This window comes from Chryseobacterium sp. JUb7 (genome assembly GCF_024806495.1).
Lineage (GTDB): Bacteria > Bacteroidota > Bacteroidia > Flavobacteriales > Weeksellaceae > Chryseobacterium.
Map to the genome: position 1 here is coordinate 403,699 of NZ_JANUFF010000002.1, position 57,671 is coordinate 461,369.

At 35.6% G+C, this 57,671-nt stretch carries 51 protein-coding genes (2 of these 51 only partly in view); 23 read left to right on the plus strand and 28 right to left on the minus strand.

The window, feature by feature from the left end; translation table 11 throughout:
- On the minus strand, positions 1 to 1,995 hold the 5' portion of the coding sequence (locus M2373_RS05405; protein ID WP_259108407.1) for a pitrilysin family protein. The gene continues 873 nt to the left of window position 1, outside the view; only the first 1,995 of its 2,868 coding nucleotides appear in the window; its start codon is at positions 1,993 to 1,995; the stop codon falls past the left edge of the window.
- 330 nt (positions 1,996 to 2,325) lie between these two features.
- Between M2373_RS05405 and M2373_RS05410 the strand changes: the two genes are divergently transcribed.
- The 20 genes from M2373_RS05410 to M2373_RS05505 all read left to right on the plus strand — a co-directional run bounded on the left by M2373_RS05410 (position 2,326) and on the right by M2373_RS05505 (position 23,082).
- The gene (locus M2373_RS05410) at positions 2,326 to 3,651 is read left to right on the plus strand and encodes a sigma-54 dependent transcriptional regulator (RefSeq protein ID WP_259108409.1); all 1,326 of its coding nucleotides are present in this window, start codon (positions 2,326 to 2,328) and stop codon (positions 3,649 to 3,651) included.
- A gap of 499 nt (positions 3,652 to 4,150) precedes the next feature.
- Complete coding sequence (gene kdpA / locus M2373_RS05415) at positions 4,151 to 5,845, plus strand: potassium-transporting ATPase subunit KdpA (protein ID WP_259108411.1); 1,695 nt, start codon at positions 4,151 to 4,153, stop codon at positions 5,843 to 5,845.
- 131 nt (positions 5,846 to 5,976) lie between these two features.
- Positions 5,977 to 8,016 carry a potassium-transporting ATPase subunit KdpB gene (gene kdpB / locus M2373_RS05420; RefSeq protein ID WP_259108413.1) on the plus strand — a complete coding sequence of 680 codons (2,040 nt, stop codon included), beginning with the start codon at positions 5,977 to 5,979 and terminating at the stop codon, positions 8,014 to 8,016.
- A 104-nt stretch (positions 8,017 to 8,120) separates the two neighbouring features.
- Positions 8,121 to 8,669: a potassium-transporting ATPase subunit KdpC gene (gene kdpC / locus M2373_RS05425; protein WP_259108415.1), complete on the plus strand. Its 549-nt coding sequence runs from the start codon at positions 8,121 to 8,123 to the stop codon at positions 8,667 to 8,669.
- 253 nt (positions 8,670 to 8,922) lie between these two features.
- Positions 8,923 to 10,290 (plus strand): porin, encoded by a 1,368-nt coding sequence (locus tag M2373_RS05430; protein WP_259108417.1) that lies wholly within the window; start codon positions 8,923 to 8,925, stop codon positions 10,288 to 10,290.
- Positions 10,291 to 10,391: 101 nt separating this feature from the next.
- A complete protein-coding gene (locus M2373_RS05435; RefSeq protein ID WP_259108419.1) occupies positions 10,392 to 11,477 on the plus strand; it encodes a porin in 1,086 nt (361 codons plus the stop codon).
- A gap of 120 nt (positions 11,478 to 11,597) precedes the next feature.
- Positions 11,598 to 12,707: a sensor protein KdpD gene (locus M2373_RS05440; RefSeq protein WP_259108421.1), complete on the plus strand. Its 1,110-nt coding sequence runs from the start codon at positions 11,598 to 11,600 to the stop codon at positions 12,705 to 12,707.
- 6 nt (positions 12,708 to 12,713) lie between these two features.
- Positions 12,714 to 14,432, plus strand: a complete 1,719-nt coding sequence (locus M2373_RS05445) for an ATP-binding protein (protein ID WP_259108423.1) — start codon at positions 12,714 to 12,716, stop codon at positions 14,430 to 14,432.
- 47 nt (positions 14,433 to 14,479) lie between these two features.
- Positions 14,480 to 15,028: a hypothetical protein gene (locus M2373_RS05450; protein WP_259108424.1), complete on the plus strand. Its 549-nt coding sequence runs from the start codon at positions 14,480 to 14,482 to the stop codon at positions 15,026 to 15,028.
- Positions 15,029 to 15,102: 74 nt separating this feature from the next.
- On the plus strand, positions 15,103 to 16,068 hold the full coding sequence (locus M2373_RS05455; RefSeq protein WP_259108425.1) for a S41 family peptidase: 966 nt from the start codon (positions 15,103 to 15,105) through the stop codon (positions 16,066 to 16,068).
- Positions 16,069 to 16,089: 21 nt separating this feature from the next.
- Positions 16,090 to 16,557, plus strand: a complete 468-nt coding sequence (locus tag M2373_RS05460) for a hypothetical protein (protein WP_259108427.1) — start codon at positions 16,090 to 16,092, stop codon at positions 16,555 to 16,557.
- A 9-nt stretch (positions 16,558 to 16,566) separates the two neighbouring features.
- Positions 16,567 to 17,319 (plus strand): AraC family transcriptional regulator, encoded by a 753-nt coding sequence (locus tag M2373_RS05465; RefSeq protein ID WP_259108429.1) that lies wholly within the window; start codon positions 16,567 to 16,569, stop codon positions 17,317 to 17,319.
- Positions 17,320 to 17,342: 23 nt separating this feature from the next.
- Positions 17,343 to 18,500 (plus strand): NAD(P)/FAD-dependent oxidoreductase, encoded by a 1,158-nt coding sequence (locus M2373_RS05470; RefSeq protein WP_259108432.1) that lies wholly within the window; start codon positions 17,343 to 17,345, stop codon positions 18,498 to 18,500.
- A gap of 150 nt (positions 18,501 to 18,650) precedes the next feature.
- A complete protein-coding gene (locus M2373_RS05475) occupies positions 18,651 to 19,301 on the plus strand; it encodes a hypothetical protein (RefSeq protein WP_259108434.1) in 651 nt (216 codons plus the stop codon).
- Between the two features lie 6 nt (positions 19,302 to 19,307).
- A complete protein-coding gene (locus tag M2373_RS05480) occupies positions 19,308 to 19,841 on the plus strand; it encodes an HD domain-containing protein (protein ID WP_259108436.1) in 534 nt (177 codons plus the stop codon).
- Positions 19,842 to 19,844: 3 nt separating this feature from the next.
- Positions 19,845 to 20,402 (plus strand): YdeI family protein, encoded by a 558-nt coding sequence (locus M2373_RS05485; RefSeq protein ID WP_259108438.1) that lies wholly within the window; start codon positions 19,845 to 19,847, stop codon positions 20,400 to 20,402.
- Position 20,403: 1 nt separating this feature from the next.
- Positions 20,404 to 21,114 (plus strand): hypothetical protein, encoded by a 711-nt coding sequence (locus M2373_RS05490; RefSeq protein WP_259108440.1) that lies wholly within the window; start codon positions 20,404 to 20,406, stop codon positions 21,112 to 21,114.
- 84 nt (positions 21,115 to 21,198) lie between these two features.
- Positions 21,199 to 21,594 (plus strand): immunity 22 family protein, encoded by a 396-nt coding sequence (locus tag M2373_RS05495; RefSeq protein ID WP_259108442.1) that lies wholly within the window; start codon positions 21,199 to 21,201, stop codon positions 21,592 to 21,594.
- 78 nt (positions 21,595 to 21,672) lie between these two features.
- Positions 21,673 to 22,332, plus strand: a complete 660-nt coding sequence (locus tag M2373_RS05500; protein ID WP_259108444.1) for a hypothetical protein — start codon at positions 21,673 to 21,675, stop codon at positions 22,330 to 22,332.
- A gap of 3 nt (positions 22,333 to 22,335) precedes the next feature.
- The gene (locus M2373_RS05505) at positions 22,336 to 23,082 is read left to right on the plus strand and encodes a protein phosphatase 2C domain-containing protein (protein ID WP_259108446.1); all 747 of its coding nucleotides are present in this window, start codon (positions 22,336 to 22,338) and stop codon (positions 23,080 to 23,082) included.
- A gap of 60 nt (positions 23,083 to 23,142) precedes the next feature.
- On the opposite strand, the gene M2373_RS05510 is transcribed toward M2373_RS05505, so the two are convergent.
- The 27 genes from M2373_RS05510 to M2373_RS05640 form a co-directional block, all read right to left on the minus strand.
- The gene (locus tag M2373_RS05510) at positions 23,143 to 23,592 is read right to left on the minus strand and encodes a DUF4822 domain-containing protein (protein WP_259108448.1); all 450 of its coding nucleotides are present in this window, start codon (positions 23,590 to 23,592) and stop codon (positions 23,143 to 23,145) included.
- Positions 23,593 to 23,860: 268 nt separating this feature from the next.
- Positions 23,861 to 26,701, minus strand: a complete 2,841-nt coding sequence (gene polA, locus M2373_RS05515) for a DNA polymerase I (protein WP_259108450.1) — start codon at positions 26,699 to 26,701, stop codon at positions 23,861 to 23,863.
- 168 nt (positions 26,702 to 26,869) lie between these two features.
- Positions 26,870 to 27,220, minus strand: coding sequence for an immunity 51 family protein (locus M2373_RS05520; protein ID WP_259108452.1), 351 nt, complete (start codon positions 27,218 to 27,220; stop codon positions 26,870 to 26,872).
- 82 nt (positions 27,221 to 27,302) lie between these two features.
- Entirely contained in the window at positions 27,303 to 27,746 is a 444-nt protein-coding gene (locus tag M2373_RS05525; protein ID WP_259108454.1) for a hypothetical protein, read from the minus strand.
- A gap of 57 nt (positions 27,747 to 27,803) precedes the next feature.
- Complete coding sequence (locus M2373_RS05530) at positions 27,804 to 28,154, minus strand: hypothetical protein (RefSeq protein WP_259108456.1); 351 nt, start codon at positions 28,152 to 28,154, stop codon at positions 27,804 to 27,806.
- Positions 28,155 to 28,631: an ankyrin repeat domain-containing protein gene (locus M2373_RS05535; RefSeq protein WP_259108458.1), complete on the minus strand. Its 477-nt coding sequence runs from the start codon at positions 28,629 to 28,631 to the stop codon at positions 28,155 to 28,157. It lies immediately after the preceding gene.
- Between the two features lie 139 nt (positions 28,632 to 28,770).
- Positions 28,771 to 29,214 (minus strand): hypothetical protein, encoded by a 444-nt coding sequence (locus tag M2373_RS05540; protein WP_259108460.1) that lies wholly within the window; start codon positions 29,212 to 29,214, stop codon positions 28,771 to 28,773.
- Positions 29,215 to 29,224: 10 nt separating this feature from the next.
- Entirely contained in the window at positions 29,225 to 30,895 is a 1,671-nt protein-coding gene (locus M2373_RS05545; RefSeq protein WP_259108462.1) for a polymorphic toxin-type HINT domain-containing protein, read from the minus strand.
- Between the two features lie 4 nt (positions 30,896 to 30,899).
- Positions 30,900 to 31,697: a hypothetical protein gene (locus tag M2373_RS05550; protein ID WP_259108464.1), complete on the minus strand. Its 798-nt coding sequence runs from the start codon at positions 31,695 to 31,697 to the stop codon at positions 30,900 to 30,902.
- Positions 31,698 to 31,705: 8 nt separating this feature from the next.
- Entirely contained in the window at positions 31,706 to 33,889 is a 2,184-nt protein-coding gene (locus tag M2373_RS05555) for a type VI secretion system Vgr family protein (protein WP_259108467.1), read from the minus strand.
- A gap of 260 nt (positions 33,890 to 34,149) precedes the next feature.
- Positions 34,150 to 34,566 carry a type VI secretion system tube protein TssD gene (tssD, locus tag M2373_RS05560; RefSeq protein WP_259108470.1) on the minus strand — a complete coding sequence of 139 codons (417 nt, stop codon included), beginning with the start codon at positions 34,564 to 34,566 and terminating at the stop codon, positions 34,150 to 34,152.
- Between the two features lie 354 nt (positions 34,567 to 34,920).
- The gene (locus M2373_RS05565; protein WP_259108472.1) at positions 34,921 to 35,985 is read right to left on the minus strand and encodes a DUF2931 family protein; all 1,065 of its coding nucleotides are present in this window, start codon (positions 35,983 to 35,985) and stop codon (positions 34,921 to 34,923) included.
- Between the two features lie 5 nt (positions 35,986 to 35,990).
- A complete protein-coding gene (locus tag M2373_RS05570) occupies positions 35,991 to 37,661 on the minus strand; it encodes a DUF2235 domain-containing protein (protein WP_259108475.1) in 1,671 nt (556 codons plus the stop codon).
- Between the two features lie 2 nt (positions 37,662 to 37,663).
- On the minus strand, positions 37,664 to 39,601 hold the full coding sequence (locus M2373_RS05575) for a type VI secretion system Vgr family protein (RefSeq protein ID WP_259108477.1): 1,938 nt from the start codon (positions 39,599 to 39,601) through the stop codon (positions 37,664 to 37,666).
- Positions 39,602 to 39,668: 67 nt separating this feature from the next.
- Positions 39,669 to 40,523 carry a lytic transglycosylase domain-containing protein gene (locus tag M2373_RS05580; RefSeq protein WP_259108480.1) on the minus strand — a complete coding sequence of 285 codons (855 nt, stop codon included), beginning with the start codon at positions 40,521 to 40,523 and terminating at the stop codon, positions 39,669 to 39,671.
- A gap of 41 nt (positions 40,524 to 40,564) precedes the next feature.
- Positions 40,565 to 43,060 carry an ATP-dependent Clp protease ATP-binding subunit gene (locus M2373_RS05585; protein ID WP_259108482.1) on the minus strand — a complete coding sequence of 832 codons (2,496 nt, stop codon included), beginning with the start codon at positions 43,058 to 43,060 and terminating at the stop codon, positions 40,565 to 40,567.
- 288 nt (positions 43,061 to 43,348) lie between these two features.
- Complete coding sequence (gene tssD, locus M2373_RS05590; protein WP_259108484.1) at positions 43,349 to 43,753, minus strand: type VI secretion system tube protein TssD; 405 nt, start codon at positions 43,751 to 43,753, stop codon at positions 43,349 to 43,351.
- 187 nt (positions 43,754 to 43,940) lie between these two features.
- Complete coding sequence (locus M2373_RS05595) at positions 43,941 to 44,906, minus strand: hypothetical protein (RefSeq protein WP_259108486.1); 966 nt, start codon at positions 44,904 to 44,906, stop codon at positions 43,941 to 43,943.
- Positions 44,907 to 45,061: 155 nt separating this feature from the next.
- Positions 45,062 to 45,553 (minus strand): hypothetical protein, encoded by a 492-nt coding sequence (locus M2373_RS05600; RefSeq protein WP_259108488.1) that lies wholly within the window; start codon positions 45,551 to 45,553, stop codon positions 45,062 to 45,064.
- Positions 45,554 to 45,687: 134 nt separating this feature from the next.
- The gene (locus M2373_RS05605) at positions 45,688 to 46,299 is read right to left on the minus strand and encodes a hypothetical protein (protein ID WP_259108491.1); all 612 of its coding nucleotides are present in this window, start codon (positions 46,297 to 46,299) and stop codon (positions 45,688 to 45,690) included.
- Between the two features lie 16 nt (positions 46,300 to 46,315).
- The gene (locus tag M2373_RS05610; protein ID WP_259108493.1) at positions 46,316 to 46,924 is read right to left on the minus strand and encodes a hypothetical protein; all 609 of its coding nucleotides are present in this window, start codon (positions 46,922 to 46,924) and stop codon (positions 46,316 to 46,318) included.
- A gap of 40 nt (positions 46,925 to 46,964) precedes the next feature.
- Complete coding sequence (locus M2373_RS05615) at positions 46,965 to 50,132, minus strand: hypothetical protein (RefSeq protein ID WP_259108495.1); 3,168 nt, start codon at positions 50,130 to 50,132, stop codon at positions 46,965 to 46,967.
- 18 nt (positions 50,133 to 50,150) lie between these two features.
- Complete coding sequence (locus M2373_RS05620; protein WP_259108496.1) at positions 50,151 to 50,654, minus strand: DUF4280 domain-containing protein; 504 nt, start codon at positions 50,652 to 50,654, stop codon at positions 50,151 to 50,153.
- 91 nt (positions 50,655 to 50,745) lie between these two features.
- Positions 50,746 to 53,145 (minus strand): type VI secretion system protein TssR domain-containing protein, encoded by a 2,400-nt coding sequence (gene tssR / locus M2373_RS05625; protein ID WP_259108499.1) that lies wholly within the window; start codon positions 53,143 to 53,145, stop codon positions 50,746 to 50,748.
- 48 nt (positions 53,146 to 53,193) lie between these two features.
- Positions 53,194 to 54,102 carry a PKD domain-containing protein gene (locus M2373_RS05630; RefSeq protein WP_259108501.1) on the minus strand — a complete coding sequence of 303 codons (909 nt, stop codon included), beginning with the start codon at positions 54,100 to 54,102 and terminating at the stop codon, positions 53,194 to 53,196.
- Positions 54,103 to 54,154: 52 nt separating this feature from the next.
- Positions 54,155 to 54,679 (minus strand): type VI secretion system transmembrane protein TssO, encoded by a 525-nt coding sequence (locus M2373_RS05635; protein ID WP_259108503.1) that lies wholly within the window; start codon positions 54,677 to 54,679, stop codon positions 54,155 to 54,157.
- 11 nt (positions 54,680 to 54,690) lie between these two features.
- Positions 54,691 to 55,227 (minus strand): type VI secretion system transmembrane protein TssO, encoded by a 537-nt coding sequence (locus tag M2373_RS05640; RefSeq protein WP_259108505.1) that lies wholly within the window; start codon positions 55,225 to 55,227, stop codon positions 54,691 to 54,693.
- A gap of 178 nt (positions 55,228 to 55,405) precedes the next feature.
- On the opposite strand from M2373_RS05640, the gene M2373_RS05645 reads away from it, so the two are divergent.
- The 3 genes from M2373_RS05645 to M2373_RS05655 form a co-directional block, all read left to right on the plus strand.
- Positions 55,406 to 56,077: a response regulator transcription factor gene (locus tag M2373_RS05645; RefSeq protein ID WP_259108506.1), complete on the plus strand. Its 672-nt coding sequence runs from the start codon at positions 55,406 to 55,408 to the stop codon at positions 56,075 to 56,077.
- 139 nt (positions 56,078 to 56,216) lie between these two features.
- Complete coding sequence (locus tag M2373_RS05650; protein ID WP_002984212.1) at positions 56,217 to 56,507, plus strand: HU family DNA-binding protein; 291 nt, start codon at positions 56,217 to 56,219, stop codon at positions 56,505 to 56,507.
- A gap of 367 nt (positions 56,508 to 56,874) precedes the next feature.
- Positions 56,875 to 57,671: the 5' portion of a ribonuclease E/G gene (locus M2373_RS05655; RefSeq protein WP_259108507.1), read on the plus strand. It continues 763 nt past the right edge of the window; only the first 797 of its 1,560 coding nucleotides appear in the window; its start codon is at positions 56,875 to 56,877; its stop codon lies beyond the right edge, outside the window.

The following is a 57,671-nucleotide window of genomic DNA, read 5'->3' on the forward strand; positions in this document are numbered from 1 at the left end:
TGTCATGATTCGGTTTTTATCTTTTTTAGTTGCCGCGCGGTTTTCCAGCACCGTTTCTACAAATTGTTTATATATTTCCTGGTCAGGGTCTACCTGATACATCCAGTGTTGAAGCAGTTCAATTCCTTTTTCAATATTTTCTTCCAATCCGCTTAGGGAAATTAAAAGCTGATTATTAGTTGTTTTAAAATCATTGCTGACCCCGATTTTGAAAAATTCTTTTTTAAGATCTTCAGGAGAAAGCTGATCAGTTCCCAAATACTGGAGTACTTGCGTAGAAACACCTAAATCTCTGTCGTTATCGATTCCAAAAGGAAAAATAAAGTGTACCTGAGCAATATCGTTGTACTTATTTTTAACAAAATTCACTTTTTTATCTTTAATCAGATCCGTTTGAATTTCTTTCTGATAATCAATAAATTCCGGCTTAATATCTGTTGTTTTTTCGGCCAGTATCTGCAGTAAAAACTCGGACTGAGCCTCACGGTTGATTTTTACGGGTGTAATTCCCGGATTTTCCACTCTCAGCAGCTTGTCATTCGTTCCTTTTTCTTTGTAAACAATGACATAGTTTTCTTTGAAAAACTCATTCGAAAAAGCAATTACATCCTCTTTTGTAATAGCTGCATACTGATCCATCTCATTCAGCTCTTCTTCCCAGGTTCTTCCTTTGATATACGTATCATATAAATTGGTGGCTAAACCGTCAGCCGTTTCCAGACCTTTCATTCTCTGCAGTTTGAAATCGTTGATAATGGCAGGAAGCATCCAATCTGGAAATTCTCCTTTTTTAAGCAGCTCAATTTGCTCCAAAACCATATCTTTGGCTTCATCCAGTGTTTGGTTTTCTTTCGGGACAGCGACGATAGAAAAATATCCATACTGCCTTAAGCCTACTGAAAAAGCCTGTGCCCAAAGCATCTTCTGAGTCTGATTGATGTTGAGATCCAATAATCCGGCTTCTCCCCTGTTGCTTAAAATATTGGCAACAATATCTGCCAGCATAGCTTCTCTGGAACCATAATCATCTGTTCTCCAGGCAAGCTGAACCCTTGGTGTTGTAGGACTTTTTACTGTTCTTTTAATAATTTCAGTAAGAGGTTGCTCTTTAATGGCCGTTTTCTCAGGAAGTTCTTTATAAGGAATCGCTCCAAAATACTGATCAATTAACTCAATCGTGGCTTCGAAATCGAAATCTCCCACCAAAACCATCGCGTAATTATTAGGAACATAATATTCATCAAAATATTTATGAATCGCCTTCATAGAAGGGTTTTTCAAATGTTCCGGTTTTCCAAGAGTGGTTTGCTGCCCATTAGGATGGGTTGGAAAAAGAGCATCCATCAATTCATAATTCACCAATCTCGAGTCATTATCCTGCGCTCTGTTGAATTCTTCGTAAACCGATTCCAACTCGGTATGAAAAAGCCTTAAAACGATTTCTGAAAATCTCTCTTTTTCAACTTTCAGCCATTTTTCAAGCTCATTATTAGGAATATTATTTTTATAGACCGTTTCATCAAACCAGGTGTGTGCATTGGTTCCGGTAGCTCCTAATGAAGAAATAATTTTATCATATTCATTCGGAATTGTAAACTGGCTTGCCTCCTGGGAAACATCATCTATTTTTTTATAAATTTCTTTCTTTTGATTAGCATCAGTCTCAGCTTTATGCTGCTCATAAAGTTCTGAAATCTGTTCTAAAAGCTCCTTTTCTTTTGCCCAGTTCTGCGTTCCGATTTTCGATGTTCCTTTAAACATCATATGTTCAAGGTAATGTGCCAGCCCCGTATTGTCAGCAGGGTCATTATTACTTCCAGTTCTTACAGGAATGTAAGTCTGAATTCTCGGAGCATCAAAATTTTGGGCAAGAAAAACTTTTAAACCATTTTTCAGGGTATAGATTCTTACTTTATTTTCATCATTAGAAATTGTGATATATTCGTTGTTATTTTTGTCTTTATAAATCGTCTCGTTGTATCTTTTATTCGTCATAAATAAATTCATTTTCATTCTTTAAAAACCTGAATGTATACAAATGTAAGCAATCAAAAAGGAACAAATAATAATTTCCCTATTATTACATCTATAGTTTTGATTTATATTAAAATTTAACCTAATTTAAGTCTAATACCCAGCAAATGAATATTCAATATAGAAAACTGGGATTTATTGAAATAAAAAAAGTGAAAATAACTCCGTAATCATAATGAAATACTTTAAAACACTCCAATCCTAAAGTTCTCAGCCCCTCAAACGAAGTTTTCTTCATTTTTATCCAAAATAATTCTATAAGTTTGCAGTAGTTTTCCAAAAATTACTACCATGCACGGAAACATTCTGATCATCGATGACGAGATCAAGCTCCTGAAATTACTAGGAATGATCCTTTCCCAAGAAAATTTTACCGTAAAAGAAGCTTCAACAGCACGTTCAGGAATGATGATGCTCGAACAGTACGAGTTTGATGTTGTGTTGAGCGACGTCCGGCTTCCCGATGCTTTCGGAATTGACCTGATAAAATCGATTAAAGCAAAATATCCTCATCTGGAAATTATTTTAATGACCGCTTTTGGCAATATTACGGATGCTGTTCAGGCGATGAAAAACGGAGCGTATGATTATTTGGTGAAAGGCGATGATAACGAGAAAATTATTCCGTTGGTATATAAAGCACTGGAAAAAGTAAAGGACAATAAATCTAAAATCGTCCAAAAAAGCTCCTATCAAAAAGGATTTGAATCGATTATCGGGAATTCTCCATTAATTCTTCAGGCTAAAAAACTGGCAGAAAAAGTAGCTTTAACAGATGCAACAGTCCTTCTGACAGGCGAAACAGGAACCGGAAAAGAAGTTTTTGCTAATGCTATTCATGAAGGAAGTGACAGAAAGAAAAACAGTTTTGTAGCCATCAATTGTTCTGCTTTCAGTAAAGAAATTTTAGAAAGTGAGCTTTTCGGGCATAAAGCAGGAGCTTTCACTGGAGCGATAAAGGATAAAAAAGGATTGATTGAAGAAGCCAACGGCGGAACTTTATTTCTCGACGAAATCGGAGAAATGCCCATCGAACTTCAGGCTAAATTACTCCGCGTTCTGGAAACCAAGGAATTTATCAAAATGGGAGAAACGAAAGTTTCAAAATCCGATTTCAGATTGATTGCTGCTACCAACAGACATTTGGAAGATGAAATAAAACTGGGTCATTTCCGCGAAGATCTATATTTCAGGTTAAATGTTTTTGAGATTACCCTTCCTGCACTTCGCGAACGAAAAGAAGATTTAAAAGCTTTGGCTAAAAATTTTGTCACTAGCTTTTCTCAAAAATTACATTTATCTTCTGTTCAGGTTGCTCCCGAATATTATAAGACATTGGAAAAAAATGACTGGAAAGGAAATATCCGTGAACTACGAAACACCGTTGAAAGGAGTTTAATTTTGATGAATGACAATACTTTAGACGCCGAAAGTCTCCCCTTATATTCTGAAAAAACTACAGCCGGAAAAGATTCGTTAAGCATAAGATCATTAGAAAAAGAACATATTTTAAAAGTTTTACAATATACCAAAGGCAATAAAGCCGAAGCCGCAAGATTGCTGGAAATCGGGATTGCAACGCTGTATCGCAAATTGGAAGAATACGAGTTACGGTAAGAGTTATGAGTTATGAGTTACAAGTTGCTTATATCTTATTGTTTTTAACCTAACACATCTTATCATTTTAATAATGAGCCTATCATTTTGATAGGCTTTGTTGTTTTCTGATATCCCCACAAAAACGCACAACTTACTATTAACAAATAACTTAATTCAAAAATTAACAGATTGGACTTTCTTTTGGCATTATGGTATTAGAATAAAATATTTTAAAAATGACAATTTCAAGAAAAACGTTCAAAAAACGGGAGCACTCAAAATGGAGTGCATTGATGGTATCGTATGTAGTTCTCACTATTCTAATTCTGGTTGCTACGATATGATGTCGATATGTTTAATCGTATTATGCGTAGTACTGTTTTGGATGTTATACAAATCTGTTGAATTTTTTGATAAAATATAAAAATTATGTGGAGTTTATTTTTCCTTTCAATATTGGCCTTTGTGTACATCTGTTATGTCTTAATGAAACCTGAAAAATTTTAATCAAAAAATTATGAATACAGAAATTTTAGGTATTATAGCAATGTTCACCATTACATTAGTGATCGGGATTTTCTTAGGAAAATATATTGCTAATGTGTATGGCTATAAAAAGACTTTTTTAGATACAATTTTTCAACCTGTTGAAAATTTAATTTATAAAATATCAGGCATCAATCCGAACAAACAAATGACTTGGAAACAGAATATGTTTGCCATGCTGACCATCAATGTGGTTTGGTTTATCATCGGATTTTTACTTTTATTAAATCAGTCATGGCTTCCATTAAATCCTGACAGAAACCCGGATATGTCACCCGATCTGGCCTTTAATACGGCAATATCTTTCTTAGTAAATTGTAATCTGCAGCATTATTCGGGCGAAACGGGAGTCAGTTATTTGAGTCAGCTGTATTTAATGTTTCTGCAGTTTGTAACCGCAGCAACAGGAATGGCAGCAATGGCGGTACTTTTCAAAGCTTTTAAAGATAAAACAACTACAGAATTAGGTAATTTCTATGATTTTTTCACCAAATCTATGATCAGAATTTTGGTGCCGATCAGTATCGTTGTTGCATTGATTCTTTCTGCAAATGGAAGTACCATGACTTTTGAAGGTAAAGACCATATTACAACCCTGGAAGGACAAAAAGCTGATGTTTCAAGAGGTCCGGCTGCTGCATTTATCGCTATTAAGCATTTAGGAACAAATGGCGGCGGATTTTTCGGAGCCAACTCGGCACATCCGCTTGAAAATCCAAATTATGTGACGAATATGACCGAAATGGTCACACAGATGATTATTCCGTTTGCCATGGTTTTCGCCCTTGGATTTTATCTGAAGAAAAGAAAACTGTCCTGGACGATTTTCACAGTAATGACCATTGGGTTCTTAGCATTAACGATTCCCAATGTTATTAATGAAACTCACGGAAATCCGTTAATTACCCAAATGGGAACTAATCCACATCTCGGCGCTATGGAAGGCAAAGAAATCCGTTTCGGAAGTACTGCTTCAGCGTATTGGAGTATTGCTACAACGGTCATTTCAACAGGTTCGGTGAATGCGATGCACGACAGCACCATGCCGCTTTCAGGAATGAATCAATTGTTGGCCATGATGATTAATTGTTTCTACGGAGGCTGCGGAGTCGGAATTCTGAATTACTTTATTTTCATTATTCTCGCAGTATTCATAAGCGGTTTGATGGTCGGAAGAACCCCTGAATTTTTAGGTAAAAAAATTGAAGCCAAAGAAATGAAAATTGCCATGATTGTGGCTTTATTTCACCCGTTTTTAATCTTGGTAGGAACAGCTTTAACAGCTTATTTACCGGAATTCGGAGCCAAATCATTGAACAATCCCGGATTTCACGGATTCAGTGAAATGTTATATGAATTTACCTCATCTTCCGCCAACAACGGTTCCGGATTTGAAGGACTGGGAGACAATACTCCCTGGTGGAATATCTCAACAGGAATCGTTTTACTTCTGTCAAGATTTATCCCAATTATTGGCCCAATCGCAATTGCAGGATTATTAGCACAGAAAAAATATATCCCTGAAAGCTCAGGAACACTCAAAACAGATACTGCAACCTTTGGATTTATGACTTTAGCTGTTATTCTTCTGATTGCTGCGCTGTCATTCTTCCCGGCGTTGACTTTGGGACCGATTGCGGAACAACTTCAATATTTTTCAAAATAATTAAAATTCATTTAAATCAATAAAGATGCTTCGACAGGCTCAGCATGACATTGCTAATATTATTGGGGTATTGTGGTGAGCACTGTTAAAAATAACTTGATGATTTATGATCAAAAATAACTTTTCAAAAAATGAAAAATCAATCACAAACATTGTTTCAAAAAGATTTGGTGAACGAAGCCATTAAACAGTCTTTCGTTAAACTGAATCCGAAAATCATGTTTAAAAATCCTGTCATGTTTCTGGTAGAAATCGGAACAGTGGTCATGCTTATCGTAAGCTTATTCAGCTTAACAGGAAACCAGTCACAAGGCAGTTTTACATATAATTTCCTGGTGTTTATCATTTTATTTTTCACTGTTTTATTTGCCAATTTCGCAGAAGCCATCGCAGAAGCAAGAGGAAAAGCTCAGGCAGACACCTTGAGAAAAACCCGTGAAGAAACTCCTGCAAAAGTAGTTGTAGACAACAAACAGGGATTTCAGGTAGAAACCGTTTTAAAAAAATCTGCCGACATGAAACTGGGCGATATCTTCCTTTGCGAATCCGGCGACCAAATCCCGATGGATGGAGAAATTATCGAGGGTTTAGCTACTATCGACGAATCGGCCATCACCGGAGAAAGTGCTCCCGTAATTCGTGAAGCAGGAGGTGACAAAAGCTCAGTAACAGGCGGAACAAAAGTACTTTCCGACAGAATCAAGGTAAAAGTAACAACCAAACCCGGAGAATCTTTCCTTGATAAAATGATTGCCCTTGTAGAAGGTGCTTCCAGACAGAAAACACCTAATGAAATCGCATTAACCATACTTTTAGCAGGGTTCACCCTCACATTCATAATAGTTACAGTTACTCTTAAACCTTTTGCAGATTATTCGCAGACGCCGATCACCATTGCGGCATTTATATCACTTTTCGTTTGTTTGATTCCCACAACGATTGGCGGTCTGCTTTCTGCAATCGGAATCGCTGGGATGGACAGAGCCCTGAGAGCCAACGTCATCACAAAAAGTGGTAAGGCCGTTGAAACAGCCGGAGATATTGATGTTTTGCTGCTTGATAAAACAGGAACTATCACGATTGGAAACCGTAAAGCCACACAATTTCACCCTTCCAACGGAATTCAGATTGATGAATTTATAAAAGCTTCGGCATTGAGTTCTGTAGCCGATGAAACGCCGGAAGGGAAATCCATTATAGAATTAAGCCAGTTAAAATCTGAAGATTTACTCGTTCCCAACCCTGTTTATATCGATTTTACGGCTGAAACCAGAACTTCAGGTATTGATTTTGAAAACACAAGAATTCGAAAAGGAGCTTACGACACGATTAAAAAACTGACTGAAAAAGCAGGAAATATTTTCCCTCCTGAAACCCAGGAAGCCACAACAAAAATTTCTGAAAATGGCGGAACTCCGTTAGTTGTTTCCGTAAATGAAAAAGTCTGGGGCGTGATTGAACTTCAGGATATCATCAAAACCGGGATTCAGGAACGTTTCCAAAGATTGAGAAAAATGGGTGTGAAAACAGTAATGGTGACGGGTGACAATCCTTTAACTGCAAAATTTATCGCTGAAAAAGCAGGAGTGGACGATTTTATCGCAGAAGCCAAGCCTGAAGATAAGATGAACTACATCAAAAAAGAACAGCAGGAAGGAAAATTGGTTGCGATGATGGGTGACGGAACGAATGACGCTCCTGCTCTTGCTCAAGCCGACGTTGGTGTTGCCATGAACAGCGGAACTCAGGCTGCCAAAGAAGCCGGAAACATGGTGGATCTGGATAATGATCCAACAAAATTAATTGAGATTGTGGAAATCGGAAAACAATTATTGATGACTCGCGGAACATTGACAACTTTCAGTATTGCGAATGATGTTGCTAAATATTTTGCCATTATTCCGGCGTTGTTTATCACCTTTATTCCAGCCCTTCAAAAGCTGAATATTATGAATCTTCACAGTCCGGAATCAGCGATTTTATCAGCGATTATCTTTAATGCGATTATTATTCCTTTCCTGATTCCACTAGCTTTGAAAGGCGTTGCTTACAAACCGATCGGAGCAAGTGCATTATTAAGAAGAAATCTTTTAATCTACGGTTTAGGCGGAATTATCGTTCCATTCATCGGAATAAAATTAATTGACTTATTGATCAGTTTGTTCTTTTAGGCTGGGAGTTTGAAGCTGGAGGCGGGAAGTTTAAAACACACTGCAAAACTTCCATCATCCCTCTCCTATCTTCCATCCGTTTAACTTAAAAATTTTAATTCAAAATGAAAAATCATATTCTATCAGCACTAAGATTATCTCTTGTCATGCTCGTTATCGTTGGAATTTATTTAGGTATTGTTTACGCGGGTTCTAAAGTTTTACCAACGCAGGGCAATGCAGAAATTATCAATTATAAAGGTCAAAAATTCTATGCTAATATCGGACAGAATTTTACATCTCCAAAATATTTTCACGGCCGTCCGTCTGCAGTAGATTACAATGCAGCAGGAAGCGCGGGAAGTAACAAAGGACCAAGCAATGAAGAATACTTACACGTGGTTCAGAAAAGAATTGACACGTTGAAAATGCAAAATCCTGAGATGGAAAATGTAAAAGTTCCTGTGGAATTGGTGACTGCAAGCGGAAGTGGTCTCGATCCGGATATTTCTCCGGAAGGTGCTTCTTATCAAGTGAAAAGAATTGCGAAAGTGAGAAATATTTCTGTTGAAAAAATCGAAAATTTAATTAAAAATCAAACGGAAACTTCACTTTTTGGACCTTCTAAAGTCAATGTTTTGAAATTGAATATTGCTTTGGATCAACTTCAATAATTTCTTTTGTCTTGAAACAAAAGAAACAAAAGTTCAAGACTTGGATTTGTCGGCTAAAAATTATTTCTGTTCTCTAAAAATTCTAAAACTCGCGCGGATTGCATATTTGGTTTAGTAACAATTTTTTGTCCCGCGCTCAAACAATAGAATTTTCTTAACGTTCACAGAATTAATTTTCTTAACGCCTCCAACTCCTAAGTCATTAAAAAAAACTCTTTCCAATTAACATCACACATTGTTATCAATTTATATAATGAAATCAAAAACTATTCAAGCCGTTCTTTTATTAGGATTATTTGCTTTAAAGCCTATGAAAGCTCAGGAAATAAAACAAGATTCTATCTCCTTGACACCTAAAGATTCTTTAAAGACAAATGATTCTAAAATTCCTTTTGACGGCTATGACCTGACTTGGATCAACGGGCAAAACCGACAGACAGACTTTCCTTTAACTTTAAAAGATAAGGATGGAGAAACAATTTTAACGGGTGTAACTTACGTTGACGCATACTACAACTACGATTTCCGAAATCCGAAAGATAATACCCATACTGTTTCTTCCGCCATCGGTCGTTCCAACGAATTTACAATTAATATGGCAAGTATCGGATTAGAAACTAATTACAAAAATATGATCGGCCGTTTGTGGCTTCAATTCGGACAGATGGGTTCAATAGTTCAGGATCTTGACGGAACTTTAAACCACGGTAAAAATACCAGTGGAAGCAATTTAAAATATATCAGAGAAGCGGCGGCAGGTTATCATTTCAACGTCATGCATGGTTTGAATGTAGAAGCCGGAATTTTTATGAGCTACATCGGCTTAGAAAGTTATGTTTTAGGCGAAAACTGGAATTATCAGAGAAGTTTGCCGTGTGATTTTACACCTTTCTATTTTCAGGGAGCGAGAATTCAGGCCTATCCTTCGAAGAAATACAAGGTCGAACTTTGGGTTTTAAATGGGTGGCAAACCTACAATTCCTGGAACAAAGGTCTTGGGTTGGGTGTTTCCAATTACTACCGTCCTAATGAAAATCTACAATTGGTTGCCAATTTTTATTTAAACGGAAAAGATACAAGAAATAATCCCGATATTCGTCGTTTTCACCATGATCACAGTGTTGTTGCAAGATATTTCCACAATAAAGAAAGCAATGGCTTGTCACAGGCTGCATTCAGTATCAACAACCATTACGGATTCCAAAACGGTGGCGGTTTGAAGGCTAAAGACAATTACATGATCGGAACTTCAGTTGCCAACAGACTTTGGTTTCATCATAATAAAATTGCCTTAACACTGCGAGGTGATGCGATCTCAAATCCAGGAGCATATTTAGCATTTTCTCCTTCTCCGGTTCCTAATAATGATTTTAATGATGCTTTAGCAAAAGGTGAAAAATTGAAAATGTTTCAAGGGACAGCAACGATTGACTTAATGCCCAACCAATTTGTAACTTTCAGATTAGAATACGGATTCAGAAAAAGTAACATCCCATACTTTGCAGGGCCACAAGGAACAACCAGCCCCGATGGATGGGTAGATACACCTGTTGATTCGTGGAGACCGGATCTTCGAAAATCAGACAGCAGATTGACGCTAGCTGTAATGTTCAGACTTTAAAGCATGTATGTGATTAAATTTTGATACTCTAAATAAGCTCGAAATGATTAATTTTTAATTGTTTCGGGCTATTAAAACAAACTTATATTAGAAATTTGAAAATGAGAAACACTATTGTCATAGGAATCATGTTAGGGATATTTTTTCCGAAGGCTCAATCTTCGGATTCACTGAAAATTGGCAATAAATTTACCTTTTCTGCTTATGCAGAATTATTTTACACCTACGATTTTAATGAACCTGCCAATCATCACCGTCAGGATTTTTTGTACTCATACAACCGTCACAATGAGCTTAATCTGAATCTTGGTTTGATTAAAGGTTCTTATCAGAATGATCGCTTTCGGGCAAATCTGGCCTTGATGGCCGGAACTTATGCTCAGGACAATATGACTTCCGAGCAGGCAGCTTTACGATATGTAAACGAAGCCAATATTGGAATTAAAATTTCAAAAACAAAAAATATTTGGATCGATGCCGGCATCATGCCTTCCCATATTGGTTGGGAAAGCGCAATCGGAAAAGATAACTTTAACCTTACCAGAAGTTTTGCGGCAGAAAATTCGCCATACTTTGAAACGGGAGCCAAAATTTCATACACTTCTGGTAATGGAAAATGGTTTTTAAGCGGGCTGGTTTTAAACGGATGGCAGCGGGTCGCTAAAGCTGAGGGCAACCAAAGCCTTTCTTTTGGACATCAGGTTACTTACAAACCTAATAACAAAATCACCCTTAACAGCAGTTCATTCATTGGAAATGATAAAACCAAAGAAGAGAAAAGAATGCGTTATTTTCATGATTTACATGGAAATTTTCAACTGACAGAGCAATTTTCAACCCTGCTTGGTTTCGATATCGGAGCTGAACAGAAAGAAAAAGGAAGTAAAAGCTACAATATTTGGTATTCACCGAATATTTTAATGAAATATCAATTGAATAATAAATGGACTTTAGCCGGAAGACTGGAATATTACAATGATAAAAACGGAGTAATCATAAAAACAGAAACACCCAACGGATTTCAGACTTTTGGATATTCTTTGAATGTGGATTATGCGATTTTTAAAAACGTGATTTTCCGTACAGAAGCCAGAGGATTTTCCTCTAAAGATGCCATTTTTATGAAAAACAATGAATATAAACAGGGAAACTTTTTTATTACAACAAGTTTAGCAGCCTGGTTTTAATAAGCTGGAAGCCAGAGGCAGGAAGCTGAAAGTCACAATAAAGAACCTTTTTAACTTCCAAAACTCAAACTTCCAGCCATAATTATGTTTCAGAAAATTAAATTAAAAAGAATAAAATCAATGTCATCAGCAACCGATTTTTTAGAACTGATTCAAAAATCCCGAAAAGGAAAATTTAAAATTTACATCGGAATGAGCGCCGGCGTAGGAAAAACTTTTCGTATGCTTCAGGAAGCTCAGGCTCTTTTGCGAAACGGCATTGATGTGAAGATTGGTTATATCGAAACCCACAAAAGAGAAGAAACCGAAGCTTTGGTTGAAGGAATTCCGGAAATTCCGAGAAGATCGTCTTTTTATAAGGGGAAAAATCTGGAGGAAATGGATCTTCAAGCCATTATTAACGCTCATCCAGAGGTTGTTTTAGTGGACGAATTGGCTCATACCAATATTGAAGGTTCTAAGAATAAAAAAAGATGGCAGGATGTTCTGGAAATTCTCGACAACGGAATCAACGTGATCAGTGCGATGAATATTCAGCATATTGAAAGTTTAAATGAAGAAGTCAAGAAAATAACAGGAATTGAAGTAGCAGAAAGAGTTCCCGATAAAATTTTAGCTCTTGCGGATGAAGTGGTGAATATTGATTTAACCGCTGATGAACTTTTAACAAGATTGAAAGAAGGGAAAATTTATAAAAAAGAAAAAATTCAAACAGCTTTAAATAATTTCTTCCAAAGCGGGCATATTTTGCAACTCCGTGAATTAGCGTTAAAAGAGGTTGCCACTCACGTTGAAAGAAAAGTAGAAACGGAAATTAAAACTGAAAATTTTAAACCTATAAAATTTCTTGCCTGTATAAGCAGTAACGATAAAATTGCGAAAAATATCATTCGGAAAACCGCAAGATTAGCAAGCTATTACAACAGCCCGTGGACGGTTTTGTATATTCAGCGACCTGCAGAAAATCCTGAAAAAATAGCATTGAACAAACAACGTTATTTAATTAATAATTTTAATTTAGCACAAGAATTGGGAGCAAAAGTGATCCGGCTGAAGGAAAACAGTGTCCATAAAGGAATTTTAGATTACGTCATCGAGCACAATATTACAACAGTCTGTATCGGAAAACCTCACGCCCATTTACTACAGAGGATTTTTGGCTACAGCTGGATTTACACCCTGATGAACCGATTGAATGAGAGACAGATTGACATTATTATTTTATCTTAAAACACAATGAAATTAAAAACTAAACTCACCTTAGGAGTCGGTCTTCTGTTTGTTCTGATTGTTTTACTGTCAGTAATCGGGTCTGTGTACATCAACAAATTAAAATCTGACACAGAGAAAATTCTTACCGCCAATTATAACAGTATAGAATTCTCCAAAAATATGCTTTTGGCTTTAGATAAGATCAAAACCGACAGCAGTGTTGCCATTAAGGATTTTCAGAAAAACAGTATTTTACAGGAAAAAAATCTAACTGAATTCGGAGAGAAAGAAGCCACCCAGAATCTTAATTTACATTTTAAAAGTTATCTGAAGCAACCTACAGAAGAGAAAGAAAAACTTATCCGTGAAGATTTGGTAACGATCATGTCTTTAAATATGAAAGGTATTGAACGAAAGAGTGATATTGCCATTATTACAGCAGAAAATGCCACTTTCTGGATTGTAAGTCTGGGTACCGTTTGTTTTTTAATTGCTTTCATTCTGTTATTCAATCTTCCTCAAACCATTGCGGAACCAATCAACCAATTGACTTTCAGTATCCGACAGATTGCGAATAAAAATTATAACGAAAGAGTTCATTTTAAAGGCAGTGAAGAGTTCAATGATCTTGCGAATTCATTTAATATTATGGCCGAAAAGCTTCAGGAATATGAAAGCAGCACCCTATCCAAACAACTGATGGATAAAAAGCGTATTGAAACGCTGGTGAATAATATGCATGATGCTGTGATTGGTCTGGATGAAAATCATTTCATTTATATGATCAATGATGAAGCATTGAAAATCACCAATCTGAACAAAGAAGAAATCATTGGAAAAACAGTTCATGAAGTTGCCGTAAACAATGATCTGGTAAGAGAATTATTAAAAAATATAGATCATCCGCAAAAAGATCCTATTAAAATTGTTTCTGATAATAAAGAAAATTATTTTGAACAGGATATTATTCCGATTAATATTGTCAAGACCGGGGAAAAAGAAAAAAAATACATCGGAAAAGTTATTTTACTAAGAAATATTACGCCTTTCAAAGAACTTGATTTTGCAAAAACCAATTTCATTGCCACCATTTCCCACGAATTAAAAACGCCGATTTCTGCCATAAAAATGGGAGTTCAACTGCTCGGAAATCAAAAATTCGGAGCATTAAACGATCAGCAGCAGGAATTATTGAAAAGCATTAATGAAGACGGGCAGCGTTTGTTGAACATCACTGGAGAACTATTAAACCTATCACAGGTCGAAACCGGAAATATCCGTTTGAATATTGAAAACTGTTCACCAAAAGAGATCGTTCAGACGGCAGTAAAAAATGTTGAAAAACTGGCGGAGCAGAAAAATATTTCAATCAGTACTCAATTTTTATTGAATGATGGCGATTTTGTTTCTGCAGATTTTGATAAAACCGTTTGGGTAATGAATAATTTTCTAAGCAATGCCATAAAACATTCTTTTCAGGATGAAAAAATAGAAATCTTAGTTGAAAAATTTGATTCAGACATAAAATTCAGCATTACGGATACCGGAAAAGGAATTGATGAAAAATATCACCGTCAGATCTTTGACCGCTATTTTCAGGTTCCTGGAGAACATCAGAACGGAACTGGGCTCGGGCTGGCTATTTCCAAAAATTTCATTGAAAAACAACATGGTAAAATTGGGGTAAAAAGCACATTGAATCAAGGTAGTACTTTTTATTTTACATTAAATTCAGCATCATAAATATTTGATAAGTCTTTTAATTAAATTTGCGAAAATTAAAAACAAAAATGAAGTTCAAAATTTTCGTTATCATTCTATTTATAGGTATATTAAATTTAAAAGCACAGCAAAAAAACTATATCGTTGATGAAATTGGTTGGGAATTGAATGTTCCGGACGGATTTAAAGTTATTCCGGAGCCTAAAAAAGCTGCAAAAAAATCGCCCAATGGCAGAGTTGAAAAAATGATTTTTAAAAATGACAAACAAACTTCACTTTCGATACTTTATATCAACTCACCACAAGATGTAAGTAAATTCAAAGACCACATTGAAGCTTTTGAGCAAAATTTCATTCAGAAAATTAAGGAAAAAGCTTCTGATATTTACACCGAAAAAACAATTTCTGAAGAAAATTTTCAGGGATTAGATTTTCACAAATCTGCTTTTAAATTCGAGGGTGGAAATGATACGAAGCAATATTTCATTTTTTATTTCACTCAAATCAACCACCGGTATGTAATTTTTAATATTATTGCAGGAACTGATGAAGAAGTAAATAAAATGATGAAAATATTTGAGAATGAATCGAAATTTAAACAACAGACTAAAAGTTAATTTAAATTCAGCTTGCTTGTTTTTAAACAGTTTTATTATAAGTATCTTCGATTCATTAAAACTAATCGATACTTATGAAAAGAATTTTTCTCTTCATCCTGTTTAGCTTATTTCTTTTTACAGGCAAAATATACTCACAGGAAACTCCGACCTCATATGTTGAAAAAGCCATTCAGCTCATGGAACAAAATTCTGTTAATAAAAAGAGCATCGACTGGACTGCAATAAAAGAAACGCATTTAAAACAAGCTAACGAAAAGAAGACCATTAGAGAAACCTACCCTATCATTAGGAATATTTTAGGAAAATTAGGCGATCAGCATTCAAAATTTTATGAACCAGAGGTTATTGAGGCTTATCTAAAAAGATTTAAAGAAGTAGGAGCCGAATTTCCTTATCCAAAAGACAGCCTGATCGATCGCAACATAGCATATATCACCGTGCCCGCCATTGGAAACATGAATCAGGATGACTGGAATGAATATGTACAGACATTTTTCGATAAGGTAAAAAAACTGGATCAAAATAATCCAAAACTTTGGATCATTGATCTTAGGGATAATGAAGGCGGAATGTTTTCTCCCATGCTAAAATCAATCCGTCCTTTTTTAGATACCGATAATGCATCAGGATCTATGGACAATTCAGGTGCGATAAGTTTTTTTATGAGTAAAAACGACGGTATTTATTTTGGAAAACAAAAAATAGGCACAATTCCTATTCCGGATATCAAGATCAAAAATAAAAATAAGCCTATTTATATTTTAACCAATAAGAAAACGGCAAGTTCGGGAGAATTTGTTGTAGCTAGTTTTAAGGGACAAAAAAACGTGAAAATTATAGGTTGTAATACGCAGGGGTTAACTTCAGATAATTCTGAATTTAAATTGCCGGACAATGCCTTTTTGGTGATTACAACAGGAACTTTAATCGACAGAACAAAATATCCTTATAAAGAAGTTGGAAGAGGAATTCATCCTGATATTGAAATTAAAAGTGATCAATTAAATGATTATATCAGCAAAATAAAAGCCCTATAAACCTCAACCCGAAATATTAATATGAATCAATTCAAAATTTCCTTAACACTTATACTAATTTTAGGCCTTTATTTTCAAGGATTTGGACAGGCTTTTTCACTGGAACAGCTGGAAAAATTCAACAAAATGGATATGCCAACATTTAAAGCTGAAATTAAAAAACTGAAATATTCCTATTATGATAAAACTGAAAGTTCAGAATTCAATTTATACGAATATGATAGTTCTGATTTTCAATATAAGATCGGAAAATTTGAGTATATAAATGAGAAATCAGCAGATCGGGTCGAGTTTCAGTTTAAAAATAAACGTGAATATGATCAATATCTAAAAACAATTACCAATTTGGGCTACAAAAAAACCGAAACAGGAAAAATTCCCGGAGGAGAAACTTTTGTAGACTATTTTAAAAATAAATCTCAAATAAGGTTCATCTTCCCACGGACAGGACAAGAAAACGAACCTTTTACCATATTAGTTTTTAAGTAAATTTGCTTGATGAGCAGTTTTATTTATCAATCCAGTCAATCAGATCCATCACTTCGGGATTTTGTCGAGAGTTTCTGGATGCTAGATAATCCGTCGGAAAATAAAGAAGTCATTCTTTTACCTGACGGAAGGATCGATCTGATCTTTTCTGAATCTTCAACAGAACCTTTTCATGTGGTTTTATTAGGAATCGGAACGCATCCTGAGCAGGTTATTATTGCAGAAAAAACTAAGATTTTTGCAGTTAGTTTTAATTTACTGGCAACGGAATATATTCTTCATCAAAGTGTTTCAGAATTATTAAATAATGCAAAAATTTTACCGTCTGATTATTGGGGCTTTACTATTGATGATCTACATGATTTTGAAAAGTTCTGCGAAAAAATTTCAGCTAAAATTAATACAGAACTTTCCACTCAAAAAACTGATGATAGAAAACTTAAATTATTTGATTTGATTTATGCTTCCAAAGGTTCATTATCGGTGAAAGAGCTTTCAGAGAAAGTAATTTGGAGCGAAAGACAAATCAACCGATATTTTAACCAGCAATTTGGAATTTCTTTGAAATCATATTGCGGAATTTTGCGTTTCAGAGCTTCTTTTCAGCATATCAAAGAAGGAAAATTATTTCCTGAAGAAAATTTTTCTGACCAGCCTCATTTTATTAAAGAGATCAAAAAGCTTTCGGGATTTCTTCCGAAAGAATTAAGTCAAAATAAAAACGACCGATTTATACAATTTTCCGTTCTGCCCAAAAAGTAATTTTGTACCATAAAATTTAAATTATGGTCATAAAAAATAAAAAAATAGCAATCGTTGGCGGAGGTCCCGGAGGATTAACATTAGCCAGGCTTTTACAATTGAAAAATGCTGCTGTAAAAGTATATGAAAGGGATGAAAATAAAGATGTTCGCGTACAAGGTGCAACATTGGATCTTCATGAAGAATCGGGACTTGAAGCACTTCGCAGAGCCGGTTTAATCGAAAAATTCAAAGAAAATTACCGCCCGGGGGCTGGAAAATTAAAAGTTTTAGATAAAAATTTAAATATTTATTTAGACGATCACACTTCCGAAAACTCTCACGATGAAGACCGCCCTGAAATCGACAGAGCACCGCTCAGAAAAATTTTGCTGGAATCTTTAGATCCTGAAACAGTGGTTTGGGACAGTCAGTTTGTTTCCATGGAAAAAGAAGGGGAAGGCTGGCTTCTTTATTTCAAAAATGGAAATTCTTATTACGCCGACATTGTGATAGCAGCAGATGGAGCCAATTCAAAAATCCGACCTTATCTTACGGATATTAAACCTATGTATTCCGGAGTTACAATAGTAGAAGGTAATATTTATAATGCTGAAATCAATGCTCCGAAACTTTGGAAACTGGTAAATGGCGGAAAGATTTTTGCTTTAGATCATAATCAGTCGTTACTTTTCAGCACAAAAGGTGACGGAACACTGACCTTTTATACCGGATGTAAAACTGACGAAAACTGGATAAAGGATTCCGGAATTGATTTTCATAATAAGCAAGAGGTTTTTGAGTGGTTTAAAAAAGAATTTTCGTCCTGGGATAAAACATGGCAGGAATTATTTGAAAGTAAAGAAATATCTATTATTCCGCGTGCCCAATACCACTTCCCTCTCGATCAATACTGGAAAACTTCATCTAATTTAACCTTATTGGGTGATGCCGCTCACAGAATGCCGCCTTATGCCGGAGAAGGAGTAAACATGGCCATGCAGGATGCTTACGAATTGGCTGAATGCCTCACGAACGACAGATTCAAAGATCTAAAATCCGCGATTTCAGAATATGAACAGAATATGCTGAAACGTTCATCTGAGATTACAGAAATCACTTTATTCAATACTGAAATGCTTCACGCACCGAATGCAATTGAAAATCTGCTGGAAATGTTTCAGGGAGAGGAAATCCAATAGTTCCTGGAATTTGAGATTAGATGTTTTGAGGTTGAGGTTAGAATGATATTAGGTTTCAGGCGGGAGCTTTGCTCCCGCCTGAAACTTTTTAGTGAAAATAATTTAAATATCAGGAAAATAACTAATTTAGTTTCTCTATTATAAAAACAAATGATTACAAATCTTAATCAACAATTAACAGATATCTGTAAAAAATTTAAACTCAGGGAAAAAACATTCGAAAGTTTTGAAGAGCTTTTTTCTGAAAATTCTGAAGAAAATAATGATCTTCTAAATGGATTTGATAAAAGTGAAATCAATCCGGTTTTTGATGGATATGAATTTAATATTCAACACTCATTTCTTTCCCCTACAATAGATACAAGGATCAGCCTCTATACTTCTGAAAGTTTAATTCCGATTGGATATTACAAATTACAAGTGAATTTTGATGGAGAAATCGTTGATGATTTTTTTGTTATTGAAAGAGAAAAACATTCAATTAATATAATAAACCATATTCAATATTTAAATAAAAACCTTCCGAACAGTTATTTAAGAAGAAATCACATTCAATACACCTTTGTTTCATACATTTCTTTAGTTGGCACTTTATTTATAAGTAAAAATTATGAAGGTTCCGGTCGTTTTATACATCGAGCTCATATAAATCTTACAGAAGTTGGTGAAGAAAATTTCGAAAAAGATTTCCTCAAAAAAGCTAAGAATTTTTTGAAAATGATGATGAATTATTTAATTGAAGAAAATTTAATTTCAGAAATATTGCAATCAGATTTTGAGAAATTCAATTCCAAAAAATAAAAACTAATGAATATTCAGGATATTTATCAAAACACCATAAAATTTGCAGCTCAACTGCATACCGATAAAAAACAAACCATTCCGGGGACCAATCTTCCGTATGTTGTTCATCTCAGCAATGTCGCCATGGAAATTCTGCTTGCTTCGGAAAAGTCAGAAAATTTCGACACAGAATTTGCTGTTCAACTGGCTTTGCTGCATGATACTTTGGAAGATACAGATGTGACTTCTGAACAACTTGAAAAGGCATTTGGAAAAAAAATCACTGAGGGAGTTTTAGCATTAACTAAAAATTCGGATCTCGAAAAATCTGAAAAAATGCAGGACAGCTTGAAAAGAATTAAGTTACAGCCAAAAGAAGTTTGGGCCGTAAAACTGGCAGACAGAATTACAAATCTACAAACTCCGCCGCATTTCTGGACTTCAGAAAAAATCAAAAAATATAAAGAAGAGGCTCAAACTATTCTTGAAGAACTCCGTGGTGGAAATGAATACCTGGAAAACAGATTGAAAGATAAAATTGAAACTTATAATCAGTAAAAAATGAATGCAACTTTTTTTGAAACTCAGGAAGATTTCAGAGACTGGTTTGAAAAAAATCACGCTACAGAAAAAGAACTGCTCGTAGGATTTTATAAAGTAGGAACAAAAAAAATATCCATGACCTGGCCGCAATCTGTAGATCAGGCATTATGTTTTGGATGGATCGACGGGATTAGAAAATCTATTGATCATGAAAGTTACAGCATCCGTTTTACGCCTCGAAAACCGACCAGTATCTGGAGCGCTATTAACATCAAAAAAGTTGAAGATCTTTCGAAAGCGGGATTAATGAAACCTGAAGGATTAAAAGCCTTTGAACTCAGAAAGGAAGAAAAATCTGCAATTTATTCTCATGAAAAAGAACCGGCAATGCTTGATCCTGCTTATGAAAAACAATTTAAAACCAATAAAAAAGCTTGGGAATTTTTTAATAACCAAGCGCCTTCTTATAAAAAGGTGATTTTGCATTGGATTACGAGTGCGAAACAGGAAAAAACGAGGTTGTCGAGGTTGGAGAAGACGATTATTGAAAGTGAATTAGGGAAAAGAGTTTTGTGATATGAAATATCTTCCATTAGTTTTAATCATATTTTCAATCACATCTTGTTCAAAACAAGAAAATATTTCTATACATCACTTTGAAATAGGAAAAGTAAAATTTAACTATCCTTCAGATTGGACATTTACAGAAATGGAAGGCATTGATACCTATATTTCTTATCTGTCAAAAAATGGTGATACCATTTGGATCGAATATGGAAGGTATAATCCTAAAATATATAAAAATCCGTTACAAAATAATCTTTTCAGACAAATTACAATTGATGGAAAAGAAGCTATTTTTGAAACCTCTAAAAACAAACAAGCTGGCCTTGCATCAGTTTATATTCCCAAAACAGATTCCACAAGCGGTTTATACATGTATAATAAAAAAGGAAATACTCAGGATGTTTTAGATATTTATAAGACGATTAAACTTGGAAAATCTATACGAAAGGAGTCGTTAATAATTAATCAATTTAAAGATAAAAAATCCCCACCAGGAATTGTTTTTTATGAAAACAACTGTTTAAGTTGCCATTCTGAATATCGATTTGAAATAGGTCCCCAACTTGATCAAAAGTTCATACAATCAAAAGGAAAATTATGGCTTAAAAATTACATTTATTCTAAAAAGCAATCTATGGAATATGGTATTCAATGTTCTCAAATCGAAAAACAAGATTCATCGTCCGTTAATCAAATGCTGAAATATTTATTTCAAAAATAGTTCTGTCCATTTTGTTTTTAATTTAAAATATTAAATGATAACTTTGAATTTCCCCATCAAAAAATAAGGGCTTACAATTAAATTATGAATACAGACGTACTAGATTTCTGGATAGGAAATTTCAACAGTGAGGAAGATTTTTATGAATTTGTAGAAGAGGATGAAAATTTCTATTTGGAAGAAGAATCTGATGAAAAATATGTTTCAAAATTTGCAGAATCTCAGGACACTATCTGGCTTGATCACGATTTTGTAGAATATGGTTTTGATGACAGAAATATTGGTCTTTATGAGAAGTTTTCAGAATATTCATTCGCAGAACAATGGCTTCCTATTTTAATCAACAGAATTAATGAGCTGAACCTGAATATGAATATCAACTCCATTATTTTTCTAAATAAGCAAGTTCCCAAACCTGTTTCTGTAGAAAATGATTTCTTTTCTCTGGTATATATCGGTGGTATTGAATACAGTGCCTAAAAAGTTTGAGATAATCTTTTAATTCTTTTAAAGGATTATCTTAAATTAAAAAAAGATAACCTATTTTAAATCAATTCGATGAGCAAATCTTTCAAAATTACCGGAGGAGCCCGAATCGGACGTGCTAATGCTACCTATCCTTTTGCAGATTTATATGTTGACGAAAACATCCTTAAAATCAATGCTTCACTGATTGGAAATCTTATTTTTCAGCCACAGGATATTATTAGCATTAAAGCTTATTCTTCACTTCCATTAATTGGGCAGGGGATTAAAATTGTTCATAAAGTATCCAACTATAATGAAAATATAATTTTCTGGACCATAAAAGATCCGAATATTGTCATTGATGAGATTCAAAATACCGGTTTTTTAGAAAAACGAAATTCAGTAGAAATAAAAAACGATCCTAAGATTATTACCTGGCAAAAGCAAGGCGGATTTCCTCTGAAACCTTTTCTGCCAATCACTTTTATTGTGATCTGGAATCTTTTATTTTTATATGATTTCCTGTCTCTTTTTAATGAAGGTTCAAAATCAAAGCCGTTTGGATTTGGAATTGCAGCAGCTTTGGGGTTACTTTTTTTGATCACTTTGCTTTTTCTGATGTCGGAAGGTTTCAGAAGTTTTATTTTAAAAGAAGGACGAGGCTTAAGTGACATTAAAAAAGCCGCATTATTTATTATGTTTTTAAGTTTGGTGATGTTCACCGCATTTTTAACTTTTGCTCTATCATAAATCATGAACATTTATTCCACATTACAAATCGGTGACTATCATCTTAATCATTGTGAAGATGCATTAGTAATTAAAAATATAGGTAGTGACCGCATCATAGCTGCTGTGATGGATGGCTGCTCTACAGCAATGGAAAGTCATTTCGCATCTACGTTAGTAGCAAAAATATTACGCAAAACTGCCATTGAAACCGGATATCGGGAACTGTATGAACCCGGTTCAGCTCATTTTGACCCAGACACTGAACTTAAAGCTATTCTTCAAAATGTCTTCACTGAGCTTAATTTAATTAAAAATCAGTTAATGCTTGACGAGAAAGAGCTGTTAACAACATTAATTATTGTTCTTTATCACAAAAAGGAAAAACAAGGTATTGTATTAACAGTCGGTGACGGTGTTATCTGCATTGATGGTGAAATTTATGATTATGATCGTGATAATAAACCGGATTACTTTGCCTTTCATCTAAAAGATAACTTTAATGACTGGTATGCCAGCCAAACTCAAAAACTATATTTCAATAATATTCATGATTTTTCAGTCGCAACCGATGGAATTTTCACATTAACCAGGCTTAAAAGCCTGGAACACGAAGAGAAAATTGATGTGTTCCATTATCTTCTCAAAGAACAATCCGGTCATGAAACGGATGAAATGCTCAATAAAAAAATGAAAAAACTGGAGAATCAATTTGGAATGAAGCCTACCGATGATCTGGCCATTATAAGAATAATAGAAAATATTTCATAAAAAAACTCCCACTACAAAAGCGGAAGTTGAGGTGTCAAAACCAAAAAAGATGCTCCTGTGTTAAAAGGGCACATGTTCTACTGTCAGTTTTTGTCCGTTTATTGTAATGGTATAGACAAAAGACTTGGGTGTCAGCGTAATAATATCTACGATTCTTGTGAAAATAATTTCGCCATTTCCATTTAAGTTTTTACCCACTAATATTCTACGCTTTCCATCGGCAGTAATAGACCAGTCTCCTATTGATCTTACAGAACCGTCGAAATTGGTAATGGTATAGGTTCCATCCATATTGTATTGTGCATTTCCTACGAACTGCATATTTTGATTGGTAACATCCTGCCCGTTGGCATCTTTCACCAAAGTGGTTTTCCACTTTACAGAAGCCAGGGTCTGGGAAGGTGTAGTCTCTGTGATATACTCCGTATGACTGTTGTCACAGGAAGTTACCATCGCTGAAATAGCCGAGAGACTAAGCACCAGCAGAAGTGCAATTTTCAGAATTCTCATTTGTGTTGTTTTTGTTATTGCAAACATAACATTTTTCTGTAAGGCATCAAACCTTGTTGAAAATCTGAAACTTATGGTAACAATTAAAATATTAAACATAAAAACATTATTCAGTTAATAATATACCAACAACAAAATAATAAACCTTTTAAAAACAAGAAAACTTTCGCATGACACGAAAGTTTTCAACAATTATTTTTTTGAAAATTTTAATATTATTTAATATTATTAACAAAAAATTAAAACTAAAAATTCTTAATTTATAAATTTAATGGGCTTCAAGCCAGTTATTTCCGACCCCTAATTCTACCAGCAGAGGAACCTGAGTTTCCAGTGCACTTTCCATTTCAGTTTTAATTAATTTTGAAGCGATTTCAATTTCATTAAGAGGAGATTCAAAGACCAATTCGTCATGAACCTGAAGCAGCATTTTTGTCTGAAGATTCTGATCTTCCAGCTGTTTCTGAATTTTGATCATTGCCATCTTTACCACATCGGCAGCACTTCCCTGAACAGGTGCATTTACCGCATTTCGTTCGGCATGACCTCTTACAACAAAATTATTGGAATTGATATCTTTTAAATGACGTTTTCTACCCAGAATAGTTTCTACGTAACCCATTTCACGGGCTTTGCTCACCTGTCCGGCCATATATTCCTTTAACTTCGGATAGGTTTCAAAATAGGCTTCGATCATTTGCTTGGCCTCAGTTCTCGAAAGCCCTGTCTGTTCTGCCAATGCAAAAGCTCCCTGTCCGTAAATGATTCCGAAATTTACTGTTTTGGCCTGGCTTCTCTGGGTTTTTGAAACTTCCTCCAAAGGAATTTTAAATAATTTGGCAGCGGTAGAAGCGTGAATATCCTCTCCATCCTGGAAAGCTTTAATCATATTATCTTCTCCTGAAATTTCAGCAATCAAACGAAGTTCAATCTGCGAATAATCCGCTGAAATAATCTTCTTTCCTTCTGCTGAAACAAAAGCTCCACGGATCTGCTGCCCTCTGAGCGTTCTGATCGGGATATTCTGTAAATTCGGGTTTACACTTGCCAGACGGCCTGTTGCCGCTGTAGTCTGCGAAAAATTGGTATGAACACGGTTATCTGTCTTTTCAATCTGTGAAGGCAGAGCATCCACATAGGTCGACTTTAACTTCTGATAGGTTCTGTATTCAAGAATATGTTGAATAATTTCGTGCTTTGAAGCTAATTTCTGAAGAACATCTTCTGAGGTCGCATACTGACCTGTTTTTGTTTTTTTGGCCTTCGGATCAAGCTGCATTTTATCAAACAGAATATCTCCCAACTGTCTTGGTGAGTTCATATTGAATTCTTCCCCTGAAAATTCAAATATTTTAGCTTCCAGTTTTCGTAAATCGTTATCAAGATCGATACTTTCCTGAGCCAGCCATTTTTCGTCAAGAGAAATTCCGGCTAATTCCATTTTAGCTAAAACTTCCATTAACGGCATTTCTATATTGAAAAATAAATCTTCAAGGTTTTCCTTTTTTAACTGAGGGGCAAAGAGCTCATACAGCTGGAACGTTACATCAGCATCTTCCGCAGCATAATCGGTCTGCGTTCTAAGATCAGCATCTCTGAAAGTTCCCTGATTTTTTCCTTTTTTACCGATTATTGTTTCAATGGAAACCGGTTTATAATTTAAATAAACTTCTGAAAGATAATCCATTCCGTGTCTTCCGTCAGGATTTAAAAGATAATGAGCGATCATCGTGTCAAACATGGCTCCTTTAACGGTAATTTGATAGCGCTGAAGAATTTTATAATCAAATTTAAGATTGTGGGCAATTTTCAGCAAATCTTCTTTTTCGAAAAAAGGTCTGAAAATCTCCAATATCTGTAGAACTTCACCCTGATCTTCCGGTAGAGGAATGTAATAAGCCAGTCCTTTTTTATAGGAAAAACTCATTCCCACCAATTCTGCTTCCAGCTCATTCAGGGAGGTTGTTTCTGTATCAAAACAAACCGCTTTCTGTTTTAACAAGTTATTGACCAGAACTTTCTGAGCTTTCGGGTTATCAACAAATTGATATAAATGATCATTGTGCTCAATTGTTGATTTTGAGGAAGTTGCCTGATCCAGTTCTTCATACGTTGCGAAAAGATCCAGCTGGCCAACTGCCTGCGCTACTTTTTGTTGAGGTGTTGTTTCCTCAACCGTGACTTCAACCTCAGCAACGACCGTCGTTGTGGTAACAGCTGGAGCAAAAGCACGGTAAAGGTTTTCGTATAATCTTGTAAATTCTATTTCTTCAAAAACTTTTTTGGCCTGCTCAAAATCAGGTGTCTCAAGATCGTATTGTTCCTGATGGAACTCAATTGGAACATCACATATAATCGTCGCTAATTTTTTAGATAAAATTCCAAGTTCGGCAGAAGCTTCAATTTTCTCCTTAATTTTTCCTTTCAGCTCATGAGTATTGGCTAAAAGATTTTCTATACTGCCATATTCTTTAAGAAATTTCATGGCTGTTTTTTCACCAACGCCCTGCAATCCGGGGATATTATCTACCGCATCCCCCATCATCGCTAAATAATCAATAACCTGTTTAGGGTCTTCGATTTCATATTTAGCTTTCACCTCTTCTACACCTAAAATTTCAATATCTCCACCTTTCAGACCTGGTTTATAGATTTTAATTTTATCTGTAACCAATTGTGCAAAATCTTTATCCGGAGTTACCATAAAAGTAGTATAACCTTCTTTTTCAGCTTTACACGCAATGGTTCCGATCACATCGTCCGCTTCATAGCCTTCAACCCCTAAATACGGGATGTGCATCGCTTCTAAAATTTTATGAATGTATGGAACAGCAATCTTAATAGCTTCAGGAGTCTCACTTCTGTTAGCCTTATAGTCTGCAAAATCATCGGTTCTTACACTCGCCTGTCCCACATCAAAAACAACAGCTAAATGGGTAGGTCTTTCTCTTCTGATCAATTCGATCAAAGAATTTGTAAAACCAAAAATAGCAGATGTGTCTAATCCTTTACTGGTAAGTCTAGGATTTCTGATCAATGCGTAATATCCCCTGAAAATCATCGCATAAGCATCGATGAGAAATAATCTTTTATCTTGAGTCGCGTCCATATTTTGTATAATGAACAAATATAAGAAAAAGAGTTCTTTTTTGTGTTGAAAGATATTCAGACTAAGAGAAAAGTCATTTAGAAACAGCTGCTTTAATTTTACAGTTTTTTAACTGTAAAATTAAAAAAGACCTCATTTCTGAGATCTTTTGAAAAATATAAACTGATGTTAATCTAATTCTGCTTTTGAAAATAAATCCTGGATTACCATTTCGTCGTCACAGGTTTTTTTGAAATCTGAAATAAATTCTTTCAAGCTCTCCGGTTTTTCAGAATAGGCGCAAAACATGTCGGCTTCAGGATCAAATTTAATATCATTGGCAAGATGCGGCTTCTTTTCGCTTATAAAAACTATTGCCAGCGAAGTCCAGTCGTAACCGTTGCCTTCAAAACCTTCATCTTTTCTCCATTCAAAAATATCAGGTTTGTAAGTTCCTGCATTTAAACAAACTGAAGAAGTTTTTTCGGAGGATACCCAGAAAAAGGGTTTAATCGTTGTTTCAAAATTGTAGGCTTCCATACTGTTTTTTATTAATTTTAATTGGATATTAAAGATAATAAATTTCTGTTTTGGAAAGTTTTTTATAACATATATTAACTTTTTAGTCTTCAATCGGAATTGCCATATCCTCTATACAATTTTTTAGAATTGTACTCATATAATTCCCTTTTTTTCTTGAAATACAAGCTGTTGCAAATGTAAGCGGTGCAATATATCTTTCACCTTTATAATCTGGGCTGGTAAGGACAGGCATCATATAATAAGCATTTGCCTTATCTTCAGTATCCATGAACCATTTTCCACCAATATATTTACGAAAAGTTTCTCCTATATAAATAATGAGTAAATCTAAAAGCTCCTGATTTTCTTTTAATTCAAATCGATCATTGAAAGTGTTGATAATCCAAGTTTCTAACTCATCTAATGATTTTATGGTGTTATCTAAATCCAAATTATTTTCCTGTGCAAAGTCTCCTGTGAATATATCCATTTTATCATCAATATGAAATATCCAATCTTGAAAATTTTCCTGTGTGTATGACATATAATAATTTTAACAATATGACCCAGTTCACTGCTTTATAAGTTCCACAAATATGTATTAGATTTTATTTAGAACATCATCTAAGGATTCTCTTCTGATATCGACCAGTCTCATTGGTGATAAAACCTCTATAGCATTTTTCTGATAGATTTCTTTAATGATATCAACCGACTGTTCAAAATTTGCAAACATCTGATGATTGACCAGATTAGTATTTATAATTTCTACTAAAATTCTGTCTTCATTTTCTTTGTAGAATTGTAATGTTTTTTCATGAACAGATATTCCAAATGAATTGTCTGTATATTTCATCACCTCTAAAAATAATTGATAACATTTTTCAAAATCATATGCGAGATTCTTTAATGTCAAATTATTAAAATTATCATTAAAAAAAATTGTAATCATTTAAACCGAGTATTCATTAATTAAATCAATAAGTTCCGGGAACTTCATGATGTACACTAAATCATATGGTGTCTTCCCTGCGCTGTTCGCTGATTTTAAATCAGCCTGGTTTTCCAAAAGGAGCTTTACAAGATCATACTCTCCTCTAGCATTAAAGATAGATGTCCATAATGCTGAATTTCCAAATTTATCTTTAATATCGATATCAGCTCCATTCTGGATAATAGATCTTGCAACTTTTAAATCATTTTTGTAAACAGCAATATAATGTAAAGCAATCTGTCCTTGATAATCTTGATTATTGACATTGATTCCTTTTTCAATTAAATAGAGAGCTATGTCGTCTTGCTTATTTTTAAGAGCTTCCTGCAAAAGAGACATATTATTTACATTTAATACATTTATATTTGATTCATTAATTGCTTCTTTTACAGCATCTAAATTACCATCTGTAATAATTTTGAATAGGTTTTCCATTAATTTTAGTTTTCAATCAGAGAAGTTTTTGTAAAGCTCTTATTCTATTTACCCATATCAATCTTCACCTGAGAATTATTTTGAGTTATAATTCTTATTTACATAAATTTCTATTAATCAGTAGAATATCATTTTTAAACTAGTCCTTAATTGGAATTGCCATATCCTCCATACAATTTTTTAGAATTGTGCTAATATAATTCCCTTTTTTTCTTGAAATACAAGCTGTTGCAAATGTAAGTGGTGCAATATATTTTTCACCTTTATAATCTGGGCTGGTAAGGACAGGCATCATATAATAAGCATTTGCTTTATCTTCAGTATCCATGAACCATTTACCACCAATATGTTTACGAAAAGTTTCACCTATATAAATAGTGAGTAAATCTAAAAGTTCCGGATTTTCTTTTAATTCAAATCGATCATTGAAAGTATTGATAATCCAAGATTCTAACTCATCTAATGATTTTATAGTGTAATTAAGATTTAAATTGTTCTTTTTTGCAAATTCTTCTATAAAAGAATCCATTTTATCATCAATATAAAATATCCAATCCTGAAAGTTTTCTTGTGTATATGACATATTTAATTATTTAAGGTTTATGTGAGACTGTAATTCCTGCTGCTTTTAATTCATCAAGTAGTGGTTGGCTTGCTCCTCCTTCAATTCTCCATTCAATATCCCAGCCCTTCCTTACTAACTCTTTATCTCTATTAATTTCGTACATAATTTCTTCTGTCCTTGAAAAATAGTTACCAGATTTAACCTCAACTCCCATTTTATTTTCAACATCTGCAATATCTAATCTTCGGTTAACAGTTTGTCCGTCTAAATCTACTTTTACCGTTACTTCACGTGTACCCCACCCAATCTGTTCATGGTAGGCATCTGCTGCCGCATTTCCTTTGTTAGCATTTTGAATGGCAACATCATATCTTTTACTCCAGTCATCATAATCCAATTCTCCTCCTCTTGCCTGATAATCTTCCCATCTTTGGGCTTTATGTTCAGGAGTTCCAGCTTCAAGTTTATACCCATTATGTACCAAAATTCCATCTTCGGTCACATAATAATTTTCATTTCCTTCAATATCAAAATTAAAAACTTTTTCGTAATGCGGCAATGTTTCTACACTTATTACTGTGGTATAATCACCTCCTTTCAAATGAAGCAGGTCACCTGCCTGTAATGCTCTGGCTTCAATCCATTCATCATTACAAAAAAAACGGTGTTCTGGGGTTACCTGTACAAACTCTCCTGTCGGCAATTCGATGGAAAGCATCTGTAAAGTAAATCTTTCGTGTTTTTTAAGAATCGGTTTAAACTCCTGTTCTTTTGTTAATTCATTATACGTAAGCACAAAATCTCCTTCAAAAAGATCTTCAATATTGGCTAAACCGTTCTGTGTATGCACTTTTGTTCCGGCCGGAAAACAGACCAGACTGGCTCCTTTCGCAGCAAAAACACTTAAAATTAAAGCAACACTGCTTTCTTTTAGTTTATCCAACGTATCCTGATCACTGCTCCATATGCTGTATTGCTCATAATAAGCGCCTCCGATTCCGAGTCCTCTCATAATTTTACAGAACATGGGTGCTTTCATAAAGCCTTTAAACGTAAACTGTTCTATTAATTCCGTTTTGGCTGTATTCACAAACTGCCTTCCGAATTCTCTTCCGAATGTTGCAGCTCCCTGCCTTGTGGCTAACGCTGAAACCCCTCCTGCAGCCGAAGTCGCACCTACCGTCATTCCACCCAGACCTCTTCCTGCCAGAAAACCAAATGCAAAATTGGCAACATGTCCCAAATTTGTCAGTGCAGCACTTCCCCAGGCTTCCCAGACCGTTTCTTTTGGGGTGATGGTTCCCCCTTCAGCAGGACACATCATAACTGAGGATAAAGAGAGTGCTTTTTTCCCCTGAATTTCTAACACAGGAGATTGGTTTGTCCAGACTCTCTGAACAGCAGCTGCTTTACATTTAAAATACCCTATGGCTACAGCCGCAATAAGGGCTGCCGCAATAATGGCAGCAACCAGCCATCCCGGCCCCGGAATACAACAGCAGACTCCGGCGACTGCTCCTGCCATAAAAGCAACGCTTCCCAGACACAGAAAATTATTGTCTTTTAAAGTATCTTTTTCTGTAGCTGCCAGATGGCCACTCATGTACGTCATTTTCTGGCTCGTTACTTTCATCTGTTTGGGAGCCATCCCTTTGGTACAAACCAGATAATGTTTTTCGGTAAGATACTGTTCTTCCATAATCTTATTCTTCCAAGGTTAATTGAAGGTATGAATGGTTGTAGTAAAACTCTCCCAATTCTTCGGTAATGGTAAAATCAGACTCTAATAATGTGATATTATCATAGATATACTTCCCGGTCATTTTATATTCGGGGTGCATATAATTATCTTTCGCAAAAGTTCTCAGGCGCTCAATAACTTTATTGTCGCGAACCATTTTTCCTTCATAATTTCGTTCTGTTGTTCCGTCTTCCAACTCATTTTCTTTTAGGTTGATATTAACGGGAATGACAATTCCGGCTCCGAACCTGTCCATTTCATTTTTCTTGATATATTTTGTTCCTCCGTTTTCTACGCTTTGCCTGAAAATGAAAAAATACTGGTGTAAAAAATGAATAAAGCGGATGTTCTTGATTTCCATTTCTTCATTGCTCAATTCAAATTCTTTGGCACGGATCACTTCATAGGATTCCAGCGGGTGAGCATTTGTAAGCCATTCTTTTACTTTCTGCCATTGATTACGGATTTCGTCTCTGTTAAAGATCTTTTCGATAACTCCTTCTGCATTGATTCCCAATTCTATTTCTTTGTAAATACTGCAGATCCTGTTGGTCATTTCAGCAATCTGAGTCATAATAGGATCTTCATAATCATCCAGCTCATATAATGTTTCTACGATGTTGAAACGATACAGCCCGTCTTCAAGACCTTTATAAGTCACCTCATTTTTAATCCTGATTTTGTAATCGCTTTTTACACTGTGAACTTTTGTAGTTCCTACAATTTCTGTATTATATTTAAAGGTTTTGTCCTTTTCCATTCTGTGTTTTACGTATTGATTTTCACTTTCGGACCGCCAATATTCACTTCTGTTTTACCGGCGATATTAGTTTTTTTACTTCCTATATTAAATTCACTGGAACCTGAAGCCGTAATTTTTTCCGTGGCATCCATAATGATTTCTTTACCATTGATGGTAATCTTTCCGTCTTTATTAATAACTATCGTGCTGGCACCGACTACAATTTTGAATTCTGTATTAGCGGTAAGAGAGACATTTCCTGCCTTATCCATCTGAAGAATTGAGGCATCTCCCACATTGATCATACTGGTATTTCCGGCTTTTACGGTATTGTTATTTCCTACGGTTACGGTTTTATCGTTATTGGCATTGGTCGTAGCATTTCCTGCACCATCAAATTTCATATTGGCACCACCCTGATCGGTAAGAAATACGGAACCCGCTCCATCATCCAATTCCAGTTTATTTCCGCTTCGGCTGCTTAAGCTTTTAATATTATTTCCAGCCCCACCTCCTGCACCAATTCCGCCATGAAACATTCCGCCCATTACAAAAGGACGATCAGGATGCTGATGAACAAAATTGACAATCACCTGGTCTCCAACTTCCGGAATTGCCATAAATCCGCGGTTTTTATTCACCTTATCACTGCTTCCGGCATCAGGAGTCATTACCCTGATAAATTCTGTCGTTGTTGAACCATTCTGCCAGTCAAACTGCACCTGTACACGACCCTGATTCATAGGATCTGTGTTTGACATAACTTTTGCAAACTGAGATTCAGCTCTTGGCTGCTCAAATTCAGGACGCGGAATAAATCCGGTATCTGAAGCAATAGCTTCAAATGTTCCGTCATAATAACCTCTTGCATCGACTTCATGCGTCACCTCAATGATCATTAATTTGGTGAAATAAGACGTTTCGTTAGTCTCTGTTTTACGCATTTCAATATCAGCTACACATCCCGGATATAAAAACGGAACTGTAGTCGTAGCAGATGTTACAAATACATCAGCCGCTTTGCTTCCTGCTGTTCCTTTTTGGGAAGCGTCAATATCCATAAATGAAGATGCCTTAATGGGGGCAACCCTTAAAGATGGAGTCTGAAATGTTTTTTCTGAGATTTCGTACGCTCTTTTTGCGATATCTGAAGTATGGTTTATTTTTGAATTTCCGGTGGTGAGTTTTTCGTTCTTACTGCTGTTATAACCATAAAAAGTAGGGTTAACATGCTGGGCTTTCATTTTGATCTTTACATCATTCACACTGCTTCCGTAGGTAAGCCTTACCGGTTTTTCCTGAGGCGGAAGTTTTCCGAAATGGAGCACCTCCCCATCATAATAAAACTGCTCACCATACGCTTCAGCTATTCTTGCCAGATAATTATAGTGCGTCTCTTCATACTGCGAACTGTAAGAAACATTTCCGTGTTGAGAATCTACACGGAAATCGAATTTATTTTGCCCCAGGCCTTCTTTTATAACCTGGTCGGCAATGCTGTTTAAGCTGATTTCCTGTGCTCCTCCAAAACTCTGAATATGGGGAGCTGCATCTAAAAGAACCGTTGGACTGAAACCTGTAAGTACAATATTTCCTAAGCTTCCTTTTTCCTGACTGAAACCTACTTCAGTGATAACACCTACAAAATTTCTTTCGGGGCCGTCTTCCACATCTTTATATTTAAAAACTACGGTAATTCTTTTTCCCAGAAAGTTCTGAGCTTCTTCAAGATTATGATTTTCAGCATTTCCCAAACTGTCGTACGCCAACATGAGGCTGAATTCATGATGTTTCACGGCGCTTTGGGTGAGTTTAAAATGCTTAAAGTGTTTTATTGTTTTTCCTTCAATTACTATTTCGAGCTTTACCACCCGATTGATCCCCATAATCTGGTTTTCCGGAATCGCAGCAGCATTATGTATTTTGGAAGTAGGCTGTTTAGACCAAACTTTATCTTCTGTGATTGAAGGATTATTGTTTCCGGTAAGCTGATTCATAAACATATTAGGTGCATTCTGAGCAACTCCTGAATAGATCTGCTGAGCTTTAGCAACTTTTTGAGTTGTTTTCTGCACTGCTCCGTTTACCTTCTGCAATTTTTCTTCGGCTGCTTTCGCAACTTCTTCTTTAGCCACATTCTGTACATTCTTCAGAGAGTCATTGACAGAATCGGGACTTTGTATTTTTGTTGATTTTTTATCCTGAAACATGGTGCCTTGTGTTTTGTTTTTTTATGATATAAGATTAACTACTTAAAGCGTATATCGAACCAAAATATTTTCAATTAATACCAAGAATCAATTGAAAATTATTTCTAATAAAAAATGAAAGAAGAATATTTAATTTAGTAACAATTCAATATCCAATAATTTTATTTCATTATTCCAACAAAGAAAAAAACAGAATAGTTTACCCGCAATGAGTCCACTATTCTGTACCAATTTTATTTTTACTAAGATGATTGATTTAATTATTTATTTCCGTCACCTCCAGGCCATACCCCTTCGTAAGCAGAATTACCATAATCGATCTTTTCAGCACTTACGATGAAGCTGATCAGCATGCTGTTTTCATCTACGGCGTCGAAGTCTACTTCGTGCTGGATAACATATCCGTTATTCCATGTTAAAGTGATCAGAGTACCTTCTTCGTGTGATTTGTTGAACGTGATTTCACCTGTTGTAGGCTTATACTTTCCGTTCAATAAGCTTTCTAAGATGTCTGATTTTTCAGTAGCTTCTACTGTAACTTTGATTAGTGCGTTGGAAGGATCTGATGCTACTCTACCTGATACGTCTGTAGATCTTGATACGCTGTAGTTAAGCTTTAATAGTTTTTGACCTTCGCCTCCGTTGAATTTTAAAATTCCTCTAGAATTTGCTGCCATGATTTGTAAATTTTAATCGTTAATATTTTGTGATTTGGTGATTGTGTTTAGCAAAGATATACCCCTTTGATGTGAAATGAAAGTTTTTTAATTGCAATTTAAATTTTTGTAGTAATTCTACGATTTGGTGTAGTAATTCTACGACATCGGGATATAATGGTTAAAATATTTAATTGAAAAACAAACAATTATGAACAATAAAAATATAAAAAATTTAATTATAATCCACACCAAAAAGGGAAATATTATGATTTTTTAACAGAATTTCCATCAAAAAAAACAATATTTTCAGTACTAAAATAAAAAACAATGACAACATTTCTGCTGTCATTGTTTTTTTAAACTGAGGATATTTTACTGGTAAGAATCTTTAAACGTAAAATTACTTTTATAGATTCTTGTACTGTCAATTTTTACAGGATCATCATCAAGAAGAATCTCACATGAATTATTATCGGGTGAGATTTTTATATTTAATTTAAAATTCTTACCCGCTTTTTTGAATTGATTATTGAGTTTTTCCCAATTAAAAAATGCTCTTCCTTCAAAAGCTTCACCTTTTCCGGTTTCCCAGAAGAAGGTAATTTCTTTGGGAATCGCTCTTTCTTTAGATGCCGGATTTTCTACCCAGGGACGAAGCATTACTTCCCGTTCTCCATTATAGTATTCGGTTTGAATATTAAAAATTTTAAAACCTTTATTTTCAGAATGAACCACTGGAGCCCAATCGTAACGGGTTCTGTAATTATCCCAAAGCTCCGGAGAAGCATTGCTTATAAACATATCTTTTTTAATACTCTCTCTTGTCTGAGAAATTTTTGAAAAAAGCTGATCTGCATATTTTTTATCATCTTTCACTACCTCTGCCTGAAACCTGCCCAGCTCTTTTTGTACATATCCGAACCGAAGCCAGACAACAACCATTCCTTTCGGTGCAAATCCAAGGACCAGATCTCCTAACTTTTTGTAAGCACCACAATATTTTTCTTTATCGGTGTACACAAATTCTTTTAATACACCACAGTCAGTATCCTCTTCATCAGCATAAGCCCTTCGAACCATATCTTTGATTTCATTTTCAGGAAAATTGGTCTTCAGGTGATAAAAAGTATCTTCATATCTTGAAAAATAGACAATATCAACCCCTTTTGGAGTTCCTGTTCTTTCTGTAAAAGTTTTCCCGGAATCCCCCCAGCTTCCTGACGAACTTCCATAAGGCAGACTTGAATCATTTCCTTCGAATGTAATAATCTTATCCTCAACAGGAGTGATTAAATAAGCATTATCGGGATGCGAAATTTCTACATTATAAACGGGTACAGATTCTTTTTTAGACATAGATTCTTTTTTTGTTTGCTGACAGCTGATAAGCTGCGATAATCCCAGCAGGCAGGTTAATATTTTGATTTTCAAATTCATATTTTTTATCCGGGAATGATGTATCTTTTCCTTTTATCTGCGGTAGCTACGCTGGTTATATTCGGTCCCATTCCTGTGGAAGCAATATTTACCGACCAATGGAAAAATCCGTTCCTTAGTTTTTTTAATAATTCTTCATCAATACTTGAAAGGTAAGATAATGCTTTTACCTCTTTAATATATTGTGACACCGAAACTTTCTCCCCTTTATTGCTTTTTGCAACATAGCCATTTCTGATCTGGTTACACTGGTTCATATACGAAGCCAGCTGATTAAAAGCATTCTGAATATCCGGATTTGTAATCTCATGATCCTTTACAAGGCCATCAACATACTCCACTTCAAACGATTTTGAATAATGAAACATTTGTTTTAAAGGTATTTTATCATAATGATTGGATAAGTTTCTGACTCCTCTCAATTCATATACCGTACTGTAATTGTATCCGAGAAATGTTTTTTCTATTTCATAAATCTTTAACTGTCCGGTTGAAAACCAGCCTTCATCTTCCAAAATCTTTTTCATTTCCTCACATTCTGATTTACTGCCTTTAAAAAGATTTGATTTTTCCTCGTAATCATCTTTATAAGAACCTCCAATATCGGAATGAACTCCCGGCAGCGTAAATTCAAGCCCGTTAATGCCTGTGCTTCCAATATCAGTGAGACTGAAATTGTCTCTGTATTCATTATCTGAAGCAATCTGCAGTACAAATCTAGCCTGTCTTACTGCATTTAAACCTAGTTCTTCAGCATCACTATCGATGACACTCAACGGACCGACTTTAAAGCCTCTGTGATTCATCCCAAATGAGGCTACTGTATCATAAAGTCCTATAAAATTGAAAACAACCCGCTTTACTTTAATTTTATTTTTCAGAAGGCACGCTCCAAAATATCCATAACTCTGCAGAAAAGTGTGTTTTCTGTCTTCAGCAGTAATTTCGATATTTTGTTCATTATGAGATCCTGCATCTTTTTCCTGCTTCGACTGCTCAAACCATCGGTGGGCATAGACGTAATATTTATTGGTATCTTCATCCAGAACTACTCTCGCAGAGGATGTGGCAACATGTACAAAATGTCTGGCAGCCGCAGCTCCACGACTGAATCCGTAAACATTGATCCTTAAAATATCAATTTCTTTTCCTTTAAATTTTTTGGCAATAGCTTCTGCTCCGGTCTTGCATCCTTTGGTCACCTTTGCTTCAACTCCCCTCTCTCCCTGTCCTAAGGGAGAACCTACATTATTAGGATAATCGTTGAACCACTTCATGGTATCTCTGCTGCCATCCACTGTTCCTATCCCTTCGATATAAACAGTGACCTGTTTTGCAGCACTCGTATTAATGGCGTCATATCCTCTTGCCACATTGCTGAAATCATTGGCATAACTGTCGCTACCGTTGGAAGAGGCATTTTTTTCACCAAGATCTGTATTCGTCTTATTATTTTGGGTTCCGTCAAAAAAAAGATTAAGGTTTACATCAATGGTATTAACAGGCTTATCATTAGGATTTACCTTTTCTGCTTTATTGTAGCTTACGCCATTACTGTTTCCCTTTTGCTCTACAGCGACTCCACTATTATGATCAATACCTTCTTTAGCATAGATTTTGTAATTCCCGCCTGTCTGAGTAGTGGTTTTACCTTCTACAAAATATTCGATGCTCATTTTTAGTGATTTTTAGATTTCTCCCCACTATTGTTCTGAACTTCTTTTTCTGCGTGATGTTCAACTTTTCCCTGACTGTTTACTTCAACACCTTTAAGGCTTGTTAATTTATGTTCCTTTTCACCATATACCTCCATATCTCCTTTTACATAATGGCTCATTTTTCCGACAACATTCGTCATAAAATCAGCGCCGGTAGTAAGATATTTCATCGATCCTACACTTTCGGTATGGTTTGCAATGATGGTATCGGATTTATTCATTCCGACATTGGTCGTCATATTCATTCCGACGTTGATGTTCATATTTTTACAATTCAGAGTCATGGTTTCAGGAGCAGTAATGGTAATATTGCTTCCTGTCGTATCCAAATGAATTTCGTTTCCGGATTTATCGGTAATGATGATGCTTTCATCTTCAGTAAAGACTACTCTGTGACCACTTCGGGTCTGGATAGATTTTACCCTGTTATTTGCTCCGCCTCCAAGACCAACTCCTCCATGGAACATACCTCCCATTACAAAAGGTCTGTCGGGGTGACTGTGAACAAAATTCACCATCACCTGATCCCCCACTTCCGGAATCGCCACATAACCTCTGTTTTGGCTGATCTGATCTGTTCCTCCTGCATCAGGGCTCATCATTCTGATAAAATGAGTGGTATCACTATTTTGCCAGTCAAATCTTACCTGAACCCTTCCCTGTCCTGCAGGATCAGCGTTGGAGATAACCGTGGCAATCTGAGGTTCCGCTTTCGGAATTTTAAACTCCGGTTTCGGTAAAAATCCAGTATCAGAAGCTATTCCTTCAAAACTTCCGGAATAATGCCCTATCGTATCAATCTCATGGACTGCTTCTGTGATCATAATTTTAGTGAAATAATCACTTTCATTAGTATCAATTTTTCTCATCTGAATATCCACAATACAGCCCGGATGTAAAAATGGAACCGTGGTGTTTCCAGATAGAGAAAAAACATTCACCGCTTCGCTTCCGGAGGCGCTTTTCTGAGAATATTCCACATCAAGATGCGTTGTCGCTTTAATGGGAGCAACCTGTAAAGCCGGAGTCTTATAAATTTTGTCGTTATGGGAATATGCTGTCTTTGCTAAATCACTTACATGCTGAACAGGTGTTTCTCCGGAAGTCAGTTTTTCATTTTTATTGCTGTTATATCCGTAGAACTGAGGCTTTGTGTGCACTGCCTTCAATTCAACTTTAATGTCATTCGCACTGCTTCCGTAAGTAAGTGTTATCGGTTTATTCTGAGCCGGAAGCTTTCCGAAATGCAGAACTTCACCGTCGTAGTAGAACTGTTCACCATATGCTTCAGCCATTCTGGCCAGATAATTATAGTGGGTCTCATCATATTGACTGCTGTAGATAATCTGAGAATAGTCATTCGTATCAATTCTTACATCAAAACGGCTTTTATCAATTCCCTGTTTAATCACTTCCTCTGCAATAATTCCCATATTGACAGGCTGCCCGCCTCCAAAACTCTGGATATGAGGAGCTCCGTCCAATAAAATTGTCGGGCTGTATCCTGACAGAACAATATTACCCAGACTCATTCTTTCCTGGCTGAACCCAACACCTGTGATAACTCCCACAAAAGTTCTTTCAGGACTGTCATCGATATCTTTATAAGAAATTACGGCTGTAAGACGTTTTCCCAGAAATTTATTGGCTTCCTCCAGGGTATGGGTCTGGCGGTCGCCAAGGGTATCATGAGCCAGCGTAAGGGTAAACTCATGATGGCGTTTTGAGCTTTGTTTTAACTTAAAATGCTTGTAGTACTTGATCACCTTACCTTCGATGACCAAAGATAATTTCACCAGCCTGTTGATGCCTGCGTGGTGATTTTCCGACACTCCGTCTGCATTTTGTGATGGACGGAATGAAGGGCTTTTTAGTATATTTTGTGATTCTGTTTTCATATTACCTTGTGTTTGGATCGATTAAACATTATCGCTTAGTGTTAATATTATTTGGTGTTGTTTGGTATTATTTTACTCCTTCTTTGATCGATCGGGAGAGAATTTTTGTTTTTCTTAATAAAAAATCCGGCATTAAATCTGTCGGTAGATAAAGAGTACTTTCTCCTTTATTCTGAAGTTCTTCATTGATTCCGGGATTCCAGGAAAGCAGTTTTTCTTCATCTACTTTAAGTTCGTCAGCGATCACTTTTAAATTGAACCCCGCATTAATTTCGGTTTCAGACAAATCACCGTTGTTGATTTTACTTCCTCCGTTAACAAAGAAAACGGTATTCATCCTTGAAGAATTATAGTTGCTTAAAACACTTTGTAATTCCCCTGTTGCATAACATGCATTCAGATATTTTTTAACGTGATTAATGGTTTCTGCAGGAAGATATTTGTAAAAAACATGATACTGTGAAGATCCTGCTGTCTGCATCGCTTTAGCAACATTTCCTTCACCGCAGTTATAAGCGGCTACTACTGTGACCCAGTTATTGTACTTCTTGTAAAGATTGGCCAGAGACACAGCTGCCGTTTTGGTGCTTTTATATAAATCATTACGATCCTGCTCTGATAAACCATATTGGTTGGCATGAGAAGTCATAAACTGCCAGACGCCTACTGCTCCGGCTCCTGAAGTGATATTCCTGTTGAAATGCGATTCAATTAATGCTAAATTCCTGAGGTGTCTCGGCAATCCTCTTTCGGAGAGTGAATATTCAATAAACTCAACGATTTCTTTATTGGAATTAATGATCGCTTTATATCTTTTCACACTATTTTCTGACGTATCCGATGCAGAAAGAAACTGCCCGCTTACCAGCTGAGAAGTCAGTATTATAAGTATGGGTAAGATATTTTTGAGATTTGGTTTCATTGTTTTTTATTTTTTGAATAAGGCTAATTTGCTGATTAGTTTTATTCTACTTTCCAGTTCAGTTTTTCTTCCTCAGAATTCCAGTCTACATGAATGGTCTGTCCGGATTTCACTTCCTCTCTTACGATCATTTTTGAAATCGGTCTTGCCAGCTGAGATCTGATCACTCCTGAAATCTGTCTGGCCCCATATTTACTGCTGAACCCGCCTAAAGCAAGATGCCTGACTGCTTCATCACTTATTTTAAGGCTCATTCCCAGTCGGGTCAATGAAGTATGAAGTGATTTCAGCTGAATATTAAAGATCCTTTCGGCAATAGATTCGGTGATTGGGGCAAAAGGAATAATCTCTGTGATTCTAGCTAAAAATTCCGGTCTGAATCGTCCCGAATTTGACATAATCTGCATTAATGAAGAAGATTCCGGTATTTTTCCTTCTTCAAACTGCTTTACAATTTCTTCACTTCCTATATTGGACGTAAATAAAATTAAGGCATTGCTGAAATCTCCTTCTTTTCCAAGCTTATCATGCACTTTTCCTTCGTCCATGATCTGCAAAAACACATCAAAAACCGAATGATGGGCTTTTTCTATCTCATCAAACAGCACCACTGTATAAGGCTGCTGTCTGATTTTATTGACCAGCATACCTCCTTCCTCGTATCCTACATATCCAGGAGGCGCACCGTATAAAAGTGCTGCTGAATGTTCTTCTTTAAATTCTGACATATCAAAACGCACCATTGCTTTTTCGTCATTGAAAAGCAATTCTGCCATCGACTTTGCCAGCTCTGTTTTACCGGTTCCGGTAGGTCCCAAAAGGAAAAATGAACCAATAGGCTGCCCGGGCTTATTCAGTCCGCTTCGATTTTCAACAATGGCATCAGAAAGGATTTTTAATGCATGATCCTGTCCCACGACTCTGTTCATCAGAAGCCCTTCCATATTCAGTAATTTTTCTTTTTCCTGAGCCTGAATTTTTCCGATCGGGATATTGGTCTTTGCCGCCATTACTGCTGCCAGTTCCAGACGGTCTACTTTTTCTCTTTTTACTGCTGCGTGCTGTAAAAGCTCTGTGTATGTTTCTTCAATAATTTTCTGAATAGCATCAACAGGCATAGAATTATCAATTTGCGGCTGTTCGCTCAGAGAGCCCCACAAAATAGGACTGATTTTATCCCTTAACAAATTATAAGTCCAGATCAATTCGTCGGCTTTATCTTTTTCGTCAAAAAATTCTTCCTGCAGAATTTCATCATATCTGCTTTTCCAGCTCTCCAGTTCTTTTTCCGAAAGCTCGTCAAGCATTTTTATCGCTGCCATTGTTCTGTCCAGCAAATCGATTGCTGCATCCGGAAGTTTTTTACCTTTTGCATATCTTTTTGCTAAACGTACACATTCAGGGAGAGCCTTTTTCTCGACTTCGATGCCGTGGTGCTTTTTATAACCTTCCAGTAGAACATCGATCATTTTGACACATGTTTTCTCATCAGGTTCATTTACCGTCAGGACTTCAAAGCGTCTGTTGAAAGCCTGTTCCGGCTCTATAATTTTTCTGTATTCTTCCTGGGTTGTAGCACCGATTACCGTAATTTCTCCTCTTGCCAATTCAGGTTTCAGAAGATTGGCAACATTTCCAATGCTTCCTTTCGGGTCTAAAAGGGTATGAATTTCATCAATGAAGAGAATGGCTTTCTCTATTTTTTTACATTCATTAATTACTTTTTTAAGACGGTCTTCAATTTCGCCTTTGTAAGAAGTTCCTGCCAGCAAAGCGCCTGTATCCAGTTCTAACAGGGTTCCGTTTTTCAACATTTCAGGAACATTTCCTTTTATAATTTCTGTAGCGAACCCTTCTACCAGAGCAGTTTTTCCAACTCCGGGCTCACCGATGATAATGACATTCGGTTTACTCCTTCTGCAAAGGATTTCAACAAGCATTCTCAATTCTTTATCTCTTCCGATAATATTCTCGAGTTCACCTTTTCTGGCCTGTGCCGTTCTGTCAGTACAATAACTTTTAATAGAAGGAAAAGAAGTATCCGAATAATCTGAACCATTTGAAAAAATGGAAGAAAATTCTCCGTTGTCCGAAGTTTCGTAAGGAGTATCTTTTCTGTATAAATTAAAAATTTCGTGTTCTCTGAGAGGCAATGACTTTAACTGTTGCAGTGTAAAAGCTACCTGAGGCTTTACAATAGCCGTTAAAATACAGATCGGAGTAATTTCGTCCAAACCCAGTTTTAAACGGATGTCATCAGCTTCTTCAACGATATTGTCAACAAATTCATCTTCTCCCACTTCATTCGGAAGATGGGTTGTTTTCGGATAATCCTCTATGCGAACGTCTGCCCATTCATAGAAATATCCGGGATCTTTATCAATACTTTTTAAAAATTCGTTAAGCCCGATATCTTTATGCATCAAAGCCTGCAGAATATGCGGACCGCCATAGGTTGCATTATAATTTTCTCTGGCAATTGACTGTGAGATATGAAAAAGTTGCTTTACTGTTTCGTTGGTTACTAGTACTCCCATTTTACAATTTTTCTCAAATTAATACTATATCTGATGTGGTGTGATTTTTATTCTGATTTGGTTTTCATTAATTTTCAACAACAATTAAACCATAATCATTAAAAATTTTAATTCTTTACTAAGATATTAGTTTTTTTTATAATGTAAAAATAGGTCTTGAGAATGTGACATATTCATACTATTTCATGCATAGCAAATTAAAAAACAGATATATTTTCTAATGGTAAAAAAAGACCGTCTTGGATGGACAGTCTTTCTTTATCTTTATGAATGTTAGTTAAACCCTGATTATGCTCCAGGCCATAAACCTGCGTATTCTGAATTACCATAGTTGATGGTTTCAGCACTTACGATGAAGCTGATCAGCATGCTGTTTTCATCTACGGCGTCGAAGTCTACTTCGTGTTGGATAACATACCCGTTATTCCAGTTTAAAGTAATCAGAGTACCTTCTTCGTGTGATTTGTTGAACGTGATTTCACCTGTTGTAGGCTTATACTTTCCGTTCAATAAGCTTTCTAAAATATCTGATTTTTCAGTAGCTTCTACTGTAACTTTGATTAGTGCGTTGGAAGGATCTGATGCTACTCTACCTGATACGTCTGTAGATCTTGATACGCTGTAGTTAAGCTTTAATAGTTTTTGACCTTCGCCTCCGTTGAATTTTAAAATTCCTCTAGAATTTGCTGCCATGATTGTAAATTTTAATCGTTAATAATATTTTGTGATTCAGTGATTGTGAAACAAAGATAAAACGGTTAAAATTTTTCTGAAAGTAATTTAGTTTAAATCTTAAATTTTGTCGTAGTTCTACGATTTGATGTCGTAATTCTACGACTTTTGACTTAAACTACCTGACCAAACCTTTTGTTATAAAGGCTTAGGAAAGATGTTTAATAATTATTTTAGTTTTATTTTCTACACTGTAGCGGGAAATAAAATAATCGATTTCCACTTTATTAATTACAGAATTCTCAGTATAAAGCGAATAATTGCCCGAATAGCTGATGTCTTTTTCCAGAGAATTTAAGCCTTGAAAAAGTACAATTTCATCCGAATACTGATCGTTTGAAACAGTTTGCTGAATATGAACAGAAAGATTCTCTTCACCAATTGTCTGATAAAAAAAAGATTTTCCGTTAATAAATTTATTTCTTATTGCCGCAAAATAAGCTTTAATAAAGCTGTCTTCTTTCATTCTCCGATCGAAAAGTTCTTTATCACGAACAATAAATTCGAACTCCTCAATATAAATGCCGGCATATTTATCAGGAAATAGATCGAAAAGTTTTTCTTTTTTATCATTAAAATCATTGAGAATCTCATCCAATACTTCAATTTTCATCACTTCTCCCTGCAGGTTGGTATAGATCAGCATAGGATAAATAAAATTCATACATTCTCTTGCCAGATCAGCCATTTTGCTGCCATCCATATTGAAAAAATTAGTTTTAGACAGTTCAAAAATATGATGATCACCGTCTTTTCCGATCCATTTTATATGAGCAGTATACGTAATAAAATTGCGTCCGATATTTTCACCTTCTCTTTCTGCGGATTCTATAATTTCCACGAAATACTTCATATCAAGATTTTCAGGATTAAAAACCAGTGCAGGATTTAACTTAAGTGCTTTAAAAGGAGCGTCATTTCTGTTATTATATTCATTAATCTCCTTAATTCCGGGAATCAGCAGTTTTTTTCGCGGCACCAGCCTGTCATGAATATAATCTTCTCTTGCACAACGCTGGTTGTGGTATTCTTTAAGATATTTAGGATTTTCAAGTTGTATTTCTTCAGATATACTTTCCAGTGTTTCTCCGGAAAGGATAAAATGAACAATCATATCATATTTTTTTTGGCGGAACCCAATTTAGTTTAAAATATTTATTTTACAAATTATTCTGCATTATTATTTTAATTAAATCAGATATTTAAATTTATTTAAGCAAACAGGCAACGAAAATAATCCGCTGCCTGTTTATTATTTGATTTCTGAAATCATCTTACAAAGTTCAGATATTTATCTGCACACTGACCAAAATGATCAAACTGATTCATTGAATTTCCATAATTCTGTATCGTAAGCGTGTCACCTTTCAGGATCCCACCCATAGCACCTATGGAAAGATTAAATTCGTTTTCTTTATCCGTTTTTAAAATATCTGCTCTTCCTGAAGCAAATACCTTCTTTTTATCAAAAATTTTGTAACCTATTTTATTCCCTTTATTTTCAAGCATAATGGAAAATCTTCCGTCTTCACAGGTCTTAGCTGTAAATTTCCCTTCGATCATTGTCATTTCACCGGCAGTAAGAGAATCAGATTTTTTTTCAGTCTGTACAACTTTGGGAGTCTGAGGCTTTATAGCACTTGCTTTTTGTGCTGAAACAGAATCGTTGTCTACATGGGATATCATTTTTTCAGTCTCTTTGCAGGAATAAAATAACAGACAGGCAAGGAGACCTAAACTAATAATTTTTTTTTCAATCATAAATTTAACATTTGTTAACGTTCCTGAAGCAATTGTAGTGCCAAAACTCTCTATAAAAAGTAATCTTAATCTTCTGATAAAAAACAGGTTATAGAATATTCTACAACCTGTTTTTTATTTTAATTGAAATTATTTTATGGGCATTTATATAAAGTGACCGGATTTTTTCCCGCATTTTCTTTAATCATGATGAAATTATCTTTAAAATCAAATTTCTGATTTTTGTTGTTATATAAGCCAAACCACTCCAATTTAAGATTATTTTGGCTGGAAGATAATTTTCCTATTGGCTTATCTTTCGAAATTTCTGCATCATTGACATTCGGTTTGTCTTTATAAAATCTTTTTTGCGAATCGGTATTTTTAAAATAAATTAAAAAATCAGGACTGTCGGGTGATTTTTTGACGGTAACATTGATATAAATCGCATTATCAGAATACAGCGTCATAAATCCGTCACTTTTATCAATGGACAATTCTGTAAGTCCGTTTTCGCAGTTTACGGCCCAGCTCCCTTTTAGATCTACAACAGAAACCTCATCTTTATCCGTATTTGGTTTGGATTCAGGCACAGGAGCTGTTTCTTTCTGATCGATTGATATACTTGCATTGACTGTTGAAAATTTTGTTTTTTCAGCATATTCATTTTTTGCAGTTGCCCGATTCTTTGTACAGCCTGTCAGCATAAAAGCCAACAGGAGGAAAGAATAAAAGCAAAAGTTTTTTATGATCTTTATATTACTCATATTCAATCTGTTTTTATTATTTAATCTTCTTTTCAAGATAAAGATACTGATTATCGGATTTAAGATCTTCAGAAACACTGGAATATCCAGCGATTTTTTCTTTATTAAATTTAAAAACAAGCGTTTTATTTTCTAAAGAAATACTGATAAAATCTTTAATATCTGTAGTTTCAGAATTACTCCTGGGTTCATTAATATAAAATTGATCAGCCAGATTTTCATTTTTTAGTACAACGGCATAATACCATGCTGTTCCTATATCTGCCTGACCTTCAATAATGATAATTTCCAATGCTTTATCTTTTTTGGACTGATAAGAATACACTGAAAAACCAGGTCCTTCAAAATCTGAAAAATCGATATGGGTCAGCTTCTTATTCTTCTTATGGATATCAAATCCGCCATCTTTTGTGCCCATCAATTTGGTTGTATGATGCGCAAAAGAGTTTTTGGCTTTGTTAAACGTAAAGGCACTGATCAGATCAAAAGAAATTTCCTTTGACTTACTTCCATACGAAATGTCACCAGAGACTTCGGAAGACTCTCCTTCTAGGAACTGGCCGTTATACGGGCAGATCCAAAAGAATAATCCGAAAAGAAAAAATATCTTTAAAAATCTGTGCATTGCGTTAGTTATTATCCGTTATATCAGTTTATTAAAAAAATTATGATCTTGCATTTTTCACGGTTTCCTGAGCTGGCTGATCAATCGCCGTTAATCTTACAAAATAAGCAGGATTGTATCGGTTTTGAAGCCCTGTTCCGTTTCCTGTAGCTTTCATGGCAACTTCAAAATGGAGGTGAGGATTCGGAACTCCACTGGCATTTCCTGAATCTCCCGAATGAGCAATTAGTTCGCCGGCAGTTACCTGTCCGCTGGTTTTTTCTGCTGATTTTAAGTGAGCGTAACGAAGATAAAACTTCTCTGCATTGATATCAAATCCGGTTCCATTTTCCACTTCGGCTGTAAACTCATGAGCATATGCCCGTTTTGCATTTCGCAGATCTTCTCCGCTTACTTCCAGAACCAGCACATTACCGTAACCATTGGCTCCTTCGTTGCTGTAACTCACAATGGTTCCATCGAGACAGGCTTTACAAGGTGTGTCTACATCGGCAAAAATATCAAGACCCTGATGATTTTTCGGAACTGCTACTCCATTTTCAATTTTGGTTCTTACAGGTCCGAAAGCTCCGTTTTGTTCTTTGTGAACTCCGGCTGAGTTATAATATGTTCTCTGTGGATTATCAATAGGATCGTGCCATGTAGAGTCTCCCTCTACAGGAGAACAGGAATTTACCTTAAACACATCGATTCCTTTTTCGAAATATTCCTTAGCCTTTTTCCAGCCTGCTGTTCCTCCGTTTACTTTTTTTCTTATTTTTTTGATATTATCATCGGTAGACACTTTTATTGTATCTGCTGTTTTCCAGACTTCAACACTTTCCCAATAGGCGATGGCAGAAAGTACCGCATACTTAGCCTCCTTCACTTTGTCGGGGTTGGCTTCAAGATCGATATATTCATCAGGGAAAATCTCTTTTAAATAAGTGGAAGCTTCTTTATAGTTACCACGCCCCGTCAACTGCTTCAGTCCACGTCCTCTGAAAGTATATCCATCACCACTCGCTTCATTTCCGTTTCCGTTTCCAAAACCGTTTTCAGCGGCGTATAAAAAACTCAGTAATTTTTTCTGAGGTCTTTCGGCACAATATTCATTTATTTTCCCGTCATTGCTCAGTTTTGTTGCTCTTTCCCCAAATAAACTTGTCGTAATATTGGAAGCTCCGTAAGGAACAGCATCTGTTTCCACCATCCAGTCGGGATTTATTCCTGATGTTTCTGCACCTACCTGAGCAAAGAAATGGGCTTTTCTTAAGCAGGTATCAATATGGATTTCTTTTCCGGAATCGAAAATATATTTATTTAAATTATCTACGATTTCCTGTCTAAAAGTCTTATGATTCGGAAGTACGCCAAATAAGGATTCAATTTGCTCAAGAGTGATTTTTTCTTTGCATCTCGGGCATTTTTTACCGATTTCGAAATAGGCTCCTTCTTTTTTAAGAAATTCGCCTTCATGTTTTTTAAGATTACCCTGACAATCGGCTTTTAACCAAAGATATTCGATAACACTTTTGTAAATATCAAAGGTCACCTGCTCATCTTTATTGTAGACCTCTTTTGTCAGAGCAGCCTCAATCGTTTCAACCTTTGCAAACTTTTTCAGTTCGCCAAGTTCGGCTTTAATTTTATTTAAAATGATCCCTGCGATCTTTTTTTTCTGAGCCTCCGTTCCGGTATTGTTTCCATTGCCTCCGAAAGTATACGTATGGGTTCCGTCTTTGATGCCACTCAGCTTATCTCTCCAGGTTTTTAAGGTGTCATCAGACTTCGGACGGAGCTTAATTTTCACTTTTGCAATACCATTTTGGGCGGTTGCCTTTAAAGTAGTCAGCTCATTTCCGTTTTCCTTAGCTTCCAGTACGGGAAGATTGGCATCTTTTTCTACAAGGATAGGTTCTTTTTCTCTGATATTAATATTCACCTCCTTACCATCCAGCAACATGGTAGTGGCGACTATATACACCTCGTCTTCCAACGGTGCATTATTAATTCTGACATATGCAGGTCCCAGCTTATTGAGAGCAAAAGAAACAGATTCGCCTTTTGCATATGATGTTTTGGTAAGTGCTGCTTTTATAGTGTCGAGCTTAGCATATTTTTTATCTTTTTTAACGGAAGCATCCACTTTCGTCTTAATGATATTGGCCACACTATCTTTATTGATATTATTGTTGTTGCCCTGAAAAGTGTACGTATGCTGCCCATCGGTTTCATCAGTCTGTACTGTAAATTCTTCTTTGGCAAAATAGGCATCAAGAAGACTTTCCGTTTTCAATTCTTCCACTACGCTGGTACTTTTTCCTTCAGGAGTCTGTTGGGTTGGCTTTTGCTCGGGTTCTACTGTTCCTTTCGCTTCCTGATAGTCGACCGGTTTTTCGGCAGTATCTCCGACTCCGCTTTCTTCTTTTTTGGAAGCCGGTTTTTCGGAGGCGGATTCATCTGCTTTTACAGGAGGATTATTATTTTGAGAAGATACAGGCTCTTCTTTATTTGGTTCTGCAGCAGGCCGGGCAGGCTCTTTATATTCCGGATTCTGAATATCCACATTATTTGTTGCATGTTTCCTGTTTTCATAATATTCTACAGTAACATAAAACTCCAGTTTCTGAGGATCTCTTTCTCCATTAATTGCTTTTTGCATTAAGGCCTTTGTCAGTATAAATTCGGCTGTGGCAGTCCCATTATTTTCAACGATGACCTGTTTGCTGTCTACAAATAAATTAGTCGCATGATGACCATCCCCTGCTGTACTGTCTTCCCAAAGCGTAAATAATAATTTTTCACCTCTAAGATTAACACATTGAGCCTTGGCAATCAGTTTTTCGTTATAACTGAAAACCGTCCCTACAGAATCATCAACATAATGCAGTTCTACTTTATTGATTTTCGGAACACCAGCCTGTTTCGGGGTAATATCAATGGTGGTAGGACCTTTACCTTCCGAAGTATGAAGATAAGCTTCAAGGCGGTACGTATGCTTTGAGGCTACCTCTCCGAATGTAAAATCTCCATTTCCTACTTTTTTAATATTGGTCGTCGTATAGCTTCCGTTGGAACGTCTTTTAAAGAGTTCCCAGGTTACTAAAGCCGGATTTTTTTTATTTTCAGGGGTCGCCGGATACCATTCCTCAATAGTGTATGATGTTTTTTCACCCACTTTCGGATTAGGATTTCCGGTAATTTTTGAAACGCCTTGTTTTGACATAAAGAAAATGATTAAAGGTTAATAAGCATCTATTTCACTTTCTTCAACAAGCTCTTTAAAGTTCTGCATTTTTACCAGCGGATTGATATGCTGTACGGTTTTACTGTCTGCCGTTTTTACATTCTGCTTGCTCATTTGCCCTCGCTGTCCGTGATCATTAATTGTGATCATTCCTCCGATACAGCATTGCAGTTCGGAAATTTCGGTAACGATACTTTTCCCAATGATATTCACTTTATTATAGGTTTTCTGCCATTTTCCTGCAGGTGCATAGGAACACGGTAAATATCCACCGGGAGTAGGTTTCAGTTTGCATTGTCCAAAACTGGGTCCGGGAGGATTAAACTGCAGGTCATCTTCCGTTACGGCAAGGAAATCTGCATTGCCATCTGAATCATTCCAATAATGATGCTGATGGGCTGTCACTTTATGCTGTGGCAACTGATCACCCTGATTGCACTGGGCTTTGCCTTTTTGGACGACAAAATGTTTGCCGTCGTGAGGGGATGATTGAGTAGACATATTTTATGATTTGGTAACATAAAGATAAAAAATTTACATGAAAAAATAAAAAAAGCAGAAATTTATTTCTGCTTTTCAATATTATAGATTATTAATGTTTGGTATACTGGGGTTCTTCAACAGGTAACATTGTTGGCATAAAATACTCATTAAGCCAGTAAAATGTTTGTCCGTTCTGCTGAATTTTCACTGCCGGATCATTTCTGTGGCTCAACATTCTTTCTGCCAAATCTTTATAGTGTCTGAAATAAGTCCTTACCGTTTCGTTGGTCACTATTTTAGATTTTTTCCAGCCTTTAAGTTTGTATTTAGACATCAACTCTTCTTCAGAATTATCAAATCCTGTACTTACCCCAACCGAATAAGACATTGGCTGGTCGTATAAATCACCTTTATCAAGGAACTTTATGGTAGGATTGTATTTTTTAAGAAGATTTACATACTCTCTGATGGCTCTCGACTGACTGAAATCTGATCTTTCCGCCCCTGTTTTCATATATACCTCAGTGTAGAAAGCCTTTAAATTATCATATTCGGTTTCAGAAATTAAAATTCCTTTTTCCAATCCCGGTTTGAAGTCTTTCAGCTCTTTTGGAATATATCCTTTCACCAAAAACGGGTTTCCATAATTGATCAACTGTGCTGCAATACCTGCAGGAACAGGGTTTGTAAGTCCCGGATAAAGATATTTATACTTCAGATCCACATCAGTTCTTCCCGCTCCTACCGAAGAATGGAAATAATCATTCAGTGATTTGTCTAATGTTTCATTATCCAAAGTTACCTGTGCAATTAAGCTGTCAACAGATTTTTTAAGATATCCGGGAGTTCCGATATCTCCTTTTTTAGGAAATATAACAAAGCCCTGAGACATACTCTGCTTAGGATAATCTAAAGAGAAAAATCCGGCATCACCTTCGATCAGGCTAAAGTTATTTTTTGTCAGAACATCATTCTGATTGATAATTTTCTGTTTCTTCAGCTCAGCAATATTTTTAGCAGTATTGGTGACTACATTTTCAGAAAGCAATACAAAATCATTATAGGTATCAGACGATCTTGCACTGGTCTGGAACATGATCATTCTCGCCTGAGCCTGCGTAAGGGAATTAATGACTCCATACATATTTCCGCTCTGATTGGCAGATGTTCCTACTGTAATGACAATATTCGTTTCATCAGGAACATTGGAAAGAAGATTTCCGGCAGCCATTAATCCTTCATTGACCGGCTGATTTCCGATATTGCTAGGGCAATTCATCTCATTGGTCTTCTGATCGATAAATGTTGTTATTTTACTGTAATCTGTACTTAAATTAGATACTGCAACATTATCTCCGCAAGAATTATTTTTATATAAAACTACGCCGTATTTTACGGTATTAAAATAAGAAGGTTTCTCAAATCTCAACTGAAGATCCTGAAGCAAAGATTTCACAATCGGTGCATACGGTGCGTTCGGAGCACTGATATCCAATGCAAAAACGATATTTATTTTTTTATTTCTTTCTGTAATCTCTCTGTAGCGGTCAAAATAAATTGGTTCTCCCAGTACATTGAAAACATAATTTTTACTGTAATCTAAAATATTTGTAAAATATTTTGTCTTCGAATCCGGAGTTGGTGCTTCATTAAGGGGCAAACTTACCGGATAAATATTTTCCAGGGGTGATCTTTTATTAACATCAGTAAGAAGAACAGCTGTTCTGTTTTCAGTATCATTTCCTCCGGGATGTCCTTCGTGAAGTCCTAAAGCTGACTCCGAAATTCCGGTTGTATTTTTCATTTTAAGGGCAGAACGCTCACCCCAGGCCGAAATAACATTAGAGCTCACCCATCCGTACAGGCTTGTATTGATGCTGTCGATATCTACAGAAGGTTTTTTCCCGACCAAGAATCTTTTATTATTTTCAGCCTGTTTGTATACGTAAACAATCTGTCCGTTTGGAATTTTCACATTGGCCTGTTCAATCAGACTTGGAGAATTAAACACCATGATCGAATCATTTTTGTAATATCTCTCAGAACTTCTGATCACCTCACTGTTGCTCGGAAGAACTGCTACCCTTACCGGAAAACCTGTTTTTTCGCTTTTCAGAGAGTTGCTCCAAAGAAGTAGATCGGACTCCGGAATCCAGCCGTATGTCTTGATAGATTTTGAAGAGACCTTTTTCATCAAAGCATCAGGAACATATTCTGCTACTTTCACCATCCCGTCTCTGTGTTTTAAAACCATTAACGGCTCTAAAAATTTAACTTCCTTATATGATTTTTCATCATTTTTATCAAGATAAGCCGTATTTCTGGATCGGTCTGAAATAGCAATCCACGGAACTGATTTTCTTGGAAATCCATTGACGACAGGTGAGTTATCAACCTGACCATATTGTGACGGCTCAGGAGTTTTTTTGGAGGGCAGTTTGACCTGGCAACTCGTTAATAATACCGAAACTCCTATATAATATGCTGCTAGAGGAAATTTATTTCTCATCCTTATTTTCTTTTATGATTGGTGTGCTCAAAAAGCTGAGCAAATACATTATTTACTTTGATTGATATCCACTTTGGTTACACAGTTCTGTGTATCATCAAAATTCACTTTTACAGTCTGAATGACATTATTCTTATCAAACTGAAGCCCTGCACAATACATATAGAAGTTATTGGCTTTACTGTCATTAACTTTCACTACCGTATTTTCATTGTTACACAGATATGTTCTCAGTAAATAATTGTAATGGGTATTGAAACTATTCCCGTTGGCAATCTGCTGCAGGTGATATTTAAAATCATTATCAATTTTAGCATAAGCATCTTCTACGCTCACTTCTTCTTCCATTGCATCATAAGCCGGAAGAATCTTGATGTGGTGCAAAATAGGCTCTTCTCCTTCATCTGTAAACAAGGTCACCACGTAGTCACCCGGTTTTTTGTAAGAGTAAATAGCCATCTTATCTTTAGAGTCGATATTTCCGGTTTCTCCAAACTTCCATGTAAACTGTTTGGCATCAGAAATAGCACGAAACTGCACATTGATAAACTGCATCGCCTGAGAAGGTCCGTCAATAGTCGTTTTGATCTTCATTGTGTCTTTAGGTTTCGGAAGACTTCTTGCAGAAACCATCACGGGGAATGATTTAGAATACTTGCTGTCAACAATCAATGTTACCTGATAGTATCCGGGCTTGTTATAAAAATGTATTCCGCTGCTTTTGTCTGATGTGGTACCATCACCGAAGCTCCATCTTTTAGTTTTTGCAAATTGAGTTTTGTCTTCAAATAAAAGGGTATCCCCTACCGCTACCGAAGACGGATATACGACCCCTACAATATCATCGGCAGAGTGTATAACTTTCTTCTGCAACCACAATACGACTAAAGCTGCAATGAGCAGCGTCGCAATGACACCGATAATAATGTTTTTCTTGTTCTTTTGAAAGTAATTCATAGTTAATGATTGTGTGATGTGTTTTGTTTTCTGTAATTCTCCTTTGATCTGACTATTGGCTTCTTGCTTTTAGGGCATTTTCACGCTGAAAAAGCTGGCTTTTCTTTTCTTTAAAACCTATTGAGCAATCTTCAAACTGTTTTTCGAGCTTCTTGATATTCTCAGTTTTACTTGAAATAATTTTTTTATCATCGAAGTACATCTTATAAAAATTAGCAATCTGAGGATATGCCTCTTTTCTGATATCCAATGTATTATTACGTGCATAATAATTAGCAACATCATTGATCCCATTCATGATCCGGTCTTCTTCAAAAGGAGAAGGCGCTTCATCGGTAAGCCTTTTTATCTGTGAAAAAGTACTGTCTAATAATTTATATGTAAATTTTTGTTGCTGATCAAATTTTGATTTTTCTTCAAGATTACGGATAGAAATCACATCTTCATCAGAAAATGGTGATTCAAAACCTTTTAAAAAGATTACACTTAAAAAAACTATCGCGGCGGCAAGCATTAATATTAAATAAATAAACTGGTAATGCTTTTCTTTTTTTGATAACGAAATGTGTCCCTGCATAATTTGTGTATTTATTTTCTTCTTTTACTTCCAGTAAATTTTCTGGTAGGATCTACTTTCAGTTCGTTATTCGCAATTCCTATCTTTCCCCGGCATTCGCTGAGATCTCTCAAAGCAATCTGCTCTTTGTAGGAAACACCTACGATCTGGTTTTTTAAAGCCAGCATAGGTTCTATATGCTTCATTAAGATAGAATAATGCTTAAAATTATCCACACTGTCCTTACCCATGATGTTTTTGGCATCCTGAACATTATCCATAATATAATTTTTAAGGATAATATCATTATTGACCTTGCCGATATCCAGCTGGTCCATTCTGTATAAAATGCTGTCTACATGGGTTCTGAGAAGATCGCCACGGGTGAGCAACTCTCTGTAAGCATCCGCTTCTTTTTTAATTCCCTCTCTCTGAGCATCATAGCTCTTAAAGAAAAAGAAAACGCAGCAAAAAGAAACCGCCGATAAAACGATAAATGATAGAACAAACTTCCAAATGCCTATCCTGACGTCTGATTTATTTAATTTTTTCTCCCTGTTCGAAGACATATTATTGTGATTTGTTTGGCCTGTGAAATTATAAAAAAATAATTTATGCACAAAATTTAACTTTTTTAGTTAAAAAACACCACACTATTAATTAATTTAAGATTAATTTTCATTTTCGCTAGATTTTCATAACTTAGGCCTCTAAATTTTAAATATCATACACCAAATCGATATTAAAATGAGTAAATCATTAACTAATACTGTGAGATTTTCTATTGCAGACAGTGATTTTTATTTTAAAAAAATAATGATCAGGACGCTTACCGAAAATCCGTTCTTTATGCTTCTTAATGACTGTAATAATGGGCACGAGCTCATCAGCAGAAATTACAGAAGACAGGAAGACGTTTTCATCATAGAACTTTTCATGCCGGTATTAAGCGGAATTGAAGCTATAAAATACATCAGAAAAAGCAATCCTGAGACCCCTATCATTACTTATTCCAGCACCTATCAGGAAGATATGGCGGAAATACTTTCTAAACTGCCTAATATCTATTACTGTCAGAAAAAAAGCAACATTATTAAAGATATCATTAAAGGAAAAATCGTTTCCGATACATTTGATTATACAGCCTACACTCAGGAATGGGAACAGCAGCCTCTGGCCGTACAGGATTATATGGAAAGGCAGAAAAAAAGTCAGGAAGAGCTGTCTTCAACCGAAATTCAGCTCATGAAATTTTGTTATGAAGGCTTTAGTAATAAAGAAATCGGAGAAAAATTAAACCTGAGTACAAGGACGATTGACACCTATATCAACAGGCTTACAGAAAAGCTTGGATTGAAGACAAAACTGCATCTCATCCGCTTCTGCGTGGAAAATGGATATTACAATTCCAGCATGTAAAGTCTTTTTAATGTAATATTAATACAGAGTAAACACTAATATCTCAACATTTTAAATAAAAATAATTTGCCACTAATTTGCTAGTATTCAATTTTTTTAACTAAATTTGCACACCTAAAATTTAAAATTAAAAAAGGAAATGACAAAGGCAGAATTGGTAAACACCATCTCAAATAAGTTGGGAACAGAAAAGAATGAAACACAGAAAGTTGTAGAAGCTTTTATGCAGGAGATCAGAACTTCTATGTATAATGGGGATAACGTTTATTTAAGAGGTTTCGGTTCTTTTATCATTAAAACGAGAGCTGCTAAAACAGGGAGAAATATTTCTAAAAACACTGCAATTGAGATTCCTGCTCACAACATTCCTGCTTTCAAACCTTCAAAATCTTTTGTTGAGAAAGTAAAAACGAAAGTTGCAGTAAAATAAAAATTAACTGAATATTAACTAGTTACTAAAAAATTAAAATTATGCCAAGCGGAAAGAAAAGAAAAAGACACAAGGTTGCAACACACAAGAGAAAGAAAAGAAGAAGAGCGAACAGACATAAGAAAAAATAATCTCTTTTTCTCGAGATTTACAATATAATAATATAGTTGGTGATTTTAAGTTTTAAAGGTTCACCGACTATATTTTTGTTTTGCAACTATAGGATTCCGTGGAAATAAGGAGTTTTTTATAGATTTTTTTAAAGAAATCACGAATGTTTTAATTTAATTCTTAAATTTAAGATTCATTCAACACCCAAAAAACAGACCTATTTCCTTTAATCTTAACAATTTTACCTTATAACAAAATGAAGAAAGAACTAATAGTTTCGCATGAGGATGATCTTACAAAGATTGCATTGCTGGAAGACGGAAGACTATGTGAACTTCATGAGCAAGAGGACAAAAGCGAATTTATAGTTGGAGATTTGTTTGTAGGAAAAGTAAAAAAACTGGCACCTAACCTTAATGCCGCATTCGTAAATATAGGATATGAGAAGGATGCATTCCTGCATTATCAGGATCTGGGACCACAATATCTTACCTATCGAAAGTTTTTAAGAGATACGATTTCTAAAAAACAAAGTTCTTCAAGCTTAAAAAATTTCGAAATACAACCCGAAATAGACAAAAACGGAACCGTAGACAAAGTGATCGCCAAAGATGACCTTGTTCTGCTGCAAATTACCAAAGAACCCATTTCCACAAAAGGACCCCGAATTTCTACTCAGGTTTCTTTAACAGGGCGTTTTTTGGTATTAATACCTTTCGACAACAAAGTTTCAATTTCTAAGAAAGTCAAAAGTTTCGAAGAAAAAGAGCGACTGAGAACATTGATTGAAAGTATTAAACCTGAAGGATTCGGAGTGATTATCAGAACCGTAGCCGAAGGTAAAAAAGTAGCCGACCTGCACAATGACATGAATCAGCTGATTCAGAAATGGGAAACTACTTTTAAAAACATCCAAAAAAATAAAGTTCCGTCCAGAGTTTTAAGCGAAGAAGACAAAGCTTCAGCTATTCTTAGAGACAATTTCAACCAGGATTTCGTAAGCATTACGTGTGATGACGAACAAATGGTGGAAGAAATGAAAAACTATGTGGA

Coding starts and splice junctions, on each gene's coding strand:
- M2373_RS05410 (WP_259108409.1), top strand. CDS start 2,326: ATGCACGGAAACATTCTGATCATCGATGACGAGATCAAGCTCCTGAAA.
- kdpA (WP_259108411.1), top strand. CDS start 4,151: ATGAATACAGAAATTTTAGGTATTATAGCAATGTTCACCATTACATTA.
- kdpB (WP_259108413.1), top strand. CDS start 5,977: ATGAAAAATCAATCACAAACATTGTTTCAAAAAGATTTGGTGAACGAA.
- kdpC (WP_259108415.1), top strand. CDS start 8,121: ATGAAAAATCATATTCTATCAGCACTAAGATTATCTCTTGTCATGCTC.
- M2373_RS05430 (WP_259108417.1), top strand. CDS start 8,923: ATGAAATCAAAAACTATTCAAGCCGTTCTTTTATTAGGATTATTTGCT.
- M2373_RS05435 (WP_259108419.1), top strand. CDS start 10,392: ATGAGAAACACTATTGTCATAGGAATCATGTTAGGGATATTTTTTCCG.
- M2373_RS05440 (WP_259108421.1), top strand. CDS start 11,598: ATGTCATCAGCAACCGATTTTTTAGAACTGATTCAAAAATCCCGAAAA.
- M2373_RS05445 (WP_259108423.1), top strand. CDS start 12,714: ATGAAATTAAAAACTAAACTCACCTTAGGAGTCGGTCTTCTGTTTGTT.
- M2373_RS05450 (WP_259108424.1), top strand. CDS start 14,480: ATGAAGTTCAAAATTTTCGTTATCATTCTATTTATAGGTATATTAAAT.
- M2373_RS05455 (WP_259108425.1), top strand. CDS start 15,103: ATGAAAAGAATTTTTCTCTTCATCCTGTTTAGCTTATTTCTTTTTACA.
- M2373_RS05460 (WP_259108427.1), top strand. CDS start 16,090: ATGAATCAATTCAAAATTTCCTTAACACTTATACTAATTTTAGGCCTT.
- M2373_RS05465 (WP_259108429.1), top strand. CDS start 16,567: ATGAGCAGTTTTATTTATCAATCCAGTCAATCAGATCCATCACTTCGG.
- M2373_RS05470 (WP_259108432.1), top strand. CDS start 17,343: ATGGTCATAAAAAATAAAAAAATAGCAATCGTTGGCGGAGGTCCCGGA.
- M2373_RS05475 (WP_259108434.1), top strand. CDS start 18,651: ATGATTACAAATCTTAATCAACAATTAACAGATATCTGTAAAAAATTT.
- M2373_RS05480 (WP_259108436.1), top strand. CDS start 19,308: ATGAATATTCAGGATATTTATCAAAACACCATAAAATTTGCAGCTCAA.
- M2373_RS05485 (WP_259108438.1), top strand. CDS start 19,845: ATGAATGCAACTTTTTTTGAAACTCAGGAAGATTTCAGAGACTGGTTT.
- M2373_RS05490 (WP_259108440.1), top strand. CDS start 20,404: ATGAAATATCTTCCATTAGTTTTAATCATATTTTCAATCACATCTTGT.
- M2373_RS05495 (WP_259108442.1), top strand. CDS start 21,199: ATGAATACAGACGTACTAGATTTCTGGATAGGAAATTTCAACAGTGAG.
- M2373_RS05500 (WP_259108444.1), top strand. CDS start 21,673: ATGAGCAAATCTTTCAAAATTACCGGAGGAGCCCGAATCGGACGTGCT.
- M2373_RS05505 (WP_259108446.1), top strand. CDS start 22,336: ATGAACATTTATTCCACATTACAAATCGGTGACTATCATCTTAATCAT.
- M2373_RS05510 (WP_259108448.1), bottom strand. CDS start 23,592: ATGAGAATTCTGAAAATTGCACTTCTGCTGGTGCTTAGTCTCTCGGCT.
- polA (WP_259108450.1), bottom strand. CDS start 26,701: ATGGACGCGACTCAAGATAAAAGATTATTTCTCATCGATGCTTATGCG.
- M2373_RS05520 (WP_259108452.1), bottom strand. CDS start 27,220: ATGGAAGCCTACAATTTTGAAACAACGATTAAACCCTTTTTCTGGGTA.
- M2373_RS05525 (WP_259108454.1), bottom strand. CDS start 27,746: ATGTCATACACACAGGAAAATTTTCAAGATTGGATATTTCATATTGAT.
- M2373_RS05530 (WP_259108456.1), bottom strand. CDS start 28,154: ATGATTACAATTTTTTTTAATGATAATTTTAATAATTTGACATTAAAG.
- M2373_RS05535 (WP_259108458.1), bottom strand. CDS start 28,631: ATGGAAAACCTATTCAAAATTATTACAGATGGTAATTTAGATGCTGTA.
- M2373_RS05540 (WP_259108460.1), bottom strand. CDS start 29,214: ATGTCATATACACAAGAAAACTTTCAGGATTGGATATTTTATATTGAT.
- M2373_RS05545 (WP_259108462.1), bottom strand. CDS start 30,895: ATGGAAGAACAGTATCTTACCGAAAAACATTATCTGGTTTGTACCAAA.
- M2373_RS05550 (WP_259108464.1), bottom strand. CDS start 31,697: ATGGAAAAGGACAAAACCTTTAAATATAATACAGAAATTGTAGGAACT.
- M2373_RS05555 (WP_259108467.1), bottom strand. CDS start 33,889: ATGTTTCAGGATAAAAAATCAACAAAAATACAAAGTCCCGATTCTGTC.
- tssD (WP_259108470.1), bottom strand. CDS start 34,566: ATGGCAGCAAATTCTAGAGGAATTTTAAAATTCAACGGAGGCGAAGGT.
- M2373_RS05565 (WP_259108472.1), bottom strand. CDS start 35,985: ATGAATTTGAAAATCAAAATATTAACCTGCCTGCTGGGATTATCGCAG.
- M2373_RS05570 (WP_259108475.1), bottom strand. CDS start 37,661: ATGAGCATCGAATATTTTGTAGAAGGTAAAACCACTACTCAGACAGGC.
- M2373_RS05575 (WP_259108477.1), bottom strand. CDS start 39,601: ATGAAAACAGAATCACAAAATATACTAAAAAGCCCTTCATTCCGTCCA.
- M2373_RS05580 (WP_259108480.1), bottom strand. CDS start 40,523: ATGAAACCAAATCTCAAAAATATCTTACCCATACTTATAATACTGACT.
- M2373_RS05585 (WP_259108482.1), bottom strand. CDS start 43,060: ATGGGAGTACTAGTAACCAACGAAACAGTAAAGCAACTTTTTCATATC.
- tssD (WP_259108484.1), bottom strand. CDS start 43,753: ATGGCAGCAAATTCTAGAGGAATTTTAAAATTCAACGGAGGCGAAGGT.
- M2373_RS05595 (WP_259108486.1), bottom strand. CDS start 44,906: ATGATTGTTCATTTTATCCTTTCCGGAGAAACACTGGAAAGTATATCT.
- M2373_RS05600 (WP_259108488.1), bottom strand. CDS start 45,553: ATGATTGAAAAAAAAATTATTAGTTTAGGTCTCCTTGCCTGTCTGTTA.
- M2373_RS05605 (WP_259108491.1), bottom strand. CDS start 46,299: ATGAGTAATATAAAGATCATAAAAAACTTTTGCTTTTATTCTTTCCTC.
- M2373_RS05610 (WP_259108493.1), bottom strand. CDS start 46,924: ATGCACAGATTTTTAAAGATATTTTTTCTTTTCGGATTATTCTTTTGG.
- M2373_RS05615 (WP_259108495.1), bottom strand. CDS start 50,132: ATGTCAAAACAAGGCGTTTCAAAAATTACCGGAAATCCTAATCCGAAA.
- M2373_RS05620 (WP_259108496.1), bottom strand. CDS start 50,654: ATGTCTACTCAATCATCCCCTCACGACGGCAAACATTTTGTCGTCCAA.
- tssR (WP_259108499.1), bottom strand. CDS start 53,145: ATGAGAAATAAATTTCCTCTAGCAGCATATTATATAGGAGTTTCGGTA.
- M2373_RS05630 (WP_259108501.1), bottom strand. CDS start 54,102: ATGAATTACTTTCAAAAGAACAAGAAAAACATTATTATCGGTGTCATT.
- M2373_RS05635 (WP_259108503.1), bottom strand. CDS start 54,679: ATGCAGGGACACATTTCGTTATCAAAAAAAGAAAAGCATTACCAGTTT.
- M2373_RS05640 (WP_259108505.1), bottom strand. CDS start 55,227: ATGTCTTCGAACAGGGAGAAAAAATTAAATAAATCAGACGTCAGGATA.
- M2373_RS05645 (WP_259108506.1), top strand. CDS start 55,406: ATGAGTAAATCATTAACTAATACTGTGAGATTTTCTATTGCAGACAGT.
- M2373_RS05650 (WP_002984212.1), top strand. CDS start 56,217: ATGACAAAGGCAGAATTGGTAAACACCATCTCAAATAAGTTGGGAACA.